The organism is Caulobacter segnis (genome assembly GCF_029543125.1).
GTDB lineage: Bacteria > Pseudomonadota > Alphaproteobacteria > Caulobacterales > Caulobacteraceae > Caulobacter > Caulobacter segnis_D.
The window spans coordinates 393884-448898 of sequence record NZ_JARQWW010000005.1 but is presented as its reverse complement, the minus strand read 5'-3'; the positions used below and the strand labels follow the sequence as shown (position 1 = coordinate 448898).

General features: G+C 68.0%; 59 protein-coding genes, 1 tRNA gene and 1 pseudogene (2 of these 61 cut by a window edge). 33 read left to right on the top strand and 28 right to left on the bottom strand.

Annotated features, from left to right (window positions below; all coding sequences use genetic code 11):
• Positions 1-697 carry the 3' portion of a BON domain-containing protein gene (locus tag P7B02_RS17085; protein WP_277787548.1) on the top strand. The gene continues 161 nt to the left of window position 1, outside the view, so 697 of the gene's 858 nt are visible here — the last part of the coding sequence; the start codon falls outside the window, past its left edge; the stop codon is at positions 695-697.
• A gap of 36 nt (positions 698-733) precedes the next feature.
• Here P7B02_RS17085 and P7B02_RS17080 read toward each other — a convergent pair whose 3' ends face one another.
• Together P7B02_RS17080 and P7B02_RS17075 are read right to left on the bottom strand one after the other, a co-directional pair.
• Entirely contained in the window at positions 734-1705 is a 972-nt protein-coding gene (locus P7B02_RS17080; RefSeq protein ID WP_277787547.1) for a glycosyltransferase family 9 protein, read from the bottom strand.
• On the bottom strand, positions 1702-2865 hold the full coding sequence (locus P7B02_RS17075) for a glycosyltransferase family 4 protein (RefSeq protein WP_277787546.1): 1164 nt from the start codon (positions 2863-2865) through the stop codon (positions 1702-1704). The genes P7B02_RS17080 and P7B02_RS17075 overlap by 4 nt, the downstream gene beginning before the upstream one ends.
• A 98-nt stretch (positions 2866-2963) precedes the next feature.
• On the opposite strand from P7B02_RS17075, the gene P7B02_RS17070 reads away from it, so the two are divergent.
• The gene (locus P7B02_RS17070) at positions 2964-3713 is read left to right on the top strand and encodes an alpha/beta hydrolase (RefSeq protein WP_347276664.1); all 750 of its coding nucleotides are present in this window, start codon (positions 2964-2966) and stop codon (positions 3711-3713) included.
• Positions 3710-4138, top strand: a complete 429-nt coding sequence (locus P7B02_RS17065; protein ID WP_277787545.1) for a hypothetical protein — start codon at positions 3710-3712, stop codon at positions 4136-4138. The genes P7B02_RS17070 and P7B02_RS17065 overlap by 4 nt, the downstream gene beginning before the upstream one ends.
• A 7-nt stretch (positions 4139-4145) precedes the next feature.
• On the opposite strand, the gene P7B02_RS17060 is transcribed toward P7B02_RS17065, so the two are convergent.
• Both P7B02_RS17060 and P7B02_RS17055 read right to left on the bottom strand, forming a co-directional pair.
• Positions 4146-4331: a hypothetical protein gene (locus tag P7B02_RS17060; protein ID WP_277787544.1), complete on the bottom strand. Its 186-nt coding sequence runs from the start codon at positions 4329-4331 to the stop codon at positions 4146-4148.
• Positions 4332-4439: 108 nt separating this feature from the next.
• Positions 4440-5300, bottom strand: a complete 861-nt coding sequence (locus P7B02_RS17055) for an NAD-dependent epimerase/dehydratase family protein (protein WP_277787543.1) — start codon at positions 5298-5300, stop codon at positions 4440-4442.
• 108 nt (positions 5301-5408) lie between these two features.
• Between P7B02_RS17055 and P7B02_RS17050 the strand changes: the two genes are divergently transcribed.
• A complete protein-coding gene (locus P7B02_RS17050) occupies positions 5409-5639 on the top strand; it encodes a hypothetical protein (protein WP_277787542.1) in 231 nt (76 codons plus the stop codon).
• A gap of 3 nt (positions 5640-5642) precedes the next feature.
• Here P7B02_RS17050 and glmS read toward each other — a convergent pair whose 3' ends face one another.
• Positions 5643-7463, bottom strand: coding sequence for a glutamine--fructose-6-phosphate transaminase (isomerizing) (gene glmS, locus P7B02_RS17045; protein WP_277787541.1), 1821 nt, complete (start codon positions 7461-7463; stop codon positions 5643-5645).
• A gap of 141 nt (positions 7464-7604) precedes the next feature.
• Between glmS and glmM the strand changes: the two genes are divergently transcribed.
• A complete protein-coding gene (gene glmM / locus P7B02_RS17040) occupies positions 7605-8960 on the top strand; it encodes a phosphoglucosamine mutase (RefSeq protein ID WP_277787540.1) in 1356 nt (451 codons plus the stop codon).
• A gap of 9 nt (positions 8961-8969) precedes the next feature.
• On the opposite strand, the gene P7B02_RS17035 is transcribed toward glmM, so the two are convergent.
• From P7B02_RS17035 to P7B02_RS17020, 4 genes are all read right to left on the bottom strand, one after another.
• Positions 8970-9497, bottom strand: coding sequence for a hypothetical protein (locus P7B02_RS17035; protein ID WP_277787539.1), 528 nt, complete (start codon positions 9495-9497; stop codon positions 8970-8972).
• A gap of 223 nt (positions 9498-9720) precedes the next feature.
• Positions 9721-10719, bottom strand: coding sequence for a DUF2891 domain-containing protein (locus P7B02_RS17030; protein ID WP_277787538.1), 999 nt, complete (start codon positions 10717-10719; stop codon positions 9721-9723).
• The gene (locus tag P7B02_RS17025) at positions 10694-11653 is read right to left on the bottom strand and encodes a DUF979 domain-containing protein (protein WP_277787537.1); all 960 of its coding nucleotides are present in this window, start codon (positions 11651-11653) and stop codon (positions 10694-10696) included. Before P7B02_RS17025 ends, P7B02_RS17030 begins: the two co-directional genes overlap by 26 nt.
• Positions 11650-12315, bottom strand: coding sequence for a DUF969 domain-containing protein (locus tag P7B02_RS17020; protein ID WP_277787536.1), 666 nt, complete (start codon positions 12313-12315; stop codon positions 11650-11652). Before P7B02_RS17020 ends, P7B02_RS17025 begins: the two co-directional genes overlap by 4 nt.
• Before the next feature lie 186 nt (positions 12316-12501).
• Here P7B02_RS17020 and P7B02_RS17015 point away from each other — a divergent pair, with 186 nt between their 5' ends.
• On the top strand, positions 12502-12654 hold the full coding sequence (locus P7B02_RS17015; protein ID WP_277787535.1) for a hypothetical protein: 153 nt from the start codon (positions 12502-12504) through the stop codon (positions 12652-12654).
• A 73-nt stretch (positions 12655-12727) separates the two neighbouring features.
• Here the strand turns inward: P7B02_RS17015 and P7B02_RS17010 are convergent, their stop codons facing one another.
• From P7B02_RS17010 to P7B02_RS16995, 4 genes are all read right to left on the bottom strand, one after another.
• The gene (locus tag P7B02_RS17010; protein WP_277787534.1) at positions 12728-14227 is read right to left on the bottom strand and encodes a phosphomannomutase/phosphoglucomutase; all 1500 of its coding nucleotides are present in this window, start codon (positions 14225-14227) and stop codon (positions 12728-12730) included.
• A 109-nt stretch (positions 14228-14336) separates the two neighbouring features.
• A complete protein-coding gene (locus P7B02_RS17005; RefSeq protein WP_277787533.1) occupies positions 14337-14810 on the bottom strand; it encodes a GNAT family N-acetyltransferase in 474 nt (157 codons plus the stop codon).
• Positions 14810-15766: a KpsF/GutQ family sugar-phosphate isomerase gene (locus tag P7B02_RS17000; RefSeq protein ID WP_277787532.1), complete on the bottom strand. Its 957-nt coding sequence runs from the start codon at positions 15764-15766 to the stop codon at positions 14810-14812. Before P7B02_RS17000 ends, P7B02_RS17005 begins: the two co-directional genes overlap by 1 nt.
• Complete coding sequence (locus P7B02_RS16995) at positions 15763-16056, bottom strand: hypothetical protein (RefSeq protein ID WP_277787531.1); 294 nt, start codon at positions 16054-16056, stop codon at positions 15763-15765. The genes P7B02_RS17000 and P7B02_RS16995 overlap by 4 nt, the downstream gene beginning before the upstream one ends.
• A gap of 114 nt (positions 16057-16170) precedes the next feature.
• On the opposite strand from P7B02_RS16995, the gene gpmA reads away from it, so the two are divergent.
• The 4 genes from gpmA (at position 16171) to P7B02_RS16975 (ending at position 20292) form a co-directional block, all read left to right on the top strand.
• Positions 16171-16884 (top strand): 2,3-diphosphoglycerate-dependent phosphoglycerate mutase, encoded by a 714-nt coding sequence (gene gpmA / locus P7B02_RS16990; RefSeq protein WP_277787530.1) that lies wholly within the window; start codon positions 16171-16173, stop codon positions 16882-16884.
• A 9-nt stretch (positions 16885-16893) separates the two neighbouring features.
• A complete protein-coding gene (locus P7B02_RS16985) occupies positions 16894-17517 on the top strand; it encodes a bifunctional diaminohydroxyphosphoribosylaminopyrimidine deaminase/5-amino-6-(5-phosphoribosylamino)uracil reductase RibD (RefSeq protein WP_277787529.1) in 624 nt (207 codons plus the stop codon).
• 74 nt (positions 17518-17591) lie between these two features.
• Complete coding sequence (locus P7B02_RS16980; RefSeq protein ID WP_277787528.1) at positions 17592-18860, top strand: pentapeptide repeat-containing protein; 1269 nt, start codon at positions 17592-17594, stop codon at positions 18858-18860.
• A 91-nt stretch (positions 18861-18951) separates the two neighbouring features.
• Positions 18952-20292, top strand: a complete 1341-nt coding sequence (locus tag P7B02_RS16975; protein ID WP_277787527.1) for a pentapeptide repeat-containing protein — start codon at positions 18952-18954, stop codon at positions 20290-20292.
• Between the two features lie 76 nt (positions 20293-20368).
• On the opposite strand, the gene P7B02_RS16970 is transcribed toward P7B02_RS16975, so the two are convergent.
• Positions 20369-20830 carry an Hsp20 family protein gene (locus P7B02_RS16970; protein WP_277787526.1) on the bottom strand — a complete coding sequence of 154 codons (462 nt, stop codon included), beginning with the start codon at positions 20828-20830 and terminating at the stop codon, positions 20369-20371.
• Positions 20831-21053: 223 nt separating this feature from the next.
• Between P7B02_RS16970 and P7B02_RS16965 the strand changes: the two genes are divergently transcribed.
• From P7B02_RS16965 to P7B02_RS16950, 4 genes are all read left to right on the top strand, one after another.
• Positions 21054-21896 (top strand): class I SAM-dependent methyltransferase, encoded by an 843-nt coding sequence (locus P7B02_RS16965; protein ID WP_277787525.1) that lies wholly within the window; start codon positions 21054-21056, stop codon positions 21894-21896.
• Positions 21896-22789 (top strand): class I SAM-dependent methyltransferase, encoded by an 894-nt coding sequence (locus P7B02_RS16960; protein WP_431355827.1) that lies wholly within the window; start codon positions 21896-21898, stop codon positions 22787-22789. Before P7B02_RS16965 ends, P7B02_RS16960 begins: the two co-directional genes overlap by 1 nt.
• 81 nt (positions 22790-22870) lie before the next feature.
• Positions 22871-23176, top strand: coding sequence for an SCP2 sterol-binding domain-containing protein (locus tag P7B02_RS16955; RefSeq protein ID WP_277787524.1), 306 nt, complete (start codon positions 22871-22873; stop codon positions 23174-23176).
• Positions 23177-23184: 8 nt separating this feature from the next.
• Positions 23185-24132, top strand: coding sequence for an alpha/beta hydrolase (locus P7B02_RS16950; protein WP_347276663.1), 948 nt, complete (start codon positions 23185-23187; stop codon positions 24130-24132).
• Here P7B02_RS16950 and hisN read toward each other — a convergent pair.
• Both hisN and P7B02_RS16940 read right to left on the bottom strand, forming a co-directional pair.
• Entirely contained in the window at positions 24129-24947 is an 819-nt protein-coding gene (gene hisN / locus P7B02_RS16945) for a histidinol-phosphatase (RefSeq protein WP_277787522.1), read from the bottom strand. The genes P7B02_RS16950 and hisN overlap by 4 nt on opposite strands.
• Before the next feature lie 81 nt (positions 24948-25028).
• Positions 25029-25253, bottom strand: a pseudogene (locus P7B02_RS16940) (helix-turn-helix domain-containing protein); the annotation flags it as partial.
• A gap of 141 nt (positions 25254-25394) precedes the next feature.
• On the opposite strand from P7B02_RS16940, the gene P7B02_RS16935 reads away from it, so the two are divergent.
• Positions 25395-26312 (top strand): lysophospholipid acyltransferase family protein, encoded by a 918-nt coding sequence (locus P7B02_RS16935; protein WP_277787521.1) that lies wholly within the window; start codon positions 25395-25397, stop codon positions 26310-26312.
• Here P7B02_RS16935 and P7B02_RS16930 read toward each other — a convergent pair.
• From P7B02_RS16930 to xseA, 4 genes are all read right to left on the bottom strand, one after another.
• Positions 26309-26821 (bottom strand): response regulator, encoded by a 513-nt coding sequence (locus P7B02_RS16930; protein ID WP_277787520.1) that lies wholly within the window; start codon positions 26819-26821, stop codon positions 26309-26311. The two genes, P7B02_RS16935 and P7B02_RS16930, sit on opposite strands and share 4 nt — an antisense overlap.
• An 89-nt stretch (positions 26822-26910) precedes the next feature.
• A complete protein-coding gene (locus P7B02_RS16925) occupies positions 26911-27720 on the bottom strand; it encodes a M23 family metallopeptidase (RefSeq protein WP_277787519.1) in 810 nt (269 codons plus the stop codon).
• 14 nt (positions 27721-27734) lie between these two features.
• Entirely contained in the window at positions 27735-27950 is a 216-nt protein-coding gene (locus P7B02_RS16920) for a DUF2093 domain-containing protein (protein ID WP_277787518.1), read from the bottom strand.
• 66 nt (positions 27951-28016) lie between these two features.
• Complete coding sequence (gene xseA, locus P7B02_RS16915; protein WP_277787517.1) at positions 28017-29432, bottom strand: exodeoxyribonuclease VII large subunit; 1416 nt, start codon at positions 29430-29432, stop codon at positions 28017-28019.
• Between the two features lie 74 nt (positions 29433-29506).
• Between xseA and P7B02_RS16910 the strand changes: the two genes are divergently transcribed.
• The gene (locus tag P7B02_RS16910; protein ID WP_277787516.1) at positions 29507-29932 is read left to right on the top strand and encodes a hypothetical protein; all 426 of its coding nucleotides are present in this window, start codon (positions 29507-29509) and stop codon (positions 29930-29932) included.
• Positions 29933-29934: 2 nt separating this feature from the next.
• Here the strand turns inward: P7B02_RS16910 and gcrA are convergent, their stop codons facing one another.
• Entirely contained in the window at positions 29935-30447 is a 513-nt protein-coding gene (gene gcrA / locus P7B02_RS16905; protein WP_277787515.1) for a cell cycle sigma 70 cofactor GcrA, read from the bottom strand.
• A 241-nt stretch (positions 30448-30688) separates the two neighbouring features.
• Here gcrA and P7B02_RS16900 point away from each other — a divergent pair, with 241 nt between their 5' ends.
• The 4 genes from P7B02_RS16900 (at position 30689) to P7B02_RS16885 (ending at position 34800) form a co-directional block, all read left to right on the top strand.
• Positions 30689-31504, top strand: coding sequence for an ABC transporter permease (locus P7B02_RS16900; RefSeq protein ID WP_277787514.1), 816 nt, complete (start codon positions 30689-30691; stop codon positions 31502-31504).
• Positions 31505-31641: 137 nt separating this feature from the next.
• Positions 31642-32817, top strand: a complete 1176-nt coding sequence (locus P7B02_RS16895; RefSeq protein WP_277787568.1) for an aspartate aminotransferase family protein — start codon at positions 31642-31644, stop codon at positions 32815-32817.
• 108 nt (positions 32818-32925) lie between these two features.
• Positions 32926-33861: an ornithine carbamoyltransferase gene (gene argF / locus P7B02_RS16890; RefSeq protein WP_277787513.1), complete on the top strand. Its 936-nt coding sequence runs from the start codon at positions 32926-32928 to the stop codon at positions 33859-33861.
• Between the two features lie 45 nt (positions 33862-33906).
• Positions 33907-34800, top strand: coding sequence for an Hsp33 family molecular chaperone (locus P7B02_RS16885; RefSeq protein ID WP_277787512.1), 894 nt, complete (start codon positions 33907-33909; stop codon positions 34798-34800).
• Positions 34801-34927: 127 nt separating this feature from the next.
• Here P7B02_RS16885 and P7B02_RS16880 read toward each other — a convergent pair whose 3' ends face one another.
• From P7B02_RS16880 to metZ, 3 genes are all read right to left on the bottom strand, one after another.
• Positions 34928-36175, bottom strand: a complete 1248-nt coding sequence (locus P7B02_RS16880; protein ID WP_277787511.1) for a dipeptidase — start codon at positions 36173-36175, stop codon at positions 34928-34930.
• Between the two features lie 66 nt (positions 36176-36241).
• A complete protein-coding gene (gene apaG, locus P7B02_RS16875) occupies positions 36242-36673 on the bottom strand; it encodes a Co2+/Mg2+ efflux protein ApaG (protein ID WP_277787510.1) in 432 nt (143 codons plus the stop codon).
• On the bottom strand, positions 36670-37854 hold the full coding sequence (gene metZ / locus P7B02_RS16870; protein ID WP_277787509.1) for an O-succinylhomoserine sulfhydrylase: 1185 nt from the start codon (positions 37852-37854) through the stop codon (positions 36670-36672). Before metZ ends, apaG begins: the two co-directional genes overlap by 4 nt.
• 144 nt (positions 37855-37998) lie before the next feature.
• On the opposite strand from metZ, the gene P7B02_RS16865 reads away from it, so the two are divergent.
• The 7 genes from P7B02_RS16865 to P7B02_RS16835 all read left to right on the top strand — a co-directional run bounded on the left by P7B02_RS16865 (position 37999) and on the right by P7B02_RS16835 (position 44329).
• Positions 37999-39015, top strand: coding sequence for a 2'-deoxycytidine 5'-triphosphate deaminase (locus P7B02_RS16865; RefSeq protein ID WP_277787508.1), 1017 nt, complete (start codon positions 37999-38001; stop codon positions 39013-39015).
• A 191-nt stretch (positions 39016-39206) separates the two neighbouring features.
• Positions 39207-39590, top strand: coding sequence for a hypothetical protein (locus tag P7B02_RS16860; RefSeq protein WP_277787507.1), 384 nt, complete (start codon positions 39207-39209; stop codon positions 39588-39590).
• Positions 39591-39622: 32 nt separating this feature from the next.
• On the top strand, positions 39623-40024 hold the full coding sequence (locus P7B02_RS16855) for a hypothetical protein (protein ID WP_277787506.1): 402 nt from the start codon (positions 39623-39625) through the stop codon (positions 40022-40024).
• The gene (locus tag P7B02_RS16850; protein ID WP_277787505.1) at positions 40021-40215 is read left to right on the top strand and encodes a helix-turn-helix transcriptional regulator; all 195 of its coding nucleotides are present in this window, start codon (positions 40021-40023) and stop codon (positions 40213-40215) included. The genes P7B02_RS16855 and P7B02_RS16850 overlap by 4 nt, the downstream gene beginning before the upstream one ends.
• A 143-nt stretch (positions 40216-40358) precedes the next feature.
• Positions 40359-42479 (top strand): DEAD/DEAH box helicase, encoded by a 2121-nt coding sequence (locus tag P7B02_RS16845; RefSeq protein ID WP_277787504.1) that lies wholly within the window; start codon positions 40359-40361, stop codon positions 42477-42479.
• 169 nt (positions 42480-42648) lie between these two features.
• Positions 42649-43704, top strand: coding sequence for a phosphate ABC transporter substrate-binding protein PstS (pstS, locus tag P7B02_RS16840; RefSeq protein WP_277787503.1), 1056 nt, complete (start codon positions 42649-42651; stop codon positions 43702-43704).
• A 118-nt stretch (positions 43705-43822) separates the two neighbouring features.
• The gene (locus P7B02_RS16835; RefSeq protein WP_277787502.1) at positions 43823-44329 is read left to right on the top strand and encodes an ASCH/PUA domain-containing protein; all 507 of its coding nucleotides are present in this window, start codon (positions 43823-43825) and stop codon (positions 44327-44329) included.
• A gap of 336 nt (positions 44330-44665) precedes the next feature.
• Here P7B02_RS16835 and P7B02_RS16830 read toward each other — a convergent pair whose 3' ends face one another.
• Both P7B02_RS16830 and P7B02_RS16825 read right to left on the bottom strand, forming a co-directional pair.
• The gene (locus tag P7B02_RS16830; protein ID WP_277787501.1) at positions 44666-46987 is read right to left on the bottom strand and encodes a hybrid sensor histidine kinase/response regulator; all 2322 of its coding nucleotides are present in this window, start codon (positions 46985-46987) and stop codon (positions 44666-44668) included.
• Positions 46988-47514: 527 nt separating this feature from the next.
• A tRNA-Gly gene (locus P7B02_RS16825) sits at positions 47515-47589 on the bottom strand.
• A gap of 123 nt (positions 47590-47712) precedes the next feature.
• Here P7B02_RS16825 and P7B02_RS16820 point away from each other — a divergent pair.
• Positions 47713-48312, top strand: coding sequence for an HD domain-containing protein (locus tag P7B02_RS16820; RefSeq protein WP_277787500.1), 600 nt, complete (start codon positions 47713-47715; stop codon positions 48310-48312).
• Positions 48313-48315: 3 nt separating this feature from the next.
• On the opposite strand, the gene P7B02_RS16815 is transcribed toward P7B02_RS16820, so the two are convergent.
• Entirely contained in the window at positions 48316-48669 is a 354-nt protein-coding gene (locus P7B02_RS16815) for a hypothetical protein (RefSeq protein ID WP_277787499.1), read from the bottom strand.
• Between the two features lie 165 nt (positions 48670-48834).
• The gene (locus P7B02_RS16810; protein ID WP_277787498.1) at positions 48835-50118 is read right to left on the bottom strand and encodes an N-succinylarginine dihydrolase; all 1284 of its coding nucleotides are present in this window, start codon (positions 50116-50118) and stop codon (positions 48835-48837) included.
• Between the two features lie 120 nt (positions 50119-50238).
• Here P7B02_RS16810 and P7B02_RS16805 point away from each other — a divergent pair, with 120 nt between their 5' ends.
• The 5 genes from P7B02_RS16805 to edd form a co-directional block, all read left to right on the top strand.
• Positions 50239-50868: a LysE family translocator gene (locus P7B02_RS16805; RefSeq protein WP_277787497.1), complete on the top strand. Its 630-nt coding sequence runs from the start codon at positions 50239-50241 to the stop codon at positions 50866-50868.
• A 1-nt stretch (position 50869) separates the two neighbouring features.
• Positions 50870-51844 carry an acyltransferase family protein gene (locus P7B02_RS16800; protein ID WP_277787496.1) on the top strand — a complete coding sequence of 325 codons (975 nt, stop codon included), beginning with the start codon at positions 50870-50872 and terminating at the stop codon, positions 51842-51844.
• Between the two features lie 142 nt (positions 51845-51986).
• Positions 51987-53450 carry a glucose-6-phosphate dehydrogenase gene (gene zwf, locus P7B02_RS16795; RefSeq protein WP_277787495.1) on the top strand — a complete coding sequence of 488 codons (1464 nt, stop codon included), beginning with the start codon at positions 51987-51989 and terminating at the stop codon, positions 53448-53450.
• Positions 53443-54132, top strand: coding sequence for a 6-phosphogluconolactonase (pgl, locus tag P7B02_RS16790; RefSeq protein ID WP_277787494.1), 690 nt, complete (start codon positions 53443-53445; stop codon positions 54130-54132). The genes zwf and pgl overlap by 8 nt, the downstream gene beginning before the upstream one ends.
• A gap of 8 nt (positions 54133-54140) precedes the next feature.
• Positions 54141-55015, top strand: partial view of a phosphogluconate dehydratase gene (gene edd, locus P7B02_RS16785; protein ID WP_277787493.1) — the beginning only. It continues 943 nt past the right edge of the window; the window shows 875 of its 1818 coding nt (coding positions 1-875); the start codon lies at positions 54141-54143; its stop codon lies off the right edge, out of view.

The following is a 55015-nucleotide window of genomic DNA, read 5'->3' as shown; positions in this document are numbered from 1 at the left end:
GCGCGGCGCCTATCGCCGGGAATACGGCGAACGCAGCACGCCGACCAGCTACAGCCAGACCGGCTACGACCGCAGCTATTACGGCCGTGGCTATGGCGACCAGAGCTACAACCCGAACGGCGTTGGGGGCGGGTATGACCCGGGCCTCGACAATCAGGCGCGCTACGGCGACTACGATCGTGACCGTCATCCGGAGAACCGCCGCTATTCCGCCTATGGCTATGGCGCGGACGAGTACGGCTATGGCGGCGGGACCTATGCCGAGGCCAACCGGTCGCGCGGCCGCGACTGGCGGGCCGGCGAGGAGCGCAGCTGGGCCGAACGGGCCGGCGACCGCATCTCCGCCTTCTTCGGCGACGACGAGGCCGAGGCCCGCGTCCGCGCCCGTGAAGTGGCGCGAGGCGATCATCGCGGCCGGGGGCCGAAGGGCTATCGCCGCTCCGACGACCGCATCCGTGAGGACGTCAACGACCGGCTGACCGACGACGCGTGGCTGGACGCCTCGAACATCGACGTGTCGGTGAGCGATGCGGACGTGACCCTGACGGGCACGGTGCGCAGCCGTGACGACAAGCGCCGGGCGGAGAACCTGGCGGAGTCGATCAGCGGCGTGAGCAACGTGCAGAACAATCTGCGGGTCAACGCGTCCAGCGACGAGTCCCTGACCAGCGCGATCAGCTCGATTCCGCCGGGCTAGAGTTTCCGAAATTCGGAATGGTCGAGGCCCTCGCCGTCAGGCGGGGGCCTTTTCCTTTTGCGGGAGCATGGCGCGGGCGGCGGTCAGCACGGTTTCAGCCGGCACGTCGTTCAGGTCGTCCGAGCGCACTATGGTCACGTGGCCGCGCGGGGCGCATAGGGCCGGATCTGACGCGCTGGAGAACAGGGCGATGGTCGGGGCGCCGGCGGCGGTGATCAGGTGCAGGGGGCCGGTGTCGTTGCCGATGGCCAGAACCGCCTTGGCGCCCAGGGCGGCGATCTGGGCGAAGTCCGTCCGTCCGGTCAGATCGCGCACGCCCTTGGCGCCCTTGGCGATGATCCGGGCCAGGGCGTTCTCCTGCGGACCGCCGATGACCACCACGTCGTAGCCGGCGTCGTCGAGGAAGCGGGCGACCTCGTTGAACCGCTCGGCGGGCCAGCGCTTCTCCGGCCGATGGGCCGAGGCGCCGGGGACCAGCAGGACGAAGGGGCGGGTGGGGCGGATCTTCAGCGGCGCCTCGGCCATCCAGGTCAGGTCCGGCGCGGGGGCCTCGCCCGGGGCGGTGGGAGCGTCCGGCCAGATGCCGGCGACCTTCAGCTGATCCGCCTGCCGCTCCAGGGTGTGCATGTGGTCGCGGTCGGGGTTCTTGTGGCGGAAGGCCGAGCCCGGGGCGATGCCGGACCACTTCGGCGCGAAGGGCCACAGGGCGTAGAAATAGCGGCTCGACCGGCCGGAGGTCTGCAGGTCGTAGATCCGGTCATAGCGGGCGCCGCGCATGCGTTTCAGCATGGCGCGCAGCTCGGCGGCGTCTTCGGGCCGGCCGTCGGTCTCCACCGCGTCGAAATAGGGGCTGGCCTGGGCCAGGGCCTCATAGGGCGGAGTGGTCAGCAGGGTGATATGCGCCTGGGGGTGCGCCTCGCGGATTTTGCGGGCGGCGGCCAGGGCCAGGACGAAGTCGCCCAGGGCGCCCAGCTTGATCACCAGAACCTTGCGGACGGGGCGGCTCATCGGCGGGCCTCCAGCACGCGGGCATAGACGTCAAGGGTCGCGGCGCACATGGCGTCCACCGAGAACAGCTTGCGGGCCCGCTCGCGGCCGGCCTCGCCCAGGCTCATGCGCTTGTGGGCGGGCAGGGCGACGGCGGTCTCAAGAGCGTCGGCCCAGGCGTCGGCGTCGCCGGGGGCGACCAGCCAGCCGGTCTCGCCATGAACCACGGTCTCCAACGCCCCGCCGTGAGCGGCGGCCAGGACCGGGCGGCCCATGACCTGCGGCTCCACCGCCGTGCGGCCGAAGGCTTCCGGCTCCAGCGACGGCGCGACGGCGTAGTCGGCGATGAGGTAGGCGGCGGGCATGTCGTCGCAATGACCGACGATGCGGACGTTGTCACTCAACCCATCCGCGCTGATCTTGCGCTCAAGCTCGGCCCGATAGTCGTGGCGGCCCTGGTCGTCGCCGGCCAGGAGGACGAGGAAATTGGTCTCGCCGCGCTGTCTCAGGCGGGCGGCGGCGTCGATCAGCAGGGCCTGGCCCTTCCAGCGGGTGAGGCGTCCGGCCAGCAGGAACTTCACCCGGTGGTCAGCCGCGTCGATGTTCCAGGCGCGGCGCTGGGCCTCCACCCGGCTGGGCGGGATCGCGTGCGGATCGAAGCGTTTCAGGTCTACGCCGCGCGGGATGCTGACCAGGCGGTCGGGGTCCACGTGATGCTCGGCGATCACGTGGCGGCGGGTGTAGTCGGAATTGGCGATGACAAAATCGCCTCTGGTCATGACGGCGTTGTACCAGCGCTTCAGGCCGGACCTGGCGTTGTAGACTCCGTGATAGGTGGCCACGAGCGGGGTCCTGGTCGCCTGCGCCGCCCACAGGGCGCTGAACGCCGGGGCGCGGGAGCGGACGTGGACGAGGTCCACCTTCTCGCGCCGGATCAGGTCCACCAGCCGTGAGGCGTTGCCCAGCATGACCAGGGGGTTCTTGGATTGCACCGGCATGGGGACCAGCCGGCCGCCTTCCGCCGTCAGCTTGCTGGCCATGCGCCCGCCGCGGGTGGCGACCAGGGCCGTTCCGCCGGCCGCGATCACCGCATTGGCCACGTCGAGGGTGGTCTGCTCGGCGCCGCCGGTCTCCAGCTCGGGGACGACCTGCAGCAGGGTGAAACGGGGCGGCAGGGCCAAGGAGCGCTTCCAGCTTCGCCTCAGCCGTTTCACGTCGGCGCGGAGGCGGGTAAGTCGAGATAAGCCGCCGTTACTAATGAAAGAGGCCTGTTAACGCCATGACCGAATCGACCGGACGTCTCGAGGTGGAGGGCGGCGCGCCCCTGGCCTGGCGCAAGGTGGACGGGGCCGGCCCGACGGTGGTCTGGCTGGGCGGCTTCATGTCGGACATGAGCGGCAGCAAGGCCCAGACGCTGGCCGACTGGGCGTCGGCCAACGGGCGGTCCTATGTCCGCTTCGACTATCTGGGACACGGGGAGTCCGGCGGCGAATTCCGCGACGGGACCATCAGCCGCTGGCGCGCCGACGCCCTGGAGGTGATCGACCGGCTGACTGAGGGGCCGCTGGTGCTGGTCGGCTCGTCCATGGGCGGGTGGATCGCCTGCCTGGCGGCGGCGGCGCGGCCGGAGCGGCTGAAGGCCATGGTCCTGATCGCCCCGGCCCCGGACTTCACCGAGAAGCTGATGATCCCGGAGTTTCCGCCCGAGGCGCACGAGGCTCTGGAGCGCGACGGGGTGTGGATGCGGCCGTCGGAATACGGCGATCCGTACCCGATCACCCGCGCGCTGCTGGAGGACGGCGCCCGCTGGTCGATCCTGCCGGGCCCGGTGAACATCGACGTGCCCGTTCGAATTCTGCAGGGCGGCCAGGACCCTGACGTGCCGTGGATGCACGCCCTGACCCTGGCCCACGCGATCCGCTCCGACGACGTGGTGTTCAGCCTGATCAAGGATGGCGATCACCGCCTGTCGCGCGACCAGGACCTGGCGCGGCTGGCGGCGACGGTGGAGGAGGTGGCGGAATTATGAGCAAGAGAGCTGCATTCGCGATCCTGGCCGTTCTCGCCCTGAGCGCCTGCGCCGAGAAGGCCGCCGAGGTCGCGACCTATGAGGTCTGCGTGCAGGACCAAGCCGGCATGGAGGCGTTCAAGGACGCGCTGAGGGCCTATGCGGAGGCGGGCGGCATGAGCTTCGCCGACGGCGGCGATCCGTCCCGCCGGCTGGTCCAACTGACTGCTCAGGGCAAGGACGGCGCGGGGTTCACCGCGGGCAACACTGGCTTGGCGATCTATCAGATGGCGATCGGCGTCACCGGTCCGACAGCGGAGCGGGACAAGGCGGCGGGCGATCTGCGGAAGCTGTTCGAGCAGCGCTGGAAGCTGGAGTCCGTCCCCGCCGACAAGGGCGTCGTGCTTGACCCCGACTGCGGCCGTTTTGCGGACTGGAAGGGGTAGGGGCGACTCAGTCCTCGACCGGCACCAGGGTCAGAGTCGCGCCGGAGGGCAGGACGACCCGGGCGGTGGCCGTGGTCTGGCGGGCGCGGCGGGTGCTGGAGCGGGTGACGATGATCTTGGCGCCTAGCACGACCTGGCCGCCGGGGGACAGCAGCCGAAGACGCCCGTCTATGGATTTCACCGCGTAGCCCACGTCCGCTCCCCTGCCTCGTCGGAGGAGGCCGTAGCATTCCCTTGGGGAAAGGCGTCAAGCCCAGTTACCCAAATCGTGCGGTCGGAACGCGGGTCGGTGAAACCGGTCTTAGCCGCCTGCCGCCAGAACCGCCCGCAATCCCTCGCGATAGGTGGGGAAGGCGGGCAGCCAGCCCAGCTCCGCCTTGGCCCGGGCGTTCGAGACGCGCTTGCTTTCGGCATAGAACCGCAAGGACGCGGCGGGCAGCTTGTCCGGGTCGAACAGGGTGACCGGCGGCGGCTCCATGCCCAGCAGCTCTGCGGCGTGGAGCACCACGTCCTGCGGCGCGCAGGGCTCGTCGTCGCAGAGGTTGTAGCGCCGGCCGGCGCGCGGGGCGGCGATGGAGGCCGCCAGGGCCGAGGCGATGTCGTCCACATGGATGCGCGAGAACACCTGGCCCGGCTTGACCATGCGGCGGGCGGCGCCGTCGCGCAGGCGGTCGAAGGCGCTGCGCCCGGGGCCGTAGATGCCGGGGAGGCGGAAGGCCTGGACCGTCAGGCCCATGCCGCGCCCCACCTGCATCCAGTCCCGCTCGGCGGCCACGCGGCGGGCCCCTTCGGGCGAGATGGCGGGCAGGGGGCTGGTCTCGAAGGCCCACCCGCCGCCGAGGTCGCCATAGACGCCGGTGGTGGACAGGTAGCCGATCCAGTCTGGAAAGGCGTTCGCCTCCGCCAGGGCGGGGACCAGGGTGTTGAGGCCGGGGCAGCCCTCCGGCGTCGGCGGGGAGGAGATCAGGATGGCCGAGACGCCTTTCAGCGCCGCGACCACGGCGGCGTGGTCGTCGCCGGCCGCGGCGTCGATGCCCTCCGCGCGCAGGTCCTCGGCCCGCTCCGCGTCGCGCGCTATGGCGGTCAGAGTCCATCCGTCGCGGGAAAGGCGCTTGGCGAGAGCGCGGGCGGCATAGCCATGGCCGAAAGTCAGAAGCTTCACTCAATCACCCCACTGGGCGACATCATGAGGCCGATGCGCGGGCGGCGTCCAGCCGGGGAACCGCGACATGACCGCGCCGGTTGTGGAAGGACAGCAAAGGATCCCTCCATGCCCCAGACAGACATTCCCAAGAACGTCCGCCGGCCTCTGCGGATCATCCCTATCGCCGTCGCCTTCGTGATCGTGGCGGCGGGGGCGGTCTTCGCTTGGTCGCACCTGGCGGTGAAGGGCCCCGGCGACCACAAGGACGCCACCGCCCAGCAGGTCGCCCAGGGCCAGACGCCGCCGACCCGCGACGACTACGGCGCGAAGGATTACGTCGAGCCGAAGAACAAGTAGCCGCTACTCGACCGTCACCGACTTCGCCAGGTTGCGCGGCTGGTCCACGTCCGCGCCCTTCTGAACGGCCACGTGATAGGCCAGCAGCTGGATCGGGGCCGACATGACCAGCGGCGCGATCAGCGGGTCGCAGGGCGGGGCCGTCATGACCACGCGGGCGCCGGCCGGGGCGTGCTTGGCGCCTTCGGGATCGGTGATGAACACCACCTGGCCGCCGCGCGCCATGACCTCGCTCATGTTCGAGGCCGACTTCTCGTAATAGCTGTCGAAGGGGGCCAGGATGATGATCGGGGTCTTGTCGTCCACCAGGGCGATGGGGCCGTGCTTCAGTTCGCCGGCGGCGTAACCTTCGGCGTGGATGTAGCTGATTTCCTTGAGTTTCAGCGCGCCTTCCAGGGCCAGGGCCGACATCGGGCCGCGGCCGAGATAGAGGACGTCGCGGGCTTTGGCGATCTCCGACGCCACGGTGCGGACGGCATCTTCGAGCTGGATGGATTCAGCGATCAGGCGCGGCGCCTCCAGCAGCACCTTCACTAGACGCGCTTCCTCAGCCGCGTCGATGCGGCCGCGGGCGGCGGCGGCGGCGATGGCGATGGCGGTCAGGACGCTGACCTGGGCGGTGAAGGCCTTGGTGGAGGCGACGCCGATCTCCGGCCCGCAATGGATCGGCCACACCACGTCGACCTCCCGGGCCATGGTGGATTCCGTGGCGTTGACCACGGCGGCGCTCTTCATCCCCTTGGCCTGGCAATAGCGCAGGGCGGCCAGGGTGTCGGCGGTCTCGCCCGACTGGCTCATGGCGATGGCCAGGGCGGTGGGGCGAATGGACGGCTCGCGGTAGCGGAATTCCGACGCGATCTCCACGTCCACAGGCAGGTCGGCGTACTTCTCGATCAGGTACTTGCCGATGACGCCCGCGATATAGGACGTGCCGCAGGCGACGATCTGGATGCGCTCCAGGTTCGCCCAGTCGATGTCGCCGGCCACGGCGGTCTTGGCGCCGATGGGATCCACATAGGCGGCGATGGTGCGCTGGCACCCCTCCGGCTGGTCGTGGATCTCCTTCTCCATGAAGTGGCGGTAGTTGCCCTTCTCCATCAGGGCGACTGAGGAGGCGACCACCTTCACCGGGCGGCTGACTTCCTGACCCGAATGGTCGAAGACGCGGGCGGAGGTGTGGTCCACGGCGGCGTAGTCGCCGTCCTCCAGATACAGCACGCGGTTGGTGAAGGGGCCGACCGCCAGGGCGTCGGAGCCGATGAACATCTCGCCGTCGCCATAGCCGACCACCAGGGGCGGGCCGTTGCGGGCGCCGAAGATCATGTCCTTCTCGCCGGTGATCAGCACACACAGGGCGTAGGCGCCGGACAGGCGGTCGAGCGTGGCCTTGAAGGCGGCGAGGGGGTCTTTGCCTTCGTTCAGGTTCTGGTCGATCAGGTGGGCGACGACCTCGGTGTCGGTGTCGCTTGAGAAGACCCGGCCCTTGGCCTGAAGCTCGGCCTTCAGCTCGGCGAAGTTCTCGATGATGCCGTTGTGGACCACGGCCACGCGTCCGGCGATGTGCGGGTGGGCGTTGCGCTCGGTCGGGGCGCCGTGGGTGGCCCAGCGGGTGTGGCCGATGCCGGTCTGGGCGACCAGCGGATCGGCGGCCAGGACGGACTCCAGCTCGCGCAGCTTGCCGGGGGCGCGGCGGCGCTCCAGCACGCCGTTCACCTGGGCGGCGACGCCGGCGCTGTCATAGCCGCGATACTCCAGACGCTTGAGGCTCTCGACGAGACGCTCGGCGACCAAAGACTTGCCGACGATTCCGATGATGCCGCACATGGAACGCTTTGATCCTTTGTCGAAAACCGCGGACGGGTTTAATCCTGCCGCGACGCAGGCTGTGGCGGGGGCTTTAACACCCGGCGCCGCTTCGCCTGCATAAATCTGCATTTCGCTTCGTTTCGCACGAGTCTCCGACCTATGGCCAAGCGCTCCTATTTCGGCACCGACGGCATCCGCGGTCAGGCCAACCAGCATCCCATGACCGCCGAGGTGGCGCTGCGCGTGGGTCTGGCGGCCGGCAAGCTGTTCCGTTCGCGTGACGACCGCCGCCATCTGGTGGTGATCGGCAAGGACACGCGCCTGTCCGGCTACATGATCGAGCCGGCCCTAGTGGCGGGCTTCACCAGCGTGGGCATGGACGTGCGGCTGTTCGGCCCGCTGCCGACGCCGGCCGTGGCGATGATGACCCGCTCCATGCGCGCCGACCTGGGCGTGATGATCAGCGCCTCGCACAACAACTTCGCCGACAACGGCATCAAGCTGTTCGGGCCGGACGGCTACAAGCTGTCGGACGCACAGGAGGCCGAGATCGAGTCCTATATGGACGAAGGCCTGCAGGAAGGTCTGGCGACCCCAACCCAGCTTGGTCGGGTGAAGCGCATCGACGACGCCCAGGCCCGCTATGTGGAGATCGTCAAGGCGACCTTCCCGCGCCAGATGAACCTGTCCGGCCTTCGCGTCGTGATCGATGGCGCCAACGGCGCCGCGTACAAGGTCGCGCCCACGGTGCTGTACGAGCTGGGCGCCGAGGTGATCACGGTCGGGATTGATCCTGACGGCCTGAACATCAACGCCGATTGCGGCTCCACTCATCCGGCGGCCATGGCCAAGGCGGTAAAGGAGTACCGCGCCGACATCGGCATCGCCCTCGACGGCGACGCTGACCGGCTGGTGATCTGCGACGAGAACGGCCTGGTGGTCGATGGCGACCAGATCATGGCGATCATCGCCGCCTCCTACGCCAAGCGTGACTTGCTGAAGGGCGGCGGCGTGGTGGCCACGGTGATGTCGAACCTGGGCCTGGAGCGTTTCCTGGCCGCCAAGAAGCTGAAGCTGGAGCGGACCGCCGTGGGCGACCGCTATGTCATGGCGCGGATGCGCGAGGGCGGCTTCAACCTGGGCGGCGAGCAGTCGGGCCACGTGATCCTGTCGGACTTCTCGACCACGGGCGACGGCCTGATCGCGGCCCTGCAGGTGCTGGCCGTGCTGGTCGACAGCGGCGAGCCCATGAGCAAGCTGGCCCGCCAGTTCGAGCCCGTGCCGCAGAAGCTGGAGAACGTCCGCTTCGCCAGCGGCGCCAAGCCGCTGGAGCACGACAAGGTCAAGGCCGCCATCGCCGACGCCGAGGGCAAGCTGAACGGCTCCGGCCGCATCCTGGTCCGCGCGAGCGGCACCGAGCCCCTGATCCGCGTCATGGCCGAAGGCGACGACGAGAAGCTGGTCAACAAGCTGGTGAAAGAGATCGCCGGCGCGGTGAAGGCGGCGGCGGCCTAAGTTGGTCCGCTAGCCGAACAGCCAGGGATAGTAACCTTGGATGTCCTTCGGGCCGAAGAACAGCCCAACGCAAGCCAAGGCGACAGTGACCGCGTTGGCGCCAAGCCACAGCTGCCAGCGGCGGCGGCTCCACGGGGTCTTGAAGGCGAAGCGCAGGCAGAGAACCTCAAGGCTCGCCGTGATCGCGACAGCGAGAGCGAATGTCCCGGCCCAGGTGATCGGGTTGAAGGTTCCTCGGACAAAGGGCCTGATCAGCAGGCTTGGGAAGATCTCCCAGACGATGCCGGCCAGGGGGATCAGAAAGGCGCCCAAGGCCGCCGAGAAGGCGTTGGCGGTCACGGCCAACAGCACAGACCGAAGCCAACTCATGCCAAATCCGAAACGGAGCATGAGGCTTTCGATCAGGAGGCCGGCTGCGATGACCGGGATCGTAAGGAGGCGCATCTCCACAAAGAGCACTGGCCAGATCAGGTTCGCGTAGGCTGTCGCCGGAGCGCTGAGCAGGATCAGTCCCGCCAGGGCCAGCCGAAGAGCCATCCGCCTTACGGACGTCTCCGTCATCGATTCCCCCGATAGCCGCTTTGCTGCAACTCAGGGTGGGATGCCGCCCGCCTGTCAAGGAGGGCGGTGACGGCGGCCTCAGGCGATCAAGCTGCTTCGAGACGCGCTGTCGCGCTCCTCAGCATGACGAAGGTGGACTGGCTTTGAAGCCGCCATCCTGAGGAGCGGCTGTCAGGCCGCTTCTCGAAGGGCGCACACACTACTCCGCCAGCATCGCCAGCAGAGCGAACGTCGCCAGCCAGTGCTCGCCCATATAGTCGCCGGCCACATGGGGCAGGGCGTCGGTCATGTGGCGGTCGGCGGCTTCCAGCGCAGCGGCCTTTGCATCCCCGTCCAGGGTCCTGGCGATGCCGCGCCAGCACCAGGCGCGTGACAGGTTGAGGCCGTCCAGGTGGGCGATCTTGCCGTCGCTGCGGTCGCTAATGAAGGCGGGGGTGAACAGGGTGGCGGGCTGCTGTTGCGCAACGCGGGGCAGGAAGGCGGCGAACCAGGCCTTGAACGCGTCCGCCGGCAGGATGCGGCGCATGCATTCGGCCTCCATCAGGGCGGAGGACAGAAATTCGTCGCCGCTGGGCTCCCAAGCCTGACAGTCAACGTCTTGGCCGTACCAGCCCTGAGCCGTGTCGCGGCAGAGGGCGGCGAGGGCGGCGTCGTTTCCTTCCGCCCACTCCAGGGTCAGGGTCAGGGCGAAGGCGGTGTTGAAGTGGGTGCCGACCCGGATCGGATAGGTCGCCTTGGGCAGGAAGGCCTTGAAGCGGTCGGCGAAGGCCAGGGCCAAAGGCTTCAGCGTCGCGCCCCAGGGGGCGTCGTGGCGGTCCAGCTCCGCCGCCAGCATCAGCAGCCAGGCCCAGCCATAGGGGCGCTCGAACCCGCGGCTCAGCGGGCGGTCGAGATAGGCGCGCTCGGTCTCGACCTTGGCGGCGGTGAAGGCGTCGTTAAACAGGGCGCGGATGGCCGGAGCCTGCGGGATGTTCGGATGCAGGCGCAGGAGGGTGGCCAGGGTCCAGTAGCCGTGGACGCAGGAGTGCCAGTCGAAGCTGCCGAAGAAGATCGGATGCAGGACGCGCGGCGCGACCACATCGGCCTCGCCGTCCATCACATGGTCGGCCTTGTACGGCCAGGGGCGGGTCACATGGCCGAGGGCGATGGACGCGAACTTGGAGGCGACGGCCTCAGAAACGGTGGAAGACGAGGACATACATCAGCACTGTGTTGGCGAAGAGAAGGATGAGGGCGGTGGGGACCTGGGCCTTGATGACCCCGTTCTTGTCCTTCAGCTCCAGCAGGGCGGCGGGGACAAGGTTGAAGTTGGCGGCCATGGGGGTCATCAGCGTCCCGCAGAAGCCCGACAGCATGCCGATGGCGCACATGATCGCCGGATCGCCGCCGAACTTCAGGACGATCAGCGGCAGGCCGACCCCGGCGGTCATCACCGGGAAGGCGGCGAAGGCGTTGCCCATGATCATGGTGAAGAGCGCCATGCCCAGGGTGTAGGTCACCACGGCGGCCAGGCGGGACCCTTCCGGCAGCCAGGCGGTGGTCAGGGCGCCGACCGCCTCGCCCACCCCGGCGGCGGCGAACACCGCGCCAAGGGCGGCCAGCATCTGGGGCAGCAGCAGGGCCCAGCCCACCTGATCGAACAGGCGGCGGCCTTCCTGCAGGGGCTCGGTCGGCCGGGCGCGCAGCATGGGCATGGCCACGGCCAGGGACAGGATGATCCCGAGCACCAGCGACACCAGGGTCGCCTGTTTTGGATCCACCGGATGCAAGCCGCCGAAGGTCAGGTGCCTGAACAGCATGGTCCCGGCCAGGGCCACGGCGGGGATGATCAGGGCGCACAGGAACAGGCGGTTGCGGTGCGTGGCGGCGCTGGCCTGGCGTTGCGCGATGGTGCTGGTCACGGGCTCGCCCCGCCGCCAGCCGCCCATGCCCCCGATGATGACCAGGCCGATGGCGAGGGCGCCGTTGGCCATGTCGGGCAGGTGGGAGCCGAACAGGAAGCAGGCCGAGAACAGGCCCCAGAAGGCTGCGTTCTGCCAGCGGCGGCTGTTGCTGCGGTCGAGGCCGCTGAGCAGGGCGATGGCCGCGAACAGCGCGCCGGCGATCGCGTACAGGACTTCGAGGCCGATCACCTGGCGGCTCCCGACTTCAGCTTGCGGTCGAACAGGACCAGCCGCGTCCCGTGGACGATGAAGGCGACGATGGCGGTGGGGATGGCCCACACCGACAGGTGCAGCGGCTCCACCACGATGCCGTTCTGCTGCAGGAAGCCGACCATCAGCAGGATCGAGCCGATGGCGATGAAGATGTCCTCGCCGAAGAACAGGCCGATGTTGTCGGTGGCGGCGGACATGGCGCGGACCTTCTGGCGGGTGTCGTCGTCGGTCAGACCGTGCGTCTCGGCGGCGGCTTCGGCCATGGGGGCGACCAGGGGGCGCACCATCTGCGGATGCCCGCCCAGGGAGGTGAGACCCAGGGCCGAGGTGATCTGGCGGATGGCGAAGTAGAGCAGCAGGATGCGGCCGGTGGTGGCGGCCTGAAGCCCGCCGATCAGGGCCTTGGCCCGCTCCTGCAGGCCATAGCGCTCCAGCAGGCCGATGGCCGGCAGGACCAGCCACAGCAGGGAGACGTAGCGGTTCTCCTTGAAGGCCTTGCCGAAGAGGGCGACGACCTCCAGCGGTCCCATGCCGGCGGCCAGGCCAGTGACCAGGGCGGCGGCGACCACCACAAGCAGCGGATTGATCCGGGCGACGAAGCCCACGACCACGACCGCAATCCCCAACAGAGTCAGCATGGCCCCCCCTTTGCGACGGAGGGCGAGACTAGGGGATGGGCGGGGGAGGGCAAGCGCCCGCGAGGCCGTGTTGCGGTGAAGCTTCACGATTTCGCGCGGCCCACTTGCGGTATTTCACCGAAGTGTCAACCTCACGTTGATCCGGTCGCTCGACCGACCGGACGCCAGATGATTCGGGAGCGAAACATGCGGCGAGATCTCGCCGCCGCCGGGCGGGACTCGGCGGCTCGCAACGGCGGTTACGCCATCACAGGCTTGCTCGTGCTGAGCGTTCTGTGCGGCGTGTTCTGGGTGGCGGCCTATGTGGCCCTCGCCCGCTGGTTCGGCTGGGGCGGCTAGAAGCCCCGCCTATCCCTGAAACGAAAACGGGCGGCCGAAGCCGCCCGTCAGTCCGTGCGTGTCTTTCGACGCGTCAAACTTCCTGATTGTACTTGCCGACTTCCGGGCGCTTGGCCAGGCGCGGCTTCACTTCCTTGTGGAACAGGTCGCGCATGTCGTCTTCCGACTGCGTGCTTTCCACCACCACCACCAGTTCCGGCTTGTTGGAGCTGGCGCGGACCAGGACCCACGAGCCGTCCTCCAGCGCAACGCGCACGCCGTTGACGGTGATCACGTCCTTGATCTTCCGGCCGAGGATCGAGCCGCCCGATTTGCCGAGCTCCTCGTACTCCTTCACCACGTCCTCGACGATCTTGTACTTCACCTCGTCGGCGCACTTGGGCGACATGGTCAGCGAGGTGTAGGCGACCGGCAGGGCCTTCTTGAGGTCCGACAGCTTCTTGTCCGGGTTGCGCTCCAGCATGGCCAGGATGGCGGCGGCGGCGATCAGGCCGTCGTCGTAGCCGCGGCCCAGTTCGCCAGCCAGGAAGAAGTGGCCGCTCTTCTCAAAGCCGGCCAGGGCGTCAAGCTCGGCGGTCTTGCGCTTGATGTAGCTGTGGCCGGTCTTCCAATAGACGGTGGTGCAGCCGTTCTCTTCCAGGATCGGGTCGGTGGCGTAGAGGCCGGTCGACTTCACGTCCACGATGAAGGTCGCGCCCTTGTGCAGCGGGGCCAGGTCGCGGGCCAGCATCAGGCCGATCTTGTCGGCGAAGATCTCCTCGCCCTCGTCATCCACCACGCCGCAGCGGTCGCCGTCGCCGTCGAAGCCGAAGGCCAGGTCCGCGCTGTGCTCACGGACGGCCTTGGCCATCTCCATGAGCATCTCGTGGTCCTCCGGGTTCGGGTTGTAGCGCGGGAAGGTGAAGTCCAGCTCGGCGTCCATGGGGATCACCTCGACGCCCATGCGCTTCAGCGCCTCGGGGGCGAAGGCGCCGGCGGTGCCGTTGCCGCAGGCGGCGATGACCTTCAGCGGGCGGGTGACCTTCACGCGGCTGGCGGCGTCGGCGATGTAGCGCTCGGCCACACCGTCGATGCGGGTCAGCTTGCCGCCTTCACGCTCAACGAACTGGCCGTTGAGGACGATGTCCTTCAGGCGGCCCATCTCGTCCGGGCCGAAGGTGAGGGGCTTCTGGGCGCCCATCTTCACGCCGGTCCAGCCGTTCTCGTTGTGGCTGGCGGTGACCATGGCGACGCACGGGGCGTCGAGGTCGAACTGGGCGAAGTAGGCCATGGGCGAGACGGCCAGGCCGATGTCCAGCACCTCGCAGCCGGCGGACAGGAGGCCGAGCGTCAGGGCCTGCTTGATCGACAGGGAGTAGGAGCGGAAGTCGTGGCCGACCACGATCCGCTTCTGGCCCAGCTCCTGGATATAGGTGCCGAGGCCGAGGCCAAGGGCCTGGATGCCGAGCAGGTTGATCTCCGGCCCGAACAGCCAGCGCGCGTCGTACTCGCGGAAGCCGGTCGCCTTGACGAGAGCTTCGTTCTCGTAGGCGGCGGTGTTGGCGACAAGATCGGCGCGGGGCTTGGAGAACATGGGACCTCAGCGATGCGTAATGGTGTTGTCTGTGTTGTAGAGCGCGGCGCGCGAAGTCGCGAGCCCGTTCGCCCCGCGGGCGTAATGACTTTTGATGACGCTAGTTCCGTCAGACCCGACGAGCGAGGTAACGCACGCTCTTTGAGCGATCCTCAAGGCGGGCGACGCCGACCTCTTCGAAGCCCAGGGCGGCGTGGAAAGCGTCCGAACCGGGATTGGGCGGATCGGAATTGACCTCGCAGCAGAAGACGTTGTGGCCGTCGGCGCGCATCTCCTGCATGGCGGCTTCGTAGAGCGCGCGGGCCATGCCCATGCCCCGGGCGCGTTCGGCGACGATGACGCGGTCGATATAGACGAAGCGCTCATAGCGGTCGCGGAACCACAGGAAGTTGGGGCTGTCGTAGTTCCCGTCCTGATCGAAAGCGATGAGGACCGCGTCCGCGTCGCCGATCACCCAGGCGCGCCAGGCATTGGACGCCATGGCGTCGAGTTCTGCCTGGGTCAGGAGCGAGGTCTCGACCTTGTTGGCGTTGTTGAGCGCCAGGACAGCCGTCTCGCCGCGACCGAGGGGGCGGTGCGCCATCAGATCACGCCGGCGCGAAGCAGATCGTGGATGTGCAGGATGCCCACCGGGCGCTTGGCCTCGACCACGAACAGCACAGTGATGCGGCGGTCGTTCATCAGCTTCAACGCCTCTGCCGCCAAGGCGCCGGGGGCGATGGTCAGCGGCGAGGGGGTCATCACCTCGCCGGCGCTGTGGGTCATCAGGCCGTCCATGTGGCGGCGCAGGTCGCCGTCGGTGATCAGGCCGGCCAGACGGCCGTCGGGCGAGGTGACGCCGACGCAGCCGAAGCGCTTCTCGGTCATCACCAGCAGGGCCTGGGCCATGGGTTTGGTGGACGGGACCAGCGGCAGCTCGCCGTCCTTGTGCATCAGGTCAGCCACCGTGCGCAGCATGGCGCCCAGCTTGCCGCCCGGGTGGAAGATGCGGAAGTCGGCGGCGGTGAAGCCGCGGCGCTCCAGCAAGGCCACGGCCAGGGCGTCGCCCAGGGCCATCTGCTGGGTGGTGGAGGTGGTGGGCGCGTTGACCTCGGCCGTCGCCTCCGCGGAGTCGGGCAGCAGCAGCGGGATGTCGGCCGCGCGGCCAAGCTGGCTGTCGGCGTTGGCGGTGATGGCGATGATCGGGATGCCGAAGCGGGCGCCGTAGGCCAGCATGTCTGACAGCTCGCGGGCCTCGCCCGACTTGGACAGGGCCAGGATCACGTCGCCCTTGCCGATCATGCCCAGGTCGCCGTGGCTGGCCTCGGCGGCGTGGACGAACATGGCGGGAGAGCCGGTGGACGCCAGGGTGGCGGCGATCTTGCGGGCTACGTGGCCGCTCTTGCCCACGCCGGTGCAGACGATCTTGCCCTTGGCCTTGAACAGGGTCTCGACCGCCTTGACGAAGGGCTTGTCCAGGCTGGCGGCGAGGGCGGCGAGACCGTCGGTCTCGACCTTCAGGACCCGGCGGCCGACGGCGGCGGCGTCGAATTCACTCACGGGTTCTCCTCCCGCAGGACAGGCGGCTCCACCGGAGCAACGGGCTCGCGCGGGGCGGCCAGAGGCGCCGGCGCGGGGATGCGCTGCTCCTTCTGCTCCTGCTGGGCGCGGCGGGCGGCGGCGGCCTCCTCGCGCTGGATGGCGGCCTGCACTTCGGGCCGCTGCTGCACGGGCTGCGAGCCGAAGGGACCAGGGGATCGGGCGCCGAGCCCCTGCGGCCAGACCAGCGCCAGACCGATCAAAGCGGCGGCGAGGAGGGCCAGGGCAGGCAGGACGATGCGGTCAGACATGAAGAATCCTTGCGCGGACCGGTCCTATAGCACGCGCGCCGCGCGGGGGGAGGGCGTGCTTGACGCTGGATCGCGCAAGCCTTAGCCCGACCAGCGACAACATTTGGAGGTCCGATGCCCGCGCTCGTCCTGCTTCGCCACGGCCAAAGCCAGTGGAACCTGGAAAACCGCTTCACCGGTTGGGTGGATGTGGACCTGACCGCCGAGGGCGAAGCCCAGGCCACCAAGGGCGGGGAGCTGATCAAGGCCGCCGGCCTGAAGTTCGACCGCGCCTACACCTCCGTCCTGACCCGCGCCATGCGGACCAACGAACTGGCCCTGGCCGGCGCCGGCCAGTCCGACACCCCCGTGGTCAAGGACTGGCGCCTGAACGAACGCCACTACGGCGGCCTGACCGGTCTGAACAAGGCCGAGACCGCCGAGAAGCACGGCGAGGAGCAGGTCACCATCTGGCGCCGTTCCTACGACATCCCGCCGCCGGGCCTGGCGCCGGGCGGCGAGTACGACTTCGCGGCCGATCCCCGCTATGCCGGCCACGCCGTGCCGGTGACCGAAAGCCTGAAGACCACGCTGGAGCGCGTGCTGCCCTATTGGGAAGCCGAGATCGCGCCGAAGCTGAAGGCGGGCGAGACCCTGCTGATCGCCGCCCATGGAAACTCCCTGCGGGCCATCGTGAAGCACCTGTTCAACGTGCCGGACGACAAGATCGTCGGCGTAGAGATCCCCACGGGCAACCCGCTGCTGATCGAACTGGACGGCGACCTGAAGCCGACCAGCGCGCGCTATCTGGACGAGAGCCGGGCTCAGCCGCTGCCGTCCGTGGCCTGAGGGGCGGGGATGTCGAGCGAGATCGACATCCAGCACATGCGCCGGGCGATCGCGGTCGCCCGGACGAACCTGGGCAAGACTTGGCCCAATCCGGTGGTCGGCTGCGTGATCACCGACGGCGAGACGGTGCTGGCCGAAGCCGCCACCGGCGTCGGCGGCCGTCCCCATGCGGAGGAGCAGGCGGTGGCGGCCTTGGGCGGCCACGCGCCGGGTGTCACGGCCTATGTGACCCTGGAGCCCTGCGGCGCGCGGACCAGCGGCGCGCCGTCCTGCTCGCAGCACCTGGTTTCGGCCGGGGTGAAGCGGGTGGTCATCGCCTGCGAAGACCCGTCACCCTTCGCGTCCGGCCAGGGGACGCATCGCCTTCGCGCCGCCGGCCTGCAGGTGGAGACGGGGCTGTTGGCGGACGAAGCTTTCGTCCTGTGCGCCGGCTTCGTTCACAAGCTGAAGACCGGCCGCCCGCTGGTCGAGGCGGCGGCGGGGCCGGAGGGCTACGAGGCCGAATTCGAATTGTCGCAGGGGGAGGGGCTGGACGCGGCCCTGGCGCGCTACGCCGACCTCGGGCACACGCGTCTATGGACGCCCGCGGGCGGCGAGACGGCGTCGCGACTGCACGCTGCGGGACTGCTCTAGAACCCTTTGGAAAGCTTGCGTTAATCGCTTCCGGGGAAACTGTTCAGCCTGAATATCCGGGGGCTGGAGCATCCATGGCCGCTTCGTCGGCGCCAGGCGTCACGCATCGACGTCTGACACAGCAGGAAGTCGACCTGATCTGCGCCAAGCACGACCGCCTGTGGTCGGCTCGGATGGGCGGCGCGCGCGCCGTGTTCAGCTTCACCGATCTGTCCGGCCTGGACCTTCGCGGCCGCAACCTGTGCGACGCCGACTTCTCGGGCGCGGTCATGCACCAGACCCGCATGGCGGGGGCGCGGCTGGACAACGCCGTGCTGTTCGGCGCGGATATGACGGAAGTCGATCTTGTCGAGGCGTCGCTGCGGCGCGCCGACATGCGCGGGGCGTGCCTGCGCGGCGCCAACCTGACCGGGGCCGACATGTTCGAGGCCGACCTGCGCGAGGGGGCCATCGCCGCCGCCGACCGCAAGGAAGGCTATCGCGTCATGGAGCACACCCAGCGGGGCGGCCTGTCGACCCAGGCGCAGAGCACCAATCTGGTGGGCGCGAACCTGGAGCGGTCACGCCTGTCCGGCATCATGGCCATTCGGGCCGACTTCACCGACGCGGTGCTGAAAGACGCCAAGCTGGTCCGCGCCAACCTGAAGCAGGCGTCGCTGAGCGGCTGCAATCTGGCTGGCGCCGACCTGTCGGGGGCGGACCTGCGCGGGGCCGACTTGCGCGATGCGATCATGGTGGGGGCCAAGACCTTCGCCTGGAACACGATCGACGCGAACATGCAGGGGGTCCTCACCGACCCGAAGGAGATCAAGGACGACCACAGCTCGCCCTATCCGCAGATGGTCCGCGACCACGCCAAATGGTGCGAGACCGGCGGGGCGGAGGGCAAGCCGTCGCTGTTCGACAAGGCCGATCTGCGCAGCCTGGGCTCGATCAAGGGATTCAACCTGACGGCCATGAGCGCCAAGGGGGCGGTGTTTTACGGCCTCGACATGGAGGGCGTTCAGCTTCAGGGGGCGCAGCTTCAAGGGGCCGACCTGCGGGCCTGCAACCTGCGCCGCGCGGACCTTCGCGGGGCCAAGCTCAACGGCGCCAAGCTGTCGGAAACCGATCTGCGCGACGCCCAGTTGGGTCCGCTGCTGATCGGCAAGGATCGGGTGCTGCCGTCGGACCTTTCGGAAGCGGTGCTCAAGAACGCCGACCTGGCGCGGGCGGACCTGCGTCAGGCGATCCTGCGCGGTGCCGACATCTCCCGCGCCAACTTCACCAACGCCATGGTCAAGGACATCGACCTGACCGAAGTGGTCCGGACCGGCGCGCGTGGGCTGGAAGGCCTGATCTAACGAGGTTCCGACAGCCTTGGGCTTTAACGGTTCAGTTGGGCTTTCTCGCTTTTAGTAGCGACGCTTACCTTATTGAGCTGGATCCCTAGCCTTGTCCGCCCAAGCGAAACTCGCCGGCCGCCGTCGGCTGACCCAGGCGGAGCTCGACCTCATCGTCGGCTCCCACGAGCGGTATCTGCAGCGCAAGCCCGGCGGGCGGCGCGCATCGCTGCGTTTCGTCCATCTGGGCGGGCTCAATCTTTCGGGCCGCAACCTGTCGGAAGCGGACCTTTCAGCCTCGGTGCTGGAAGGCTGCCGACTGATCCGCACCAAGCTGGAGCGGGCCGATCTGTTTGGCTGCGACCTGCGCATGGCCGACCTGCGCCAGGCGGTGATGGTCAAGGCCGACCTGCGCGGCGTGTGCCTGCGCGGCGCCAATCTGGCCCAGGCCGACCTGACCGGCGCCGACTTCCGCGAAGGCAAGGTCGCCATTCCGGGGGCCAAGAACGGTCTGGATATCTCCCGCCATGAAGAGCGGCCGGGCGAGGTGGATCAGGCCAATTTCACGGGCGCCATCCTGAACGACGCCGAGCTGAGCGGGGTCTCGGCCTTCGCCGCCGACTTCACCGACTGCTCGCTGGTCGGGGCCAAGCTGATCGGGGCGAACCTGAAGGACGCCAATTTCAGCGGCGCCCTGATGGAGAACGCCGACATGAGCGGCGCCAATCTGGACAACGCCAACTTCGCGGGCGCGGTCCTGGTGGGCGCGAACCTGATGAAGGCCAGTACCCAGGGCGCCCGCATGGAGCAGGTGCTGCGCGAGCCGACCCAGGAGGCGGTCGACAAGGCGCCGGAGCTGTTGGAGCGGGCCAAGGCGAACCAAGCCTGGTGCAAGACCGGCGGCAAGGAGGGCGCGGCCGCCAAGATGGACAACGAGGACCTGCGTCCTCTGGGCGCGGCCCTGAAAGGTGCGCGCCTGACGGCCATGAGCGCCAAGGGCGCGGTGATGGTCGGGCTGGACCTGTCCGGCGCGCATCTGCAGGGGGCGAAGCTGGAAGGGGCCGATCTGCGCGCCGCCAACCTGCGCGGGGCGGACCTGCGTGGCGCGAAGCTGATGCGGGCCGACCTGACGAAAGCCGATCTGCGCGGGGCCTATCTGGGGCCGCTGCCCCTGGGCGGGCGCGAGATTCCGACGGACGTGACCGGCGCGAAGCTGCGCTACGTCTTCGCCCAGACCGCCAACCTGACCGCGGCCGTTCTCGACGACGCGGACATGCGCGGGGCGGACCTGACCGCCGCGGTCATGGACGGAGTCAGCATCAAGGACGTGGACTTCCGCCAGGTGCAGGGTTTCGAGCCGCCCAAGGGCGAGCCTACCCACGATGAATTCGGCCCGCTGCCGCCCAAGGACCCGCCCCTGATCGAGGCGGCGGAAGAAGCCCCTCCGGAATGAAAAAGGCGGCGCATCGCTGCGCCGCCTTCCCGTTGTCAGCCAGGCCGGGGGACGCCTGGCTTGTGTGTGAGGCCGCTTAGGCGGCCTTTTCGCCTTCGATCAGCGGGGCTTCGGTCGCGGCCGTCGAGATTTCGATGCGGCGCGGCTTCAGTTGCTCCGGCAGTTCGCGCTTCAGCGAGATGGACAGAAGGCCGTCGCGAAGCTGGGCGTCGGTGACCACCACATAGTCGGCGAGCTGGAACTTGCGGTCGAAGTTACGCTCGGCCAGGCCGCGGTGGAGATAGCGCTTGGCTTCGTCATTGGCCGTCTTGCGGCCCTGGACGGTCAGGAGGTTTTCCTTGACCTCGATGTTCAGCTCTTCCGACTTGAAGCCGGCGACCGCGATCTCGATGCGGTAGGCGTTCTCGTCGGTGCGCTCGATGTTGTAGGGCGGGTAGCCGCTGGCGGCTTCGTTCGTGGCGGCGGCGTCAAGCAGCGCGGCCAGGCGGTCGAAACCGACGACAGAGCGGTACAGGGGGGAAAGGTCGATCGTACGCATGGTCACATCCTTCTTTGCATAAGCAAGGTTGCGGTTTGTCGGACTTCTCGGCGGCCCGGATCGGCCCCGCCTGCAAGTCCGTGAAGGCCCGACATCGGCGCCTTCGGGTATGAGTTAGGAGCGAGCGAAAACGCTTCAAGGGGCGAATGCGCAAGATTGGCCCTTGATCGGTCACGCTTGGCCCGTAAGGCTCCGCCCCAAGGAAAACGCCAGGAGCTCCACCATGACTACCCGACGTCTCGCCATCGCCGCCGGCTTCGCCGCCGCGGCCCTTATGGCGGCACCGTCCGCCTTCGCCGCCGACGCCGCCCTGAAGGCCGCTGTCGCCAGCCCGAACCGCGCCGCCAACAACGTGGCCCGCGACGTCCATCGCCACCCGGCCGAAAGTCTGGCCTTCTGGGGCCTGAAGCCGAACCAGACGGTGATCGAGGTGTCGCCGGGCGGCGGCTACTGGCTGGAGATTCTGGCGCCCTACGCCAAGGCCACCGGCGGCCATTACGTCGCCGGCGTGACTGATTTGGACAACCCGAAGGTTTCTGAAAACGCCCGCAAGGCCCGCGCCGACTTCGAGGCGAAGTATTCGGATCAGGCCAAGTGGGGTTCGATCCACTTTGTGAACTTCGGCCCCGTGGCCAAGCCGCTGGGCGCGCCGAACTCGGCCGACCTGGTGCTGACCGCCCGCAACGTCCACAACTGGACCGCCGCCGGCAGCGCCGACAAGATTTTCGCCGACTTCTTCGCCGTGCTGAAGCCGGGCGGCGTCCTGGCCGTGGAGGATCACCGCGCCGACCCGAAGCCGCAGGCCGGCGGCGGCACAAACGGTTATCTGTCCACCGCCACCGTGGTGGCCCTGGCCGAAAAGGCGGGCTTCAAGCTGGACGCCTCGTCCGAGATCAACGCCAACCCCAAGGACACCAAGGATCACCCCTTCGGCGTCTGGACCCTGCCGCCGACTCGCCAGAGCGCGGCTGCCGGCCAGCAACCCGCGCCGGACTTCGATCGCGCCAAGTATGACGCCATCGGCGAGAGCGACCGCATGACCCTGCGCTTCAAGAAGCCGGCCTGATGGCCGTGATGGGCGACTGGTCGCGGCGGGGTCTTCTGCGCGGGGCGGCGGGGTTCATTCTCGCCGGCTGCGGCAAGAAGGATGAGGAAAAGCCGGTCGCTTCAGCGCCGGCCAAACCCAAGGCGTCCGACGCCTTGGACGCCGCCATCGCCGGCGACTGGCGCCCGCAATCCGACAAGGCGCGTGATCCTTGGCGTCACCCGCGCCAGAGCCTGGAGTTCTGGGGCCTGCGCCCGGGGATCACGGTCGTCGAATTCTGGCCGGGGGCCGGTTGGTACACCGACATCCTGGCCCCCTACCTGAACAGCACGGGCGGGCGGCTCTACGCCGCCCATCTGCAGACTGACAATCCCAACGACCCGACGGCCGGCGAGATCGTCCAGGCCTTTCGCAACAAGCTGGCGGCGCGGCCGCGCGTGTACGGGAAGGTGGAGGTCACCGCCTTCGGCCCCACCAGCGGACCGGTGGCGCCCGCGGCCAGCGCCGACCTGGTGCTGTTCCTGCGCAACATCCACAACTGGATGGCGGCGGGCGTGGCCGAGAAGGCGTTCCGCGACGCCTTCGCCGCGCTGAAGCCTGGCGGCGTGCTGGGGGTCGAGGAACATCGCGCCGATCCCGGCGGCGTGCAGGAGGCCCTGGCCGCCAACGGCTATGTCCAGCAGGCCTATGTGACCCAACTGGCCAAGGAGGCGGGGTTCACCCTGGCCGAGGCCAGCGAGATCAACGCCAACCCCAAGGACACCCGCGATCATCCGTTCGGCGTCTGGACCCTGCCGCCCACGCGGCTGTCGGCCCCGCGCGGAGAGCCGGCGAAAGCGGACTTCGACCACAGCAAGTACGACACCATCGGCGAAAGCGACCGGATGACGCTGAAATTCGTCAAACCGTCGTAGCGTCAACGTCTAAGCGTTGTTTACTTGTCGTCGATCACCGGCCAAGGTGGCCGCCAATTTCAACTAGAGGGAGCGCGCCGCATGGCCACGCTGCAGGAAGTCACCGACAAGATCAAAGGCGCCGTGGGCGATGACTCGGGTCTGGGCAAGAGCCTGAAGTTCGATCTGAAGGGCGATGGCTTCATCCACATCGACGGCGGCGAAGTCACCAACGAAGACAAGCCGGCCGATCTGACCATGACCCTCAGCCTGGCCGACCTGATCGCCATGAGCCAAGGCCAGCTTGACGCCACCATGGCGTTCATGAGCGGCCGCCTGAAGCTGTCGGACATGGGTCTGGCCATGTCGCTGCAGCCGAAGCTGCAGGCTCTGTTCAGCAAGGCCTGATCGCCTTGATGCGGCCGGCGCCTCTGCTCGACATCGCCGAGGCGCCCGTCCCAAGGGGCGGACAGGCCGAATGGTTCACCGGCGCGAAGGGGGCGACCCTTCGCGCCGCTCTGTTTCCGGCGACCGGTTCGCCGAAGGGTTCGGTGGTCCTCAGCGGCGGCCGCACCGAACCGATCGAAAAATACTACGAGGTCATCCGCGACCTGACCGGGCGCGGTTTCACCGTCCTGGCCCACGACTGGCGCGGGCAGGGGCTGTCGCACCGTCTGCTGCCGGATCGGCTTAAGGGCCATGCCGCCGGTCACGCCGACTTCATGGCAGATTATCAGGCCCTGCTGGCGCAGTTCGAAAGCCGCCTGCCCAAGCCCTGGATCGCCATGGCGCATTCCATGGGCGGGTGCCTGACCATGCTGGCCCTGACGGGCGGAGAGCCGCGGTTCAGCGCCGCCGTGCTGTCGGCGCCCATGCTGGGTCTGCCGCTGGGCGGGCGTCCGTTCTGGACCGCGCGCGCCATGGCCGCCGTCCAGACGCTGATCGGACGGGGCGGCGTCTACATGTCCGAAGCCGCCGGCAAGGGCGGGGGCGGCGCGGCGGCGTTCGAGGATCAGGTCCTGACCCACGACAAGGCCCGCTACGACACCTGGATGAAGCAACTCGCCGCCAATCCGGACCTGGACCTGGGCGGCGTCACCTGGGGCTGGGTGGATTTCGCCCTGTCGGCCTTCGCCTGGATGCGGGCGCCGGGGCGGCTGGAAAAGGTGACGATCCCGGTCGTCATCCTGTCGGCCGGTGAGGAGAAGCTGGTCTGGAACCCGGACGCCAGGATGGTGGCCGGCCGTCTGCCCAAGGGGAAATTCCTTGAGGTCCCCGGCAGCTACCACGAGATCCTGATGGAGACGGACGACAAGCGCGCCGTTTTCTGGCGGGAGTTCGACGCGGTCGTCGCGAGCCTTTAGGGCTGGGCCTTCGCCGCGGGGGCCAGCAGCTCCAGGGTCGGCTCCAGAAGGGCCTTGTCGCCCACCAGCAGCATCTGGCCGCCGTTCTTGCCGATCTCGTCGCCGCGCCAGTCGGTGACGGCGCCGCCGGCGCCGGCCAACAGGGGGATGGCGGCCTCTACGTCCCAGGCCTTGAGCCCGGCCTCGATCACCATGTCCATCTTGCCCATGGCGACCATGGCGTAGGCATAGGCGTCGCAGCCCAGGCGGGCCAGACGGGTCGCGTCCCGCACGTCGTTCCAGACCGCCCGTTCAGGGCTGTCGAAGCAGGCCTGCGGATCGGTGGTGGAGATGGTCGCCTGCGCCAAATCGGGACAATCCCGGACGCGCAAGGCCTGGCTTGCCCCGCGCGCCACCAGGCGCGAACCGGCGGCGGAGCCGATGAAGATCTCGTCCAGATAGGGTTGGCCGACGGACCCCAGCACCGGCGCGCCGTTCCAGCGCAAGGCGATGAGGGTGGTCCACAGCGGCAGGCCGGAGATGAAGGCGCGGGTGCCGTCGATGGGGTCGAGGACCCAGACGAATTCTGCGTCCGGGCGGTCCTCGCCATACTCCTCGCCGATGACGCCGTGCTCAGGATAGTGCTCGGCGATCAGCTTGCGGATCACGGCCTCAGCACCGCGGTCGGCTTCGGTAACGGGATCGAAGGCGCCGGCCTTGCCCTTGTCCTCGAGGCCGTGGTCGGCGCGGAACATGGGCAGGATGGCTTCCCCGGAGGCGCGATTGAGCGCGATGAGAAAGGCGTCGAGGTCGGCGAGACGATCAGCAGGCAGCATGGCCTCGGCTTATCCGAAGCCGGGCCGCCATGGAAGGATGCGCGGCGCTTAAGCCGCGACAGCCATCGGATGTTGCTGCGGGCGCTTGTTTTCCAGCCCGTCGTAGAAGTAGCCGACCGGCACCTCGAGCGCCTCGGAGATCCGCCACAGGCGGGCGGCGGAAATGCGGTTCGCACCGCACTCGTACTTCTGGATCTGCTGGAAGCGGACGCCGCATGCGCCGGCGAGTTGCTGCTGGGTCAGGCCCAGGATGCGGCGACGGCTGCGCAGGCGTTTGCCCAGGTGAAGGTCGATATCGTTGCTCATGGGCATGGAACAGTCCCTAGCTGTTGATCCCCGAGCGTCCCGATCTGGCACGCTCCACCCCAATATCCGCAAGGTGCGTGCCGTATTAACGACAAGCCAAGGCCGTTGCCCGGAAAGCCGAAAGCGGCCTAGAAAACAGGCATGTCGGACACACGTCCCCGTTTCGCGCAGGACCTGGCCTGGAGGCTTGAGGCCCTGGCCTTCGACGCTTTCACCGGAGCGATGCGGCTGTTGCCGGTGGATTGGGCGTCGGCCTTTGGTGGCGCGCTGACCCGAACCCTGGGCCCGCTGACCGGCGCGCACAAGACGGCGGACCGCAATCTGCGCCTGGCTTTTCCCGGGAAGGACGAGGCCTGGCGGGCGGATATCCTGAAGAAGCAGTGGGACGAGGTCGGGCGCACCTTCGCCGAGTTCCCGATCATGGACCGCATCATCCTGTCCCCGGACCGGGTGGAGATTGAGAACGCCGAGCGCCTGGCCCAGATCGCCGCCAGGCGTGAGCCGGTGGTGTTCATCAGCGGCCACTTTTCGAACTGGGAGGTGATGCCGGCGGCCATCGTCCAGACCGGCGTCGACTGCCAGATCACCTATCGCGCGGCCAACAACCCCTATGTGGACGCCCGCATCCGCAAGAGCCGCTTTCGCTATGGCGTGCGTCTGTTCGCGCCCAAGGGCGGGGACGGGGCAAAGGAGCTGCTCGCAGCTCTGAAGACCGGTCAGTCGGTGGCCCTGATGAACGACCAGAAGTTCAACGGCGGGGTGGCCGCACCGTTCTTCGGCCATCTGGCCCATACGGCGCCGGGGCCGACGCGCCTGGCCTTGCGGTTCGGGACGGTGCTGCAGCCGATGACGGTGGAGCGGACCAAGGGCGCGCGGTTCAAGGCCGTGGTCCACGAGCCCATCGTCCTGGAGCACACCGACGACCGCACGGCCGACATCGAGGCCGGCGTCAGGCGCATCAATGATCTCGTTGAGGCGCAGATCCGTAAACGGCCGCACGAATGGTTCTGGGTCCACAAGCGCTGGTCGGCCGAGGCCTATGACAGCCTGAAAGGCTAGATCTCGACCGCGCCCTGTTCCTCGGCCCGGCGTTTGGGGCCGTCATAGTTGGGATCGCTGATCCGGCGGCGTTCGGGACCGAAATAGCCGTCATCCGGCACCCGCACGAAGGGCCGCGGCTTGTAGATCACAGCGTTCATGCGGCTGAACAACTGGCTGGCGGTGATCGGCTTGACCACCACCTCATTCACGCCGGCGTCGCGCGCCTCGAACACCCGCCGTTTATCGGCATAGGCGGTGAGCATGATGATCGGCAGGTAGGGAACCTTGCTGTCCGGCGACTTGCGGACAAGTTCTGTGAACTGCACGCCGTCCAGCGGCTCCATCTGATAGTCGACGATGGCGAAGTCGGGGGTCCAGCCGCGGAGAATCTGAAGCGCTTCCGCCCCGTTGGACGCTTCCTTGATGTCGTGAAGTCCGACGCCCTTGAACAGCTGCCGGACGATCGACCGCATGTGCTGGTTGTCGTCAACCAGAAGAAGGCGCAGCGCCGAAAGGTCGGCGGACATCGACTCACATCCCCACGTTACTCAAGGGGCGGATAGCGCGTGCTACCGCAAATAGAAAGCGCCCGTGGTGAAGCTTGTTTTTGGCTCGATCACAATGGGACGTTTCGTAGCAGGAGCATGGGGTCCAGATTTCGCCCGCGCCACTTCAATCTCCAGCACAGATGCGGTCCGGTGGCGCGTCCCTCCTGTCCGACGGCGCCGATGACCTGACCAGGGCGGACATGCTCGCCAGCGCGCACGTCGGCCCGCGACAGGTGCAGGTAGGCGCTGACCACGCCCTGGCCATGATCGATCAGGATCAGCCCGCCCTCGAAATGCAGTCCTGTCTCGGCGAAGCTGACCAGGCCGGGAGCTGGCGCATGAACAGGCGTGCCCGTCGGCGCCGCGAGGTCCGCGCCATAGTGCGGGCGGTTGGGCTGGCCGTTCAGGATCCGCTGGCCGCCGAAACGTCCCGACAGCCGCCAGCTCGGCAGGGGCGGCAGGAAGCCGTGATGGAAACCGTCGTCGTCATCGAGGCTGGCGAAACCAACGGCCTTGCGCTTGGCCTCTTCGCCGATGCGGGCCAGCAGGGCTGGGTCCTGGGGCGCCACCTGGTCGTTGGGCAGGCCGTCGATGCGCTGGATGTCGAAGTCGCCGGGCGACACGGCGATGTGGTGCTCGGTCGTCTCGCCGTTCTGGCTGACGGTCAGCACGGCCGTGGGGGGAGCGTCTCGGTCGAAGCCGATGAAGAAGCGGCCGGCGCGGGAGGCCTTGGCGACCTCGACGCCGTCGAGGCTGATGGTCGCCCGAGGCGAGGTCTGGCCGATCAGATAGCCGCCCTGGCGCGGGCGGCCGATCACCGCGAGGGGCGGTGAGGCGGCGAAGGCTGGGGTCGCGGCGGCGGCGAGCGCGCCGGCCAACAGACCCCGGCGGTTCAGGAGCGGGTTTCCTGCCAGCGCTTCAGCGCTTCGGCCGGGCTGGCGTAGGCTTCCTGAAGTTCCGGGCTCCAGTAGCGCAGGGCCTGAAGCGGGACCTTCTTGCCGCTGACGGCGCAGACCACGTAGCGGCCCGGCTTGATGATGGCGAATTCGCCATCACCGTAATGCAGCACGGCGGCGTCGGAACCCATCTGGCGATCGTAAGCGTTCATGGCCCCTATTTAGGGCATTCGGCCGTCCAAGAACAGATTGTTGGCCTGCGTTTCATCGCCGCTTCGTTAGAAGAGGTCGCCTTGGTCGGCAGGGTTCGCGGTCTTGCCCTTGGCCTTTGGGACCGCGCCGCCGCCGGCGATCACCGCGCCGCGTTCGCCATCGCCGAACACCAGGGTCACACCTTCGCCGCTCGACAGGGCGGCCGCTGACCGGGCGAGGGAGCCGTCCGCGTGATGCACGCGGGCGAAGCCCAGGTTCAGCGGCCGGTCGGGATCGAGCGAGCGCCGCAGCTTGTCCAGACCCGCCAGATCCTGCTCCATCCGCGTCAGGCGGCGGTCGAGGGCCGGCTTCATGCGGGCGGAGAACTCGGCCAGGCGCTGGGCCTGCAGCACCTGCGGGCGCTCCAGCAGGCCGGGCTTGAGACGCGCGGCGACGCGCACCAGGTCGCGCTCATGCGCGTCGGCGTTGCGGCCGAGGGCGGCGCCCAGGCGGGATGAGGCGTTGTCGAACCGTTGCTGACCCAAGGCGATCAGGTCCGTGGGGCGGGGCAGGCCGCGCGCGGCGCCGGCCAGACGGTTGCGGCGCTCCTCCAGCATCCGGCCGCTGCAACGGGCCAAGCGGCGTTCGTAGTCGGCGATGGCGGCGCGAAGTTCGGACAGGACCGGCGTGGCCATTTCGGCGGCGGCCGTCGGGGTCGGGGCGCGCCGGTCGGACACGAAGTCGATCAGGGTGGTGTCCGTCTCGTGACCCACGGCGGAGATCAAGGGGATGGCGCTTTCGGCCACGGTGCGCGCCAGGGTCTCGTCGTTGAAGGGCCATAGGTCCTCCACCGAACCGCCGCCGCGCGCGACGATCAGGATGTCGGGACGAGGGATATCCTGGTCGGGAAGCAGGGCGTTGAAGCCGCGGATCGCGGCGCAGACCTGGGCGGCGGCGGCGTCGCCCTGGACCACCACGGGCCAGACGATCACGCGGCAGGGCCAGCGGTCGCGGATGCGGTGCAGGATGTCGCGGATCACCGCGCCGGTCGGACTGGTGATGACGCCGACCACGGCCGGCATGGCGGGCAGGGGGCTTTTGCGCGAGGGCTCGAACAGGCCCTCGGCGGCGAGGCGGGCTTTCAGTCGCTCAAGTTGGGCCAGCAGGGCGCCGACGCCGGCGGCCTCCATCCCCTCGATGACGATCTGGTAGCGGGAGCCGGCGGGGTAGGTGGTGATCCGTCCGGTGACGATCACCTCCAGGCCCTGTTCCGGGCGGACCTGCAGGTTGCGGACGCTGCCCTTCCAGACGACGCCGTCGATGGCGGCCTTGTCGTCCTTGATCGTCAGATAGACGTGGCCGTTGGAATGGAAGGTGACCTTCGACAGTTCGCCGCGCAGGCGCACGAAGCCGTAGGAGTCCTCCAGCGTCCGCTTGAGGGCGAAGGCCAGTTCCGAGACGGAATAGGCGGAGGCGTTGGTGGCGGATTCAGAGTCGGTCACAGCATCAGCATAGGGCGCGTTGTCGCAGGCGTCAGGCGTCAATGATCCTGAAAGTTCCGCAGCGTCACGATGGCATGTCCCCCGACACCGACCCCTTTGAGTACATGATGAAGTTTATTGCGCCCGCATTGGCGCTCTCGCTCCTGGCGGGCTCCGCCGTGGCGGCGCCGGCCGCACCCGTGCCTGGAACCTGGCTGGTGCATGGAAAGTGGGGGGTTCTGGCCTTCAAGGTCACCTGCCGCTTCAGCGAACTGGGCGGCCGCATCGGCGGAGAATGCCTTGATGGCGAAACCAGCCACGCGGCGATCAAGGGCGGCAAGCGCCACCCTATCAAGTTCGCGGCGGTGAAGGATGACCGGCTGAGCTGGTCCTACCGGACGCGCTGGACCTTCTATGAGTTCGACGCGCGGTACACCGGAATGGTGGTGAACGGGCGGACGATGAACGGCCAGATCCTTGCCATGGGCAAGACCGGCACGTTCACCGCCGTCCGGCAGTAAGGCTAGATGTAGCGGCGCAGCGAGCGGGCCAGCTCGGTGGCGCCCGACTTCTTCTTGGTCTGCTGCGGCTGGTAGGCGACCTTCGCGTGCTCCACGCAATAGGGCGCGCCCTCGCAGGAGCGGCGGCCGCAGAAGGTGAAGCTGTCGGTCGACGGGTCGCCGATCGGCCACTTGCACATGTGGGCGCCCAGGGTCAGCACGGTGGCCGAGCCCGGCTCCTCGACGCGATAGACCGGCTGCGGCGCGGGAACGGCCGGAGCCGCCGCCGAGGCAGCTTCGGCCACGCGGCGCGGCGCCGACGGGGCGGCCGTGACCGGGCGCGCCGGACGCGGGGTCTTGAAGGCGGGACGGCTCGGCTGCGAAGGCGCGGCGCGGCCCGACAGGCCCAGACGGTGGACCTTTCCGATGACGGCGTTTCGTGTGACGCCGCCCAGTTGCTTGGCGATCTGACTGGCGGAAAGACCGTCCAGCCAAAGCTTCTTCAGCGTGGTGACCCGTTCATCGGTCCAGCTCATAGCCAACCCTCCAGCCGCTTGATCCAGCGCCGCCCCCGCGGCGTCGTGGACAACATCTTGTGTCGGAGGGCGGGTGTTCCCCGGCCTCCACACCACTAATCGTAAACCAGGACTTAACGGGCACAATAGGCGCCATTGCGTCTGTCCACAGAAACAAGATGTTGATAACCGACTCGAGATTCGTACATCCCCCTAGCGCCGATCCTTGCGATCGGGCAGGCGCGAGAGCACTTAGGCGAGCATGAAAGACATGGCCGACCCCGTGATTCCGCCGCAGCCGCGCGACTACGCCGGTTTCAACTGGCGGGGTTTCCGCACCCTGTATCTCAAGGAGATCCGTCGGTTCTGGAAGGTCGGCACCCAGACGGTGGCGGCCCCGGTGGTCACGACGCTGCTCTATATGATGGTGTTCGTGGTCGCGGTTGGGGCGTCGCGTCCCGCCATGGACGGGGTCAGCTTCGCCACCTTCGTCGCGCCCGGCCTGATCATGATGGGTGTGCTGAACAACGCGTTCGCCAATTCATCGTCCAGCCTGCTGCAGGCCAAGATGATGGGGCTGACCTCGGACTTTCTGACCCCGCCGCTGTCGCCGCTGGAGCAGGTGCTGGCCTTCACCCTGGGCGCGGCCACACGCGGGGTGCTGGTTGGGGCGGTGACGGCCCTGGCGGTGCTGCCGTTCGCCAATGTCACCCTGGTTCATCCGCTTTGGGCGATTTACTTCTGCGTGGGCGCAGCCCTGATCCTGGGCATGGTCGGCATCCTGACAGGCCTGTGGTCGGAGAAGTTCGACCACTTGGCGGCGGTGACCAACTTCCTGATCATGCCGATGACCTTCCTGTCGGGGACCTTCTACCTGGTGGACCGCCTGCCGGAGCCATTTCGCACGATCAGCCACTACAACCCGTTCTTCTATCTGATCGACGGATTCCGCTACGGCTTCATCGGGGTGTCGGACGGTTCGGTCGCCATCGGCGCGGTGCTCACCGCGGTGCTGACCGTGGGCCTGTTTTTCCTGTGCCTGCGCCTGTTCCAGCGCGGCTGGCGCCTGAAGACCTGATTTATTGACATAGCGCGCATACGCGACGACAACGCTCAGCCTTCCCATCCCCGCGCCTCTTGCGCGGGGATCAGCTTTTGGAGGGCTGTTCAGTGACCACGCCTACGACCTCTTCCGCCGCCGCGCAGACGCACATCATGGGTGTCTACAACCGCGCTCCGCTGGCGTTCGAGCGAGGCGAGGGTTCGCGACTTTACTCCACCGACGGCGAAGAGTTCCTGGACTGCGTGGGCGGCATCGCCACCACCGGCCTGGGCCATGCCCATCCGGCGCTGGTGAAGACGCTCAAGGAGCAGGGCGAGAAGCTCTGGCACGTCTCCAACATCTTCCGCATCCCGCAACAGGAGGCGCTGGCCGACCGGCTGTGCGCCGCCAGCTTCGCCGACGTGGTGTTCTTCACCAACTCCGGCACCGAGGCGATCGAGTGCGCCCTGAAGGCCGCCCGCCGCTATCACGTGGTCAACGGCCAGCCGGACCGGGTGGACATCATCGGCTTCGACGGCTCGTTCCACGGCCGGTCCTACGCGGCGGTCAACGCCTCGGGCAACGCCAGCTACCTCGAAGGCTTCGGCCCTCGCCTGCCGGGCTACACCCAACTGCCGTTCGGCGATTGGGAGGCCCTGAAGGCCGCTCTTAGCCCGACCACGGCCGCCGTGATCATCGAGCCGGTTCAGGGGGAGGGCGGCGCCCGCGCCCTGACCGAGGCTCAGTTGAACGAACTGCGCGCCATGACGCGCGAAGCTGGCGTCCTGCTGATCTACGACGAAGTCCAGTGCGGCATGGGCCGGACCGGCAAGCTGTTCGCCTATGAGTGGGCCAGCGACGCCGAGCCGGACATCATGTGCGTCGCCAAGGCCCTGGGCGGCGGCTTCCCGATCGGCGCCTGCCTGGCCTCGGCCGAAGCGGCGCGCGGCATGACCGTGGGCGTCCACGGCTCGACCTTCGGCGGCAACCCGCTGGCCATGGCGGTCGGCGTGACGGCCTTCGACACGATCAACAGCGAAGAGACCCTGGGCAACGTCCGCGACGTGGCCGGCTACTTCGTGCAGCAGCTCAACGGCCTGAAGGACCGCTATCCGGACCTGATCGTCGACGTGCGCGGCAAGGGTCTTCTGATCGGGGTCAAGCTGGTCAGCAACAACCGCGAGTTCATGGCCCTGGCGCGCGACCAGAAGCTGCTGGTCGCCGGCGGCGGCGACAACTGCATCCGCCTGCTGCCCGCCCTCAACCTGACCCAGGAAGAGGCCAGCGAAGCCGTCGCCAAGCTCGAAAAGACCCTGGACGTCGTCCGGGCGTCGCAAAAAGCCGCTTAAACCTTCAACCGCTCATCCCGGCGAAGGCCGGGATCCAGATCGAAAAGCTCCGTGTCCGTCATCTGGACCCCGGCCTTCGCCGGGGTGAGCGGAGTTTAGGAACTAGAGATGACCACGCCCCGCCACTTCATCGACCTTTGGAAGCTTGAGGCTTCCGACCTGCGCGCGATCCTTGAGGACGCCAAGGCCCGCAAGACTGCGCGAAAAGGTTGGGGTCAGGCGCGCGTGGACGCCGATGCGCCGGCCGACGGCCGCACCTTGGCGATGATCTTCGAGAAGAACTCGACCCGCACCCGCTTCTCCTTCGACGCGGCGATCCGTCAGCTGGGTGGGGCGGGGATCATCTCGACCGCTTCGGACATGCAGCTGGGCCGCGGCGAGACCATCGAGGACACCGCCCGCGTCCTGTCGCGCATGGTCGACGCGGTGATGATCCGCGCCAACTTCCATGAAGACGTCGAACTGTTCGCCCAAAACAGCACCGTGCCGGTGATCAACGGCCTGACCGACAAGAGCCACCCCTGCCAGATCATGGCAGATCTGCTGACCTTCGAGGAGCATCGCGGCTCGGTCGAGGGCAAGACGATCGCCTGGGTGGGCGATGGCAACAATGTCTGCGCCAGCTTCATCCACGCCGCGCCGAAGCTGGGCTTCGAGCTGAAGATCGCCTGCCCGGCGGTCTATCACCCGGATCTGGTGGATCTGGCCCGCGCCGCCGAGCAGCAGGGCCGCATCACCATGACCGACGACCCGCGCGAAGCCGTGCGCGGCGCCGACTGCGTGGTGGCGGACACCTGGGTGTCCATGGGCGACGTGGACCATGACGAGCGCATCGCCGCCTTCGAACCCTATCAGGTGGACGAGGCGCTGATGGACCTGGCGCATCCGGACGGCGTGTTCCTGCACTGCCTGCCGGCGCACCGGGGGGAAGAGGTGACGGACGCCGTCCTGGACGGCCCGCGCTCGCTGGTCTGGGACGAGGCGGAGAACCGCATCCACGCCCAGAAGTCGGTCCTGGCCTGGTGCTTCGGCAAGGTCGGATAAGGCTAGGCTCGCAATTTCGTATGCGAGCCCCTATCTGACCGCCCCATGACCGAGATCACCGACAACCTCGTCGCCGCCTTCTCCATCGAGGGCCACCCTGTTCGCGGCCGCATCGCCCGTCTGGGCTCGGCCATCGACGAAGTGATGAGCCATCACGACTATCCCGAGCCGGTGGCCAACCTGCTGGGCGAAGCCTGTGCGCTCGCCTCGCTGGTGGGTTCGGCCCTGAAGTTCGACGGCCGTCTGATCGTCCAGGCCCAGGGCAACGGCCCCGTGGCCTATGTGGTCTGCGACTACGAGACCGACGGCTCCATGCGCGGCTATTGCCGCTTCGACGCCGACCGCGTGGCCGAGGTCTCGCAGGGCTTTGTGCGCCCGGGAGCCAAGACCCTGCTGGGCGACGGCGTGTTCATCATGACCATCGACCAGGGCCCGGACATGGACCGATACCAGGGCGTCACCCCGATCGAGGGCGAGACCCTGGCCCTGTGCGCCGAGCAGTACTTCGCCCAGTCGGAACAGACGCCGACGCGTCTGCGTCTGGCCGTGGGCCAGGTGAACGACGGCTCGGGCGCCAAGTGGCGGGCCGGCGGGATCATGATCCAGATGATCGGCGGCGACGCGGCGCGCGGCGACACCGAAGAGTCCTGGGACCACGTCCGCGCCCTGTTCGAGACCACGGGCGAGGACGAGCTGATCGACCCGACCGTGCCGGCCGAGACCCTGCTGTACCGCCTGTTCCACGAGGACGGGGTGCGCCTGTTCGAGGCCCAGCCGCTGAAAGCCTTCTGCCGCTGCTCGCCCGCGCGGATCGAGACCGTGCTGCAGTCCTTCAGCGATGAAGAGCGCGCCGACATGGTCGAGGCCGATGGCAAGATCCACGTGACCTGCGAGTACTGCTCGCGGGTGTACGATCTGGATCCGAACGCGGCCGGGTAGCGCCGCCCAGATCCTCCCTCTCTGGGGGAGGTGTCCCAAAGGGACGGAGGGGGGCTTGCTGACTCAGCAGAACCCCCTCCACCGCTTCGCGGTCCCCCTCCCCCAGAAGGGGAGGATTTTTCTTGATCTACTTAACCGCGTCGCTCAGCAGGCGCGGCTTCTCGCCCGTCAGCGACTTCACCACGGCTTCATTGGCGCGCATGACCCGCAGGATGTTCTCGCCGGTCAGCTTGCGCAGATCCGCCTCGCTCCAGCCGCGCGACGACAGTTCGGCCAGCAGGACGGGATAGGTCTCCACGCCCGTCAGGTCGGTCGGCGTGCTCTCGATGCCGTCGAAGTCGCCGCCCAGGCCGACGCAGTCGACGCCGCAGACCTTGCGCACATGCTCAACGTGGTCGGCCACTTCCTTGGAGCTGGCCTTCGGCTCGGGGTTGGCGGCGACCCAGGCGTCGACGCCGGCCTTCACGGCCGCCGCGTCGGCGAGGTTGAGGGCCTTCAGCTTGGCCTCCACCGCGGCCTTGTCGGCGCCCCACTGGCGGATCGGCTCGGATACGAAGCCCGGGACGAAGGTGATCATCACCACGCCCTTGTTGGCGGCGACCAACTTCAGCACGTCGTCCGGCACATTGCGGGCGTGCGGGGTGACGCCGAAGGCCGAGGAGTGGCTGAAGATCACCGGCGAACGGGTGACCCGCAGCGCGTCCTTCATGGTCGCCGGCGAGACGTGAGACAGGTCGACCAGCATGCCGACGCGGTTCATCTCCTTCACCACTTCCTCGCCGAAGGGGGACAGGCCGTCGCTGATCGGGGCGTCGGTGCCGCTGTCGGCCCAGGGCAGGGACTTGGAGTGGGTCAGGGTCATGTAGGCGACGCCCGCCTCGCGGAACTCGCGCAACATGGACAGCTGGCCGTCGATGGCGTTGCCGCCCTCGATCCCAAACAGGGAGGCGAGCTTGCCAGCCTTCTCGATGCGGACCACGTCGTCGGCGGTGCGGGCGAACTCCAGCCGATCAGGGCGGCGTTCGATGATCCGGCGCGCGGTGTCGATCTGCTTCCAGACAGCCTGGGTCGCGGCCGGACCCTTGAGATCAGCGGGGATGTAAACCGACCAGAACTGCGCGCCGACGCCGCCTTGCTTCAGGCGATCCATGTCGGTGTGCAGCTTGCCGCGGGTGTCGCCGTCGATGCCCGCCTTGTCCGGATCGCTGTCGTAGCCGCCCAGCAGAGCCCAGGGCAGGTCGTTATGGCCGTCGAAGACCGGGCTCTTGGCCAGGGCCGCCTTGACCTTGGCGTGGTCAGCGGCCGTCGGCTCGGCGTGAGCGAACGATGAAAGCGCGGCGAACGCGACGGTGAGCAGCAAGGCTTTGCGGATCATGACCCCCTCCGAAAATCGAGGTGGGGACGTTGGCCCGGCGGGGCGGGGCGCGCAAGCGCCTCCGGCTCAGTTCATCCGCTTGCGGGCGTCCGGCATGTGAAGCGAGAATTCGGGGATCATCGCCTCGAACACTTCGCCCGCTTCGGTGATCATCTGGTAGGCGCCGCGCATGGTGCCCGACGAGGTGCCGAGCGGGCAGCCGGAGTTGTAGCGGAACGCCTCACGGGGCTTCAGCTCGGGCTGTTCGCCGATGACGCCGATGCCGCGCACTTCCTCGACGCGGTTCATGGCGTCGGTGATCACCCAGTGACGGGAGACGAGCTGGACCGTCTCCTCGCCATGGTTCTCGATCTCGACCATGTAGCCCCAGAAGTACCGGTTCTCGTCGGGATCGGAATGGCCGGGCATGTAGTCGGCCGCCACGCGCACGAGGATGTCGCGGGTCTTGGTCTCATAGACCGGGGCGTCGATCTTGCGCTTGTGGCGGATGCGTCTCATGCGGCGTCGAGGGCTCTTTCCACGTCGCGCGCCAGGTCGTCCGCGTCCTCCAGCCCCACGGACATGCGCACGCAGCCTTCGGTCACGCCGATGGCGATGCGGTCCTCGTCGCTCATGGAGCGGTGGGTGGTGGTGGACGGATGGGTGGCCATGGACTTGGCGTCGCCGAGGTTGTTGGAGATGTCCACCAGCTGCAGCGCGTCGAGGAAGGCCCAGGCCCGCTCACGCGAACCCAGATCGAAGGCGACCAGGTTGGAGAACCCGCTCATCTGCTTCCTCGCCACATCCGCCTGCGGATGGTCCGAGCGACCCGGATAGAAGATTCGCTGGGCCTTTTCATGGTTACCGATGATGTCGGCCAATTTCCCCGCCGTGGCGGTCTGGGCGCGCACCCGCAGATCCAGGGTCGCCAGGCCGTTCAGGTGAAGCCAGGCGTTGAACGGCGAGATCGACGGGCCGGTGTGGCGCAGCAGGTCGCGATAGGCTTCATCCATAAGCTCCTGGGAGCACAGGATCGCCCCGCCCAGGACGCGGCCCTGGCCGTCGATGTGCTTGGTGGTCGAATAGACGACCACGTCGGCGCCGAGTTCGAGGGGCTTCTGGAAGATCGGGGTGGCGAAGACGTTGTCCACCACCACCTTGGCGCCGGCGGCGTGGGCCAGCTTCGACACCTCTTCGATGTCGGTGATCTCCAGCAGCGGGTTGCAGGGGGTCTCGATCAGGACCGCTTTGGTGTTCGGCCGCATGGCGGCTTCCCAGGCCTTCAGGTCGGGGCCGTCCACATAGGTCACCTCGACGCCGTAGCGCGGCATCAGGGTCGACAGGATCCAGCGGCAGGAGCCGAACAGGGCGCGGCCGGCCACGATGTGGTCGCCGGCCTGGACCAGGCCGGACAGGGCCACATGCACCGCCGCCATGCCGGAGGCCACGGCGCGGCACGCCTCGGCGCCCTCCAGCAGGGCCAGGCGCTGTTCGAACATGGCCGTAGTCGGGTTGGCGTAGCGGCTATAGACGAAGCCCGGCTCGTCCCCGGCGAAGCGGGCGTCCGCGCCCTGCGCCGAATCATAGACGAAGCTCTGGGTCAGGAAGAGGCCCTCGGCCGTCTCGCCCCAGGGGCTGCGCATCAGGCCGCCCCGGATCAGCTTGGTCGCTGCGTTCCAGGATTTCGGATTTTCGGCCATGACGGGGCTCCTTGTTTCGTCGCGCGGAGAAAGGCTTACGGCCGCCGCGAGGTCAAGCCGAACGCGCCTGTCGCGCTTTCAAGGAAAACTCGGCACAGACCAAGCCTTGCCTTCCGCGCGCGGGGCGGCGAGTGTCGCCGTCCAATGACCGACGCCCTTGCCGCAGGCATCCTTCCCTGCCAGTCCATCGAGGATCTGATCGCCCGAGAGGCGATCACCTCGCTCACCGCTTTCGATTCCGATCAGGTGCAGCCCGCCAGCCTGGACCTGCGCCTGGGCGTCCGCGCCTGGCGGGTGAGGGCCTCGTTCCTGCCGCGCGGCCGCACGGTGCTGGAGCGCCTGGACGACGTGAAGATGCACGAGCTCGACCTCGCCGCCGGCGCGGTGCTGGAGCGGGGCTGCGTCTATATCGCCGAGGTGCAGGAGCGCTTGCGCCTGCCGGCCGGGGTGTCGGCCCGGGGCAATCCGAAAAGCTCCACCGGTCGGGTGGACGTGTTCGTCCGCCTGCTGACCGATCGCGGCCTGACCTTCGATGACGTGGATCCGGGCTATGACGGGCCGCTCTATATCGAGATCGCGCCGCAGACCTTCTCCGTCCTCGTGCGCACCGGCACCCGCCTGAACCAGCTTCGCCTGAAGCAGGGCGAGCCGCCTAAGTTGGAGACCCGCAGCGTCGGCGTCGACCTGACCGCCGAGGTGGCCGGTTTCCGCGGCCGCCGGCACGCCGGCGTCGTCGACCTGGACAAGGAGAACGGCCACGATCCGCGCGACTTCTGGGAGCCGCTGGAGCCGCGCCGCGGCGAGCTGCTTCTCGATCCGGGCGAGTTCTACATCCTGGCGTCCAAGGACAATGTGCAGATCCCGGTGATGCAGGCCGCCGAGATGACTCCCATCGACCCTTCGGTGGGCGAGTTCCGGGTCCACTACGCCGGCTTCTTCGACCCGGGCTTCGGGACGGAGGAGGCCGGGGCCGTCGGCTCCAAGGGCGTGCTGGAGGTCCGCAGCCACGAGACCCCGTTCCTTCTGGAGGACGGCCAGATCGTCGCCCGCCTCGTCTATGAGCCGCTGACCGCCCGCCCGACGCGGCTCTATGGCGAGGACGGCTCGCACTACCAGCGCCAGGGTCTGAAGCTGTCGAAGCACTTCAAGGTCTGGAAGTAGGGGCCTCCTTTTTTCTCCTCCCCCGCAAGCGGGGCAGGAGAATGAGCCGCGTCAAGCAAGCCTGATTTTGTGTAAAGTAGGCTTGACTATCTGCGCCCGTTGATGACAAGTTTCCTTGTCATCAACGGAGGCGAGTGATGTTGCTTTCTCTACGTAGATCGCTTGTGGCGATGTTGGCCGTTGGCGGGCTCTTGGCCTTCGCCGTTGGTCTCCTCTTCGGGGCCAAGGACGCTGGCGCGCAGGTTTCGCCCATCCCTTTCGCCGTCCTTCTCGTGCTCCTGGCGGCTGTGAATGTCGCCGCCTTGCGCCTGTCGTGGCGCTGGTGGAAGACGGCGGATGAAGCTGTGCGCCAAGCTCATATGAGCGGCTACTTCTACGGCGGGTCGCTGGCGACGTGTGTCGCTCTCTGTATCGCGGCTCTCTTACTGGCGGCGCCTTCGCTGGCGGCTCCTCTGGGCATGGCCCTTGGCGGCCCGGAAGCGGTGTTCGCCGCCGGCGCCTTCTTCTGCTTCTTCCTTCAGTTGATCGGCTATGGCGCAGGCTGGGCCGTCTGGTGGCTGCGCGCCAGCCGCTGATCTTCAATCAAATCAATCGAGAGCGTTTCACCATGAACTGTGCCTGGAACCCCGCCGCGCGCCGTTACACCCTGCGCATGGCCATCGCCATGGCCGCCTATGTGGGCGTTCTGGTCGCTTCGTTGACCCTGCTGCGCACCCGCGACCTGCAAGGGCCGCTGCTGTGGCTGACCGCCGTGGCGCCGGCGATCCCGATCATGGGGGTCATCGCCGCCATGGGCGCGTACGTGACGGAGATGGCCGACGAGTATCAGCGCGTGAAGCTGGTGCGGGCGATGATCATCGCCACCGGCCTGAGCCTGTCGATCTTCACCGCCCTGGGTTTCCTGGAGAATGCCGGCGCCATCGGCAAGCTGGAGGGGATCTGGGCCTTCCCGGTCTGGTGCGCCTGCCTCGGCCTGGCGCAGGCCGTCGGCGCGGTGCGCGATCGATGAAGAACCGTCTGAAGGTCCTGCGGGCCGAGCGGGACTGGAGCCAGGCGGATCTGGCGGCGCGGCTGGAGGTGTCGCGTCAGACAGTCAACGCCCTGGAGACAGGCAAGTACGATCCCAGTCTTCCCTTGGCCTTCAAGATCGCGCGACTGTTCGAACAGCCGATTGAAGCGATCTTTCAGGACGAGGCGTAGGGCAGGGCAGGACTCAACGGCGCACCCCATGGCGCGGGGCGCCGTTTTCTGCTATCAGCCGCGCCATCCAAAGAATTCGCCCGGGTTTCGAGCGTCGCAATCTGGCGGCGCGCCTTGCGCGTTCGACCCGGCCAAGGACTACCATGAGCTTTCCCCCGACCCATCCCGCCCTCGCGCGCGCTCTCGCCGCGCAGGGTTATGACAACCCGACCCCGATCCAGGCCGCCGTGCTGGAAGCCGAGGCCGAGGGCCGCGACCTGCTGGTCAGCGCCCAGACCGGCTCGGGCAAGACGGTGGCCTTCGGTCTGGCCGCGGCGCCGACGCTGCTGGGCGACGACGAGACCTTCGGCCCGGCCGGCGCGCCGCTGGCCCTGGTGATCGCCCCGACCCGCGAACTGGCCATGCAGGTCGAGCGCGAGCTGACCTGGCTTTACGCCCAGGCTGGCGCCCGCATCGTCTCGTGCGTCGGCGGCATGGATCTGCGCAAGCAGATGCGCGACCTGAACTTCGGCGCCCACATCGTGGTCGGCACGCCCGGCCGCCTGCGCGACCACATCGAGCGCGACCGTCTGGACCTGTCGCAGATGCGCGTCGTCGTCCTCGACGAGGCTGACGAGATGCTGGACATGGGCTTCCGCGAGGACCTGACCTTCATCCTCGACGCCGCGCCGGAAGAGCGCCGGACCCTGCTGTTCTCGGCCACCATCGCCCGCGAGATCGCGGCCCTGGCCAAGACCTATCAGAACGACGCCCTGCGCATCGACACCATCAAGCGCGACGAGCCGCACGGCGACATCGAGTACCGCGCCATCCGCTGCGCCCCGAACGAGGTGGAGCATGCGGTGGTCAACGTCCTGCGCTTCTTCGAAGCCCAGGGCGCACTGGTGTTCTGCAATACCCGCGACGGCGTGCGCCATATGCACGCCCGCCTGCGCGAGCGCGGTTTCTCGGTCGTCGGCCTGTCGGGCGAACTGACCCAGAAGGAGCGCGCCGACGCGCTGCAAGCCCTGCGCGACGGGCACGCCCGCGTCTGCGTCGCCACCGACGTGGCGGCGCGCGGCCTGGACCTGCCGGACCTGGGCCTGGTGATCCACGCCGACCTGCCGGTGAACCGCGCCACCCTGCTGCACCGTTCGGGCCGCACCGGCCGGGCGGGCAAGAAGGGCGTCTCGGCGCTGATCGCGCCCTATACCCGTCGCCGCAAGGCCGAGATGCTGCTGGACGCCGCCTCGGTGGAAGGCGTGTGGGAGAACCCGCCGACCGCCGACTCCATCCGCGCCAAGGACAAGACGCGGATGCTGTCCGATCCGCTGCTGACTGAACCGGCCGGCGAGGATGACCTGGCCATGGGCCGCGCCATCCTGGAAAGCCGCACGCCCGAGGAAGTCGCCGCCGCCCTGGCGCGCGTCTACCGCTCGCGTCTGCCGGAGCCGGAGGACATGTTCGAGGACGGTCCGAACCAGGAGATCCGCCGCAACGAGCGCCCGGAACGCGGCGAGCCGCGTGAACGCCTAGCGCCCGAGGATGTGGTGTGGTTCCGCGTCAACGTGGGCCGCGCCAAGAACGCCGACCCCAAGTGGCTGATCCCGCTGATCTGCCGCCTGGGTCACGTCCTGAAGAAGGACATCGGCTCCATCCGCATCTTCGATCGCGAGACCAAGTTCGAGATCTCGAAGGAAGCCGAGCCGAAGTTCTCCGCCGCCGTGGCCGCGACTTCGGAAGACGACATCCGCATCGAGCCGAGCACCCCGCCGGCCGCCCGCAGCGAAGGCCCGCGCGGCCCGCGCCCCGAACGCAAGTTCGACGGCCCGCGTCCCGAGCGCCGCTTCGACGGTCCCCGTCCGGAACGTCGCGAGCGTCCGAAGTTCGACGGTCCGCGTCCTGAACGCGCCGAGCGCGGGGATCGTCCGGAACGGGCCTTCGACCGTCCGCGTGGCGACAAGCCGGGCTTCGACGGCCCGCGCAAGCCCTACCGCGGTCGCGAGGAGGGCGGTTCGTCCGACTTCAAGCCCAAGCGCGATTTCAAGCCGCGCGGCGAATACGATCCGCGCGATGAAAAGCCGCGCGGTGACTACAAGCCCCGTGAAGATCGCGGCGACGGCTTCAAGAAGAAGCCGGACTTCAAGGCCAAGGGCGATTTCAAGCCGCGCGCCGAGAAGAGCGAGTTCCGCAGGGACGATCGCCCCAAGACCGGCTTCAAGGCCAAGCCCGACTTCAAGAAGGACGGCTTCAAGAAGCCGTTCAAGAAGGGCCCGCGTCCGTAGCGCGACGGCGGGTCGCGGACGGCTCGCCGGGGATTGTGACAACTGTCACGAAACCGTCGTGAAACTTCTCTAGGGACGTCGCGAGGCAGGTTGGTTTGAGGCGCTAGACAATAGCGTCCGGGCCTCCCGCCCTGCGACCCCAAGAGCGCTTCACACGAGGTTCCCGCCAATGCGCGCCAAGTCGATCCTTCTCACCCTGGCCGTGTTCGCCGGTGCGGCGAGCCTCGCCGCCTGCGGCAAGTCCGACAACGCCGGCAAGTCGCCGGCCGCCATGGCCTCGGGCGCCGGCCTGTCGGGCGCGGGCGCCACGTTCCCGGCCCCGCTCTACGCCAAGTGGGCGGAAGATCACCGCGCCGAAACGGGCATCGCGGTCAACTATCAAGCCATCGGCTCGGGCGGCGGCATCAAGCAGATCAAGGCCAAGACGGTCGACTTCGGCGCCACCGACAAGCCGCTGAGCCAGGCCGACCTGGACGCCGCCGGCCTGTTCCAGTTCCCCACCGTCATCGGCGGCATCGTGCCGATCGTGAACCTTCCGGGCGTCGCCGCGGGCCAGCTGAAGCTGACCGGCGCCATCCTGGCCGACATCTACGCCGGGACGATCACCAAGTGGTCCGACCCGCGCATCGCCGCGCTGAACGCCGGCGTGACCATCCCGAACCTGCCGATCACCGTGGTTCACCGCGCCGACGGCTCGGGCACCACCTTCCTGTTCACCACCTACCTGTCGGCCAAGAGCCCGGCTTGGAAGGACAAGGTCGGCGCCAGCGACGCCGTGTCGTGGCCGGCCGGCCAGGGCGGCAAGGGTAATGACGGCGTCTCGGCCTTCGTGCGCCAGACCCCGGGCTCCATCGGCTATGTGGAGTACGCCTTCGCCAAGCAGAACAACCTGGCCCACACCCAGCTGCAGTCCAAGGACGGCGCGACCTTCCTGAACCCGACCGCCGAGAGCTTCGCCGCCGCCGCGACGGGCGTCGACTGGGCGGCCGCTCCCGTGCTGATCGACCAGGACGCCCCTGGCGCTTGGCCGATCGCCGGCGCGACCTTCATCCTGGTCCAGAAGCAGCCGACCGACGCCGCCAAGAAGGCCCAGGTCCTGAAGTTCTTCGAATGGGCCTACGCCAAGGGCGACGCCGCCGCCTCGACCCTGGCCTATGTGCCTCTGCCGGCCGACGTGAAGGCCAAGGTGCTGGAGCAGATCAAGGCTCAGGCCCCGGCCGCCTAAAGGCCCGCACGCTGATGAAACGATCCGCCGGAGCTCCGCCCCGGCGGATTTTTTGTGTCGGTGGGGTGACGGGAAGGGGAGAATGGGGCTAGCAACCCCCGCTTTAGGGAGCCTCGATATGACCCGCCACGAACTGAAGTGCTGGCCCGACTACTTCGCCGCCATCCGGGCCGGGACCAAGACGTTCGAGATGCGTCGCAATGACCGCGGCTTCCAGCTCGGCGACATCGTGGTGCTGCGCGAGTTCGACCCCGCCACCGACGACTATACCGGCCAGACGGAAGAGCGGCAGATCACCTATCTGCTGTCGGAAGAAGGCTTTGGCTTCATCCACGGCTGGGTCGCCATCGGCTTCGGCCGCGTGCCGCACGCCACCGACACGCCCTTTGACGAGACCCTGACGGTCGAGGCCCTGGCCCAGTGGCATGACCAGCAGTCCCGCAATGCCGCTCAGCGCGCTGAGGGCGCGCGCCAGACCGCCGCGGGCTACGCCCGCGATGCGGAGGCTCAGGTGGCCCTGAAGGCGTCGGTCGTCCGTTTCGAGACCATGGCCGAGGCCGGGGAGGCGGACGCCCGCTTCCACGCCGCTGCGGCGCGACTGGTGCGGGCCGGCAAGGCGCACTGACATCTCACCAATGGTCGCTCGGTTCGGCCGACGATTTCACTGATGCTTGACAGCGCTGTCATGTCGAGTTCAACATGCTCGTCGATCGGCCCACAAAGAGCCGACGGGAGGAGCATGGGAATTCGTCACCTGACAGGCTTCGCGCCCGCGTGATCGCGGCGGCGCTTCTCTGACTGACACGGTGATCACGAGACGGCGCGGAAGCGCCTTCGACATCCTGACGGAGCGGGCTGACCAATCCGGCGGGGTTCTTTCTGGAACATCTCGTCCTGAACGAGCGGCTTCAGAATCTCCTCTGCGTGACTAGGGCGGCGCTGTCCTGCGCCGCCCTTTCTTTTATTCAGTCTTGTTGGCGAGCGCGTCGCGCAAGGCGGTCAGCAAGGCCGCGCCGGAGATCGGCTTGTCGAGCCTGCCGTCAAAGCCCGAGCCGGCGGTCGCCTTGACCCGCCGGTCGCCCGAGAAGGCGAGGATCGGCGCGCCCTGGCTCTCGCCGCCCTTCTTGATCGCCTGGGCGGCGAGCTGGCCGTTCATGGTCGGCATGTGCATGTCCATGATGATGGCCGCATAGGCGGTGGTGGCCGCCATGGCGGTCGCCATCTCGCCATCCACCGCCTCGTCCACCGCCACGCCATAAGGGAGGAGGAGGGCGCGGACCAAGGCGCGGTTCGGCTCGTGATCGTCCACCACCAGGATGCGGGCGTCCGCGTCGAAGCGGATGTCGGAGGGCGACGGGCCGGCGGCGAGTTCATCACCGGCGGGCAGGACGAACCAGAAGCGCGAGCCTTCGTTCTCCACGCTGTCGACGCCGATCTTGCCGTCCATGGCCTCGACCAGCCCCTTGCAGATGGCCAGGCCCAGGCCTGTGCCGCCGTGCCTGCGTGTGGAGGTGCCGTCGACCTGCGAGAAGCGCTTGAACAGGTTGACCAGTTTGTCCTCCGGGATGCCGGCGCCGGTGTCGCGAACCGACATGACGACGATCTCGCTCTGCGGCTCCCAGTCGACGACGATCTCGACCCGGCCCGTATCGGTGAACTTCACCGCATTGCCGATCAGGTTGACCAGCACCTGGCGCAGGCGGTCCGGATCGACGTTGATTTCGACCGGCGCGGCGTCGTCCACGGTCAGGCTCATCTCCAGACCCTTGGCGGCGGCCTGGGAGGCGAACATGTCGTGGATGTCCGACAGGAAGGTGCGCGTGTGGGTCGGTTGCCGGTGGATGGCGACCTGTCCGGCCTCGAGCTTCGAATAGTCGAGTATGTCGTTGATCAGGGCCAGCAGGCTCTGGCTGGCGCGGCTGATGCGGCCGGCGAAATGGCGGGCGGAATCGCTCAGCCCATCCATCTCGTTCAGCAGGCGTGAGAAGCCGATCACGCTGGTGAGGGGCGTGCGGATCTCATGGCTCATGGTGGCCAGAAAATCGGCCTTGGCCGCCGCCGCCGCGTCCGCCTGAATCTTGGCGTGGCGCAGGTCGCTCTCCATCTGGATGCGGGCGGTGACGTCGCGCAGGACATTGACCACCTCGACCGGCTTGCCCCGGTCGTCGCGGACGATGGACGGGGCGCCTTCCAGCCAGACCCAGCGGCCGTCCTTGGCGCGGACGCGGTGTTGGCGGTGGGTGGCGGCGTCCACCGGCTCGCCGGAAAACAGCGCGGCAAGATTGGCGCGCGCCTTGTCGCGCTCATCCTCATGCAGGCCGTCCAGCAGGTTGCGGCCGATCAGTTCGTGCGGCTCGAAGCCCAACTGCCGGCAGGCCGGAGAGCAGTAGAGGATCGTTCCGTCAGCGGCCATGCGGACGATCATATCCGTGGCGTTCTCGGCGATCAGGCGATAGCGGCGCTCGCTGTCCTCGACCTTCGCCTCGGCCTCCTTGCGTTGGCTGATATCGCGAACCACGTCGTGCAGTTCGATGAGCTGGCCGTTCTGGTCGAACAGGGTGCGGGGGTGCGCCTCCACCCAGATGCAATGGCCGTCCTTGTGGACGCCGCGATACTCGATCCGTGTGGGCGGGGCGTTTGGACCCGCCTTGATGTAGGCGGCGAACTCGCGCGACACCCGCGCCTGATCGCGCGGATCGATGATGGTGTAGGTCGAGCGGCCGATCATCTCCTCCGGCCGATAGCCCAGCAGGGTGTAGGCCGAGGGCGACAGGTAGGTGAAGATCGAGTCCGGCCGGTAGATGGCGATGACGTCCGTGGCGTTCTCGGCCAGCAGGCGATAGCGGCGCTCGCTGTTCTCGGCTCGGTCCAGAGCGGTCTGCTGATCGGTGATGTCCTGGAAGACGCCGAAGATGGCGACAGGCGCGCCATCGGCGTCGGTCTCCACGGCCGATCGGCTGGTGACGATACGTTCCGCTCCATCCGACAGGCGGCGCAGCCGCAGCGTGAAGGCGAAGCCTTGCCCCGTCGCCTGCGCCTGTTCGATCAGCGCGACAAGCCTCTGGCGGTCATCGGGATGGTACGCCTCCACCGCACTGTCGATGTTGGGATCGAAGGTCTCCCGCGTGACGCCATGGATCAGATAGACCTGATCCGACCACTCGACCCGCTGGGTGCGGAAGTCGAGCCGCCAGTGGCCGACGCCGGCCAGGACTTCGGCCAACTGCACCAGCCTCGCGGCGCTGGCGCTCTTGTCGGGGCTATCCTTCAGTGTGCGCGGCACGGCGGACCTCAATGCAAGCCTTGAGGCTACACGCACAGATGGATTATTCCCAAGCCCTCAGGTGCTCTGCGACCCTTTGCCCGTCGTGGGGAACGGCGACGTTTCGCCTTGATATCTTGATAGCGAAAGCCACGGCGAAGCTGCGATTTTGACGCACTATGATTATGACTTCATATATGAAGTCATATGTGAAGTGATCGGGTTTTGCAGTTGACGCAGTCGAAGTCTGTTTCCCCGGGCAAGCGATCGTCACCCGGATGATCGGGATGGGGCTCACGCCTTCATGGCGACGGACGGGATCGGCCGCGCCTCCGATGGAAAGATCGTGGTTTCGAGCCAGGTGCGGCCAGGAACCGAACAGATCCTTTCCGCCACCCTTGGCGACTATGAGGCGACCAACATCACCCCTTCGAGGGTCGATGGATCTGAGCTGACCAGCGTGAAAGGGGTGGCCGGCGACCGGCGCACCAATGTCGCAGTTCACTGCGAGGCTTCCACTGGTGTGGGTTGTAAATGCAGAGGAAAATTGGAGCGGGTGAGGGGAATCGAACCCCTGACATTCAGCTTGGGAAGCTGACGTTCTACCTCTGAACTACACCCGCGCCGTTCGGGCGCGCCCGACGGAGGCCGGAACATAGCGGATCGGAGCCGGGCCGCAAGGCGCGTTGACGCCTTGGATCATCAGGCGCAACCTTCCTTCAAACAACCGTATGAGGAAGCGGGCCATGGCGGACGGACATCACGGTGAGGAAGCGCGCGCCAAGTTCCACGCCATGACCGAGGGCACGGCCGAGGATTGGGCGATTATCGCCAACGCCTCCATGGAGTTCGGCCGTGATCTGCCCACGCGCCTGATCGCCCATCTCAAGCTGCTGCAGGGCGATTGCGGCGGGTTCGCCGTCGATCGGCTGGAGCACAGCCTGCAGACCGCCACGCGGGCGCATCAGGACGGCCAGGACGAGGAGTACGTGGTCTGCGCCCTGCTGCACGACATCGGCGACATCCTGGGGCCGCGCAATCACGCGGACATCGCGGCCGCCATCGTCCAGCCCTTTGTGTCGGAGGATAACCACTGGATGGTGGCGCAGCACGCCATCTTCCAAGGCTATTACTTCTTCGACCACCTGGGCCTGGACAGGAACATGCGCGAGCAGTTCCGGGGACATGCGGCCTTCGAGAAGACCGCCCAGTTCTGCCACATCTACGATCAGCCGGCCTTCGATCCGGCGTTCAAGTCCATGCCGCTGGAGGCGTTCGAGCCGATGCTGCAGCGGGTGATGTCGGCGCCGAAGCGGTCGATCTATCTGCGCGCGGCGGCGGAGTAGGCCTCAGTTCCTGACGGGGGCGGTCGCCAGGCCCGCATTGTAGCTGGCGGCGGTCTTCTTGCGGCCGAAGGACACGGGCTCGACCACATACTCCTTGGTCTTTTGGGCCGGCCGCAGGGCGGTGGCCTTCCGACGCCGCGGCGTCCAGCCCGGCTTGATCAGCCGCATGAGGATCACGCCCAGCGGCGGACGGTCCTGCCCGCCGCCATAGACGAGGGTCAGCGACGTCACCGCCCAGATCACCAGGATGGAGCCCAAGAAGACGAACGGCGCGATCACCTGCATGATCTGCAGGAGGGGAAGAGCGTCGGTGAACGGGATGCGTTCGACCGGGCTTATGGTCGCGTCTAAAGACACGGCCGCCCGGCGGTCATGCTGATCCTGCGCATGCGATCCCCTAAAATCGTCGTGCGGGTGCGAGCGCGTTGAGCCGCGCCGGTTTGTAATCGAGCTTAACCTTAACGTGTGTCACGATTCCATCTCAAACCGTGGTGCGTCAAGGGTTTGGCGGGGCCGGAGGGGCTAGAAACCCTGGATAGTGGCCCGCAGGCCATCCATCGCGGCCGCCGCGTCCCGCCAGAGGTCTGGCAGCAGCAGGTCGGAGGGGGCGACCGCCTCCGGCCAAGTCCGCTCCACCAATACCGACAGCGCCTCGATTCGGCGCTCGTTCAGAAGGAAACGCTGGTCCAGGCCGGCGCGGGCGGCGTCCGGCACGGCGACCCGCAGACGCAGGCAGGCAGGCCCGCCGCCGTTGCGCATGCTTTCGCGCACATCGACCACCACGGCGCGGCGGATGGGCGAGGGGCCATCGATCAGCTTCTGCACAGCGGCCCAGACGGTGTTCTCAGCCTCCGCCTCGGCAGGCAGGATCAGGGCCATGTCGCCGTCCGGCAGGGTCACCAGCTGGCTGTTGAACAGATAGGAGCGGACAGCGGCCTCCAGGCTGACGTCCACCTCGGCGATGACCAGTTGCGGCAGGCGCGCCGACAGCACGTCGAAGAACAGACCCTTGTCGTCGAAGGCGTCGGGATGAGCCAGCAGCACGCGCTCATTAGCCACGGCCACCACGTCATTGTGGAAGGCGCCGGCCTCCACCGCCGTCAGCGACTGGCGCACGAACATGGGATCGCCGGCCTTCAGGCCGCCCAGGCGGGCGACCGCTTCACTCGCCCGCTTCTGCTGGCGTTCCGGATAGCGGCCGCCGCGCGCCTCGCCGCCATGGACGAAGACGTTGACGCCCCGCGCGCTGTGGTCGGCGGCCAGGCGCATATGGTTCGCCGCGCCCTCGTCGCTGAAATGCGCGCCGCCGGGCAGGGCGCGATGGACCGCGAAATGCGTCTCGTCGTGAAAGATGGCGCGCAGGTTTCGATAGGTCTCCTCATGCTCGAAACTGCGGTGGAGCATGGTGGACAGGTTGGCGACCGCCAGGTGCGTGCGGCCGTCGCCGCTGTCCGGCGCGGCGATGATCGTGGCGGCGTTGGCCGCCCACATGGCCGAGGCCGAACTCGCGTTGCGCAGCAGGGCCGGATCCTCGGCCGCCGCCTGCGCCAGGATCTGGGCGTCCGTCCCGGCGAAGCCCAGGGCGCGCAGCGGGCCGACGGCGGGACGATGGTGCGGCGGCAGGAAGCCTTGCTCGAGACCCAGCGCCATCAACTGGCCCATCTTCGACAGACCCTCCAGCGCCGCGGCGCGAGGCTTGGACGTCTCGCCCGCATTGCCCTGCGAGGCGACATTGCCCAGGGACAGGCCCGCATAGTTATGCGTCGGGCCCACCAGTCCGTCGAAATTGATCTCGCTGACGCGCACCGGCGACTCCTGCGGCTGTTGTCGGTGGCCGACCTGTGACACGGGGCGAAGAGGACCGCCACTCATGGCGTGTGGAATCCGTGGGCCGTTGCTAGAACAGCGCGTCGCCGGAGCGTCGCCATGACTGTCGTCCAATCCCTGCTCGCCTTCACCGCGGCCGCGGCGGTTCTGACCGCGACGCCGGGCCTCGACACCGCCATGGTGCTGCGCACGGCGGCGGCCGAGGGGCCGCGCCGCGCGATGCTGGCGGGCCTGGGGATCGGGATCGGCTGCCTGATCTGGGGCGCGGCGGTGGCGGTTGGGCTAGGCGCGCTGCTGGCCGCCTCGCAGACGGCCTTCACCGTCCTGAAGTGGGCGGGCGCGGCTTATCTTCTGTGGCTGGGCGCGAAGCTGCTGTTGAAGCCGCGCAAGGTGTTCGAGGTGCAGGCGGCCGAGGCGGGGAAGGGCGGCGGCGACTTCACCTGGATGCGCCGGGGGCTGCTGACCAATCTGCTGAATCCCAAGATCGGCGTGTTCTACGTCTCGCTCCTGCCGCAGTTCACGCCGGAAGGCGTGGCGGCGGGGCCGTTCATGTTCGGCCTGGCGTTCATTCACTTCATCCTGGGTCTGATCTGGGCTGTCGGGCTGATCGCCGCGACGCGCCCCTTGGCTAAGGCGCTGCGCAAGCCGGCGGTGGTGGCGACCTTGGATCGGCTGACCGGCGCGGTGTTCATCGCCTTCGCCGCGCGCTTGGCGTTCGACCGGCGCTGACTTGCGGACGCTGTATTCCATCCAGTCCCTGCGGGGGCTTGCCGCGCTCTCGGTGGCGGCGTTCCACGCGGCGCAATGGAGCCGGCTGGATTTCGAGATCGGGGCTGCGGGGGTCGACGTCTTCTTCGTCATCAGCGGCTTCATCATGGAGGCCATGGCGGCGGATCGGCGCCAGGAGCCCGGCCCCTTCATACTTCGGCGGATCACGCGGGTGGTCCCTCTGTACTGGGCGCTCAGCCTGCTGGCGTTCGGCATCGCCTTCTTCTGGCGGGGAGCGATCCCCCGGATCATCCCGGACTGGGGACATCTTGGCCTGTCGCTGGCCTTCATCCCGCATGTGGATCCGGACGGCTGGCCGTTCCCGCTGATCCCGCCGGGGTGGAGCCTGCACTACGAGGCGCTGTTCTATCTGACCTTCGCGGCGGCCCTGGTGTTCGCGCCGGATGGGCGGCTGAAGTTTGTGACCATGGCCCTGGCGGTGGTCTGCGTGTTCGGCGCGGCGTTTCCCCCGGCCTATCTGGTCCTGGCCAATCCGATGCTGATGGAGTTCGTGGCCGGCATGGCGCTGGCCCGCGCCTGGAGGTCGGGCGACCTGCCGGGAAGGGGGATGGCCGTCGTCATGCTGGCGGTCGCCTTCGTCATCCTGGCGATCCAGCATTTCGCGGCCTTTGTGCCCGGCAACTGGCGGCCGATCACCTGGGGCGTCCCGGCGGTGTTGATCGTGACGGCGGCGCTGAGCTTCGAGGAGGCCCGCATCTTCCGCCTGCCGATCCTGCAGCGGATGGGGGACGCGTCCTATTCGATCTACCTGACCCACATCCTGGTCGCCCCGCTGGTGGCGCGACTCATCTGGCCCGGGCTGCCGTGGATTTTCATCCCGGCGATGCTGCTTGTCGCGGCATTGTGCGGCCTCATCTGCCACCAATGCGTCGAAAAGCCGTTGATCGAGGGTGCGCGCAGGCTCGCCAAAACCTGACCGCACAAAGAGAATTGGTCATATAGCGGCCTTAAGACTTAGCTCGTAACTATCGCGCCGCTTACGCACGCCTGGACCTCGCAATCCGCGCGTCGATTGCGTATGTAGGGCATGACAGCGTTGTCATAAGAAGGAAGAGCGCATGGCGCCGACGGGGAAATCGGAAAAAGGCGGCGAGGTTCTGGTGCTGCTGGGCGGGGGCGGCGATCTGGCCCTGCGCATGCTGCTGCCGTCCCTGTATTTCCTGGAGGCTGACCGCCTGCTCCCCGAAGGGCTGCGCATCTTCGGCGTCGCCCGGCATGAGCTGGACCGCGACGGCTATATCAGCCTGGTGCGTGAAAACCTGCTGAAGCGCGGCGGCAAGGACGACGGCGCCTGGGCCCGCCTGGTCGAGCGTCTCGACTACGTGGCCGGCGACCTGACCAAGCCGGAAGGCGCCAAGGCCCTGGCCGAGAAGATCGGCGAGCATGGCCAACTGACCATTTTCTTCGCCCTGTCGCCCAGCCTGTACGCGCCGGTGTGCGCGGCCCTGCAGGCGGCTGGCCTGACCCACGACAACACGCGCCTGGTGCTGGAGAAGCCGATCGGCCGCGACTTCGAGACCTCGCAACAGATCAACGAGGCCGTGGGGCAGGTGGTGACGGAGCGGCAGATTTTCCGCATCGACCACTATCTGGGCAAGGAGACGGTCCAGAACCTGATGGCGCTGCGTTTCGCCAACGTGCTGTTCGAACCGCTGTGGAACGCCCAGTCCATCGACCACGTGCAGATCACCGTGGCCGAGACCGAAGGCGTCGGCGAGCGCTGGCCCTATTACGACGAGTACGGCGCCCTGCGGGACATGTTGCAGAACCACATGCTGCAGCTCCTGTGTCTGGTGGCCATGGAGCCGCCGTCCGGCCTGGACCCTGACGCGGTGCGTTCGGAGAAGGTGAAGGTCCTGCGCTCTCTGCGCCCGTTCACCGCCGAGACCGCCGCCGCCCATTCGGTGCGCGGCCAGTACCTGCATGGCGTGGTCGAGGGCAAAGAGGTGAAGGGCTATCTGGAGGAGGTCGGCAAGAAGACCGACACCGAGACCTTCGTGGCGCTCAAGACCTATGTGGATAACTGGCGCTGGGCCGGCGTGCCGTTCTTCCTGCGCACGGGCAAGCGCCTGCCGGAGCGGCGCACCCAGATCGTCATCCAGTTCAAGCGCGTGCCGCACTCCATCTTCGACGGCGAGGGGCGTCACGACCTGGTGGCCAACCGCCTGGTCATCGACCTGCAGCCGGACGAGGACATCAAGCTGCTGATGATGAACAAGCAGCCCGGCCTGGACGCCGACGGCATGCGCCTGCAGGCCCTGCCCCTGTCGCTGAGCCTGGCCGCCGCGTTCGGGGGCCGCCGCCGCATCGCCTATGAGCGGCTGCTGCTGGACGTGTTCAAGGGCGACCGCACCCTGTTCGTGCGCCGCGACGAGGTGGAGCAGGCCTGGGCCTATGTGGACGGCGTCGCCGACGCCTGGGCCGCTGCGGGCATCAAGCCGACGACCTATCCCGCCGGCGCCTGGGGCCCGTCCACGTCCGCCGACCTGATCGCCACCAAGGGCCGCGCCTGGAATGGTTGAGATCGAGACCTTCGACAGCCGTGAAGCCGCCTATGACGCGGCGGCCGAGGCCATGGCCGAGGCCCTGCGCGCCGGTCTGCGGGCCAAGGGCTACGCCAGCCTGGCGGGCGCCGGGGGCACGACCCCCGCGCCGGTTTATGAGCGGCTGTCGGATGTGGATCTGGCCTGGGGGCAGGTGACCGCCGCCCTGGTTGACGAGCGCTTCGTCCCCAACAACGCCCCGGACAGCAACGAGAAGCTGATGCGCGAGCATCTGCTGAAGGGGCGCGCGGCGGCCGCGAAGTTCCTGCCCATGTATTCCGACGGCTCGCCCAGCGAGGCGGCCTCGGTGGCGTCCAAGTCGCATGCCAAGATCCTGCCGCTGGACGCCGTTCTGCTGGGCATGGGCGAGGACGGCCATTTCGCCTCCCTGTTCCCCGGCAACCCGGCGCTGGACGAGGGGCTGGACCTGTCGTCGCGCAAGGTGGTGCTGGCCGCGCCGGCCGGCGAGCCGGCCCCGCCGCAGACGCGACTAACCTTCACCCTGGCCGCTCTGGCCCAAAGCCGCGCCCTGATCCTGCTGGTCACCGGCCCTGCCAAGAAGGCGGTGGTGGAGGCGGCGCTGGCCGATCCCGCGCGTTATCCCATCGGCGCCGTGCTGGCGCAGACCAAAGCCCCTGTCCGCGTCCTCTGGGCCGCGTGAGGAAGACCATGTCCGCTCCCCTGAACAAGACCGTCGCCGAAGTCACCGCCCGCATCGTCGAGCGCAGCCGAGAGACCCGCACCGCCTATCTGGCGCAGGTGGACGCCGCCGCCGCGGCCGGCCCCGGCCGGGCCAAGCTGTCCTGCGCCAACTGGGCTCACGCCTTCGCGGCGGAGGAGGTCCAGGACAAGCTGCGGGTCATGGACCTGAACGCGCCGAACATCGGCATCGTCTCGGCCTATAACGACATGCTCTCGGCCCACCAGCCGCTGAAGCGCTATCCAGACATCATCAAGGCGGCGGCCCGCGAAGTCGGCGCCACGGCCCAGTTCGCCGGCGGCGTGCCCGCCATGTGCGACGGCGTCACCCAGGGCCGTCCCGGCATGGAGCTGTCGCTGTTCTCGCGCGAGGTGATCGCCATGGCCACGGCCGTGGCCCTGACCCACGACGCTTTCGACGCCACCCTGGCGCTTGGCGTCTGCGACAAGATCGTTCCGGGCCTGGTGATGGGAACCCTGACCTTCGGCCACCTGCCGGCGATCTTCGTGCCTGCCGGTCCCATGACCTCGGGCCTGCCCAACAGCGAGAAGGCCCGCGTGCGCGCCCTCTATGCCGAGGGCAAGGTGGGCCGTGACGAGCTGCTGGCGGCGGAGAGCGCCTCCTACCACGGCCCCGGCACCTGCACCTTCTACGGCACGGCCAACTCCAACCAGATGCTTATGGAGCTGATGGGCCTGCACTTGCCGGGAAGCGCCTTCGTGCATCCCAACACGCCCCTCCGTGACGCCCTGGTCCGCGCCGCCGCCCACCGCGCCGCCGCGATTACCGGCAAGGGCAACGCCTTCAGCCCCAGCGGCCGGGTCATCGACGAGAAGGCCATGGT

Coding starts and splice junctions, on each gene's coding strand:
- P7B02_RS17080 (WP_277787547.1), bottom strand. CDS start 1,705: ATGAGCCGCCCCGTCCGCAAGGTTCTGGTGATCAAGCTGGGCGCCCTG.
- P7B02_RS17070 (WP_347276664.1), top strand. CDS start 2,964: ATGACCGAATCGACCGGACGTCTCGAGGTGGAGGGCGGCGCGCCCCTG.
- P7B02_RS17065 (WP_277787545.1), top strand. CDS start 3,710: ATGAGCAAGAGAGCTGCATTCGCGATCCTGGCCGTTCTCGCCCTGAGC.
- P7B02_RS17050 (WP_277787542.1), top strand. CDS start 5,409: ATGCCCCAGACAGACATTCCCAAGAACGTCCGCCGGCCTCTGCGGATC.
- glmS (WP_277787541.1), bottom strand. CDS start 7,463: ATGTGCGGCATCATCGGAATCGTCGGCAAGTCTTTGGTCGCCGAGCGT.
- glmM (WP_277787540.1), top strand. CDS start 7,605: ATGGCCAAGCGCTCCTATTTCGGCACCGACGGCATCCGCGGTCAGGCC.
- P7B02_RS17035 (WP_277787539.1), bottom strand. CDS start 9,497: ATGGCTCTTCGGCTGGCCCTGGCGGGACTGATCCTGCTCAGCGCTCCG.
- P7B02_RS17030 (WP_277787538.1), bottom strand. CDS start 10,719: ATGTCCTCGTCTTCCACCGTTTCTGAGGCCGTCGCCTCCAAGTTCGCG.
- P7B02_RS17020 (WP_277787536.1), bottom strand. CDS start 12,315: ATGCTGACTCTGTTGGGGATTGCGGTCGTGGTCGTGGGCTTCGTCGCC.
- P7B02_RS17015 (WP_277787535.1), top strand. CDS start 12,502: ATGCGGCGAGATCTCGCCGCCGCCGGGCGGGACTCGGCGGCTCGCAAC.
- P7B02_RS17010 (WP_277787534.1), bottom strand. CDS start 14,227: ATGTTCTCCAAGCCCCGCGCCGATCTTGTCGCCAACACCGCCGCCTAC.
- P7B02_RS17005 (WP_277787533.1), bottom strand. CDS start 14,810: ATGGCGCACCGCCCCCTCGGTCGCGGCGAGACGGCTGTCCTGGCGCTC.
- P7B02_RS16995 (WP_277787531.1), bottom strand. CDS start 16,056: ATGTCTGACCGCATCGTCCTGCCTGCCCTGGCCCTCCTCGCCGCCGCT.
- gpmA (WP_277787530.1), top strand. CDS start 16,171: ATGCCCGCGCTCGTCCTGCTTCGCCACGGCCAAAGCCAGTGGAACCTG.
- P7B02_RS16985 (WP_277787529.1), top strand. CDS start 16,894: ATGTCGAGCGAGATCGACATCCAGCACATGCGCCGGGCGATCGCGGTC.
- P7B02_RS16980 (WP_277787528.1), top strand. CDS start 17,592: ATGGCCGCTTCGTCGGCGCCAGGCGTCACGCATCGACGTCTGACACAG.
- P7B02_RS16970 (WP_277787526.1), bottom strand. CDS start 20,830: ATGCGTACGATCGACCTTTCCCCCCTGTACCGCTCTGTCGTCGGTTTC.
- P7B02_RS16965 (WP_277787525.1), top strand. CDS start 21,054: ATGACTACCCGACGTCTCGCCATCGCCGCCGGCTTCGCCGCCGCGGCC.
- P7B02_RS16960 (WP_431355827.1), top strand. CDS start 21,896: ATGGCCGTGATGGGCGACTGGTCGCGGCGGGGTCTTCTGCGCGGGGCG.
- P7B02_RS16955 (WP_277787524.1), top strand. CDS start 22,871: ATGGCCACGCTGCAGGAAGTCACCGACAAGATCAAAGGCGCCGTGGGC.
- P7B02_RS16950 (WP_347276663.1), top strand. CDS start 23,185: ATGCGGCCGGCGCCTCTGCTCGACATCGCCGAGGCGCCCGTCCCAAGG.
- hisN (WP_277787522.1), bottom strand. CDS start 24,947: ATGCTGCCTGCTGATCGTCTCGCCGACCTCGACGCCTTTCTCATCGCG.
- P7B02_RS16935 (WP_277787521.1), top strand. CDS start 25,395: ATGTCGGACACACGTCCCCGTTTCGCGCAGGACCTGGCCTGGAGGCTT.
- P7B02_RS16930 (WP_277787520.1), bottom strand. CDS start 26,821: ATGTCCGCCGACCTTTCGGCGCTGCGCCTTCTTCTGGTTGACGACAAC.
- P7B02_RS16920 (WP_277787518.1), bottom strand. CDS start 27,950: ATGAACGCTTACGATCGCCAGATGGGTTCCGACGCCGCCGTGCTGCAT.
- P7B02_RS16910 (WP_277787516.1), top strand. CDS start 29,507: ATGTCCCCCGACACCGACCCCTTTGAGTACATGATGAAGTTTATTGCG.
- gcrA (WP_277787515.1), bottom strand. CDS start 30,447: ATGAGCTGGACCGATGAACGGGTCACCACGCTGAAGAAGCTTTGGCTG.
- P7B02_RS16900 (WP_277787514.1), top strand. CDS start 30,689: ATGAAAGACATGGCCGACCCCGTGATTCCGCCGCAGCCGCGCGACTAC.
- P7B02_RS16895 (WP_277787568.1), top strand. CDS start 31,642: ATGGGTGTCTACAACCGCGCTCCGCTGGCGTTCGAGCGAGGCGAGGGT.
- argF (WP_277787513.1), top strand. CDS start 32,926: ATGACCACGCCCCGCCACTTCATCGACCTTTGGAAGCTTGAGGCTTCC.
- P7B02_RS16885 (WP_277787512.1), top strand. CDS start 33,907: ATGACCGAGATCACCGACAACCTCGTCGCCGCCTTCTCCATCGAGGGC.
- P7B02_RS16880 (WP_277787511.1), bottom strand. CDS start 36,175: ATGATCCGCAAAGCCTTGCTGCTCACCGTCGCGTTCGCCGCGCTTTCA.
- apaG (WP_277787510.1), bottom strand. CDS start 36,673: ATGAGACGCATCCGCCACAAGCGCAAGATCGACGCCCCGGTCTATGAG.
- metZ (WP_277787509.1), bottom strand. CDS start 37,854: ATGGCCGAAAATCCGAAATCCTGGAACGCAGCGACCAAGCTGATCCGG.
- P7B02_RS16865 (WP_277787508.1), top strand. CDS start 37,999: ATGACCGACGCCCTTGCCGCAGGCATCCTTCCCTGCCAGTCCATCGAG.
- P7B02_RS16855 (WP_277787506.1), top strand. CDS start 39,623: ATGAACTGTGCCTGGAACCCCGCCGCGCGCCGTTACACCCTGCGCATG.
- P7B02_RS16850 (WP_277787505.1), top strand. CDS start 40,021: ATGAAGAACCGTCTGAAGGTCCTGCGGGCCGAGCGGGACTGGAGCCAG.
- P7B02_RS16845 (WP_277787504.1), top strand. CDS start 40,359: ATGAGCTTTCCCCCGACCCATCCCGCCCTCGCGCGCGCTCTCGCCGCG.
- pstS (WP_277787503.1), top strand. CDS start 42,649: ATGCGCGCCAAGTCGATCCTTCTCACCCTGGCCGTGTTCGCCGGTGCG.
- P7B02_RS16835 (WP_277787502.1), top strand. CDS start 43,823: ATGACCCGCCACGAACTGAAGTGCTGGCCCGACTACTTCGCCGCCATC.
- P7B02_RS16820 (WP_277787500.1), top strand. CDS start 47,713: ATGGCGGACGGACATCACGGTGAGGAAGCGCGCGCCAAGTTCCACGCC.
- P7B02_RS16805 (WP_277787497.1), top strand. CDS start 50,239: ATGACTGTCGTCCAATCCCTGCTCGCCTTCACCGCGGCCGCGGCGGTT.
- zwf (WP_277787495.1), top strand. CDS start 51,987: ATGGCGCCGACGGGGAAATCGGAAAAAGGCGGCGAGGTTCTGGTGCTG.
- pgl (WP_277787494.1), top strand. CDS start 53,443: ATGGTTGAGATCGAGACCTTCGACAGCCGTGAAGCCGCCTATGACGCG.